We start from the raw sequence: 56,443 nt of genomic DNA on the forward strand, positions 1-56,443 counted from the left end.
ATGGCAGCCTACAACTTCGCCCGCAGGCTCAAGACCCTCAGCGGGCTGACGCCTTACGAATACATCTGCAAGATCTGGACTTCAGAGCCAGATCGTTTCATCCTAAATCCGATCCACCATATGCCGGGACTGAACACCTAGAAGCCGATTTCAGATTGCACAAATAGTGCACACAGTGCCCATTAACTTATTGAACTTAAGTGTCAAACCATCCAATCCATCATTGGGGCGACTGACAGTCTCGCGTTCTGGTCTAAGCGCTTCATTGGTATCATCAAACTCTTGGCTCCGGGCTCGCAACGCTGGAATTTGCCCCTCTACGCTTCAATGCGCGCAAGAGCCACACTGGAAATCGGCCTCCATCCCCCTGCGGCGCCGCCAACACGCCAGCGCGTCTCTCCCGCCGCAGAACCCTTGGCGCTCTCTACGACGGACCTATAGCCGAATTCTGCGAGGGAGGAAAACAGCCGTAACGCAAAGGCCGGTGCCGTGGCTCACGCGTTCCAGACAACCGTGCCAAGCGCTGTGACGTCATACCCGCCATAGGCGTCCGCGCGCTCGGCGAATTGACGGGTCCGGCAAAACGTCATGAGCGCCTGCAAAGGCGCTTCGAACCAATCCCGGCGATCGACGAGGAGCGCGAATTCTTCTTCGATGATCGGCAGAAACTCCAGCCCATAGCTGCGCGCGACCGCCGCCAATCCAAAGGCCGCGTCGGCGTCCCCGCGCCGCACGGCTTCGACCGCCTCGTCCTCGGTCCGGGCCACATCGGTAAAGGTCAATTGCGACAGGTCCAGACCCTGTTTCCCGACCAGTTCGCGAAACAATGTGTCGGTGCCGGATTCCGGCTGCCGGGGCACGATCCGTCGCCCTGCCAGATCGGACAGACCGGACAGGATGTGGTCCCCTGCGCGGAACACCAATCCGCGCTGCCGCTTGGCAAAAGAGATCAGGACGGCGTTCTGATCTGCGGCAGAGGTTGCCACCACCGGGGCATTCCATGTCCCCGACGCCGCGTCATGGATATGCATCCCCGCGGCGATGCCTTCGCCCCCGACGAAACGGTCCAACCCGTCAAGAGAGCCGTCGTAATAAGTCGCCAGACCGCAGCGCGATTGCCGGATGGCCCAGTCCAGCAAAGGGTCATGGCTGCCAAGAACGATCTGCGGGCGCACCACAGGCCGCACAGATGGGCCCGTTGCACTGCCGGTCTTGGCCTGTTCGATCCAGGCGCGGATCTCGGCAGCTGGGAACAGGAGTTTTCCCGTTGCGCGCGAACAGGGGACCGCGCCGGATGAGGCCAAATCATAGATCTTGCGCTCCTTCAGCCGCAAAAGCTCGGCCAGTTCCTTGACGGTCAGGTATTCGTGATCGGGAAAGGCGATATCTTCCATGGCGTCTCGGGGGCATCTCGGGCAGGTTTCGGGGCGGCAGCCCATCCGCCGCCCCGCATACCCTATCAGCTATCCGGCGCGTTAGGGAAGAAGAGCTGTTGATCGGCAACCTTGTAGGCCGCAATGGCACCCTGCCCTTCGTCCGACACAAGCCAATCCGCAAATGTTTGCGCCGCGTCCACGTTGACCGACGGGCATCTCGCGGGGTTCACCGGGATCACGCCATATTGGTTGAACATGTCCTCGTCGCCCTCGACGGCGATCTGATAGTCCTGCTTGTTGCCAAAGCTGATCCAGGTCGCGCGGTCGGTCATGACATAGGCACCCATGCCGATCCCTGCGTTGAGCGTCGCGCCCATGCCCGAGCCGGTCTCGCGATACCAGTCGCCGCTGGCCGCCGTCGGATCGACGCCACTATCGGCCCACAGCGCCATTTCCTTTTTATGCGTCCCCGAATCGTCGCCGCGCGATGCAAAGAGCGCGCCCTCACCGGCGATCTTGCTCATCGCGCCCTGCACGTCATTCATGCCCGCGACTCCCGCCGGATCCGCAGCGGGACCGACAATCACAAAATCATTGTACATCAGGTCGGTCCGCGCCGTGCCGAAGCCCGCGGCCACGAATTTCTCTTCGGATGGTTTCGCATGCACCAGCAGCACGTCACCGTCACAATTCTCGGCATTCTTGATCGCCTGCCCGGTGCCCACGGCCACAACATTGACCTGAATGCCGGTCTTGCCCTGAAAAATCGGCAACAGGTAATCGTAGAGGCCGGAATTGGCCGTGGAGGTGGTCGACTGGACAATGATCGACTGGTCCTGCGCCCAGAGGGCGCTTCCGATCACCAGCGCGACCGCCGTCGCCGTCAATTTCCTTGCAAGCATTGCGGCCTCTCCCTCTTCGCTTGTGTCAAACGACAAGTCTTCCGTTCAGGTAATCCTGCGCTGCCGCCGAGCGTGGCGCGTCGAAAAACTCTGCCGCTGTGCTGTGCTCGGCCACGCGTCCGCGATGCAGGAACACGACGTCATCGGCCATGCGACGCGCCTGCCCCATGTCATGGGTCACGAAGATGATCCGCACGCCGCGTACCCGCGCCTCGTTCACGATGCCTTCGATGGCGAGGCTTGAGGCCGGATCTAGGCTGGCGGTCGGCTCATCCAGGAACAGCACCTCCGGGTCCGTCGCCAGCGCCCTTGCAAGCGCGAGACGCTGCGCCTCGCCGCCCGACAGGAGCCGCGCGGGTTGCGCCGCTTTGTGGGAAAGCCCGACATGGTCGAGCAGCTCTTGTCGCCGCGCGGCGCTCTTGCCGCGCGCCTTGAGCACAAAGTCGATATTGGCTGCAACCGAGCGGCGCAGCAGGACAGGTTTCTGAAACACCAGAGCCTGCCGCGCGATGGCCTGCTCTGCCGTGTGGCCGCCCCAGTCGATGCGCCCGGCACTGGGCCGGATCAGTCCGTGCAAAAGCTTGAGCAGCAGGCTTTTGCCCGCGCCGTTCGGCCCCATGATCATGGTGCAGCCGGTCGGGCCAAGATCAAGCGACACCCCGTCTAGCACCGTCGCGTCGCCAAAGCGCAACGTCAGATCGCACAGGCTCAGCGGCAGGATCGCCGGGGCCCGGGATACGGTGTGACGTGCGATGGCGGCGTCGGTCAGGGTCGTTGCGTCATACATAGGCTTGCCTCGCAGCTGTCATGCGTACCGATTGCACCGCCGCGTTGACCCCAAGCGCGATAACGAGCAGCACAATCCCCAGCCCCAGCGCCAGTGCCAGATCGCCCTTGGAGGTTTCCAGCGCGATGGCCGTGGTCATGACGCGGGTCAGATGGTCGATATTGCCGCCCACGATGATCACCGCGCCCACCTCGGCCACGGCGCGGCCAAACCCCGCCAGCCCCACGGTCAGCAGCGAATAGCGCGCATCCCAGAGCAGCGCCTGAATGGTTTGCAGACGGGTCAGGCAGAGCGAGCGGAACTGTTCGGCATATTCGGCGTGAAGGTCTTCGATCACCTGCCGCGACAGCGCCGCGACGATGGGCGCGATCAGGATGGTCTGGGCGATGATCATCGCGGTGGGCGTGTAAAGCAGGCCGAGAAAGCCCAGCGGCCCGGAGCGCGACAGGTGCAGATAGACCAGCAGGCCAACCACGACGGGCGGCAGACCCATAAGCGCGTTCATCACGATCAGAACGACGTTTCGTCCGGGGAAGCGGCCAATCGCCACCAGCGCGCCGATGGGCAATCCGATCAGACAGGCCACCACCGTCGCCGTCAGGCTCACGCGCAGCGACAGGAGCACAATCTCGATCAAATCCGCATCGCCCGCCAGAACGAGCGCAAGAGCCAGACCAAAGGCTTCCCCGATACTATGCAAATTCTCCCCCAGCTGCATAATTTCCGCTACCGCAATGACTTTGCAGCCTGCACTATGGAAACTCAAGGCCGACTTTCGTGCTATTCAGGGAATTTTTGCGAGAAACGGACTGCATAATTTACGGAACCACGCGTAGCGCCAGCGCCGCGTCCCGTCGAATGGGCCGGTTTCTCGCGGCTCAGGCATGGCGTGCAGCGCGCTTTTGGCCGCTATGACCCAAGTCTTTCGATCCGGGAACACAGGTCTTGCGCCGCGCCGAGCGCCCGCGCCGTGGCAACGGACATCTGGGGCAGGATCATCCATTCCAGCATCCAGGCCGCACCGGACCGCTCCTGTTCATGGATCAGCGCGTGATGGAGACCGGCCAGCTGGGTGGCATTGAACCGCGCCAGCGTCACAAGCAGCTCGGCAAGCACCGGGTTCGATTTGTGCGGCATCGCCGAGGACCCGCCGCCCCCGGTGAGCGTGATTTCGTCAAGCCCCTGCTGGGCCATAAGGGCCACATCCTGACCGATTTTCCCGAGCGACCCGGTGATGAGCGACAGACGGCTGGCATATTCCGCCACCGCGCTGCGATCCGTGTGCCAGACCGGCCCTGCGGAGAGCCCAAGCGCATCCGCCATATGGGCCGCGATCCGCTCGCCGTCGCCACCAAACCCGTGGCGCGTGCCCACCGGGCCGCCCAGTTGCAGACGCTCGACGCGCGGACGCGAAGCGTCCAGCCCCGACATGTGATCCCTGAGCGGCTGCCGCCAGCTCCGGACCCGGTCCGCCACGGTGATCGGCAGGGCCGCCTGCATACGCGTCCGACCCATCAACGGGGCATCGCCCATTTCCGACGCCAGCCGGGCAAGGCGCGCATCGAGCGCCTGCAACCGGTCCATCAGCATGTCCGTGACCTGTCTCAGGGTCAGCGCCAACGCCGTATCAAGCACGTCTTGCGATGTGGCACCGGTATGGATAGCCGCGGCATCCGCACCTGCCTGGGACCGGAGTTGCCACACGAAATCGGGAATGGGCAGACCGTCGCGCAAACTGGCCTCTGCGAGCGATGCAATGTCGATTTCGGCGCGCTCGACAACCTCTGCCGCATCGCGCCCCTGATGCGCGGGCACATGCCCGCACGCCGCCAGCGCATTGGCCAGCGCCGCCTCAAAAGCGCGGTAATGGCAAAGCTGCGCGTCAGCGGACCAAAGATCGACTGTCGCAGGATCACCGAACAGAGGGCCAAGCCAGGGATGGTCAAAGATCATGCAATTGCCCCGGTCCGGTCGCGCAGAAGGTCCGCAGCTCAGACATCGAAAAACACGGTCTCATCCTCGCCCTGAAGCCGGATGTCGAAACGGTAGAGCGGCGCGCCGCCCTCCTCGGACCGCGTGGCGATCAGCGTTGCGCGGCGGTGTTCCCATTCGATCAGGTTCAGCACGGGATCGGCGGCATTGGCCTCGGGCTCATCGCTGAAATAGAGCCGCGTGTTCAGCCCGACATTGATGCCGCGCGCGACGATCCAGAGGTTCAGATGCGGCGCCTGCATGGCCGTGTTCCGGCCCTGCGTCTTGCCTGGTTTGACGGTCTCGAAGCTCCATTCACCGGTTTCGAAATCCGAGATCACACGCCCCCAGCCGCGAAAGGCATCCTCGACGGGACCGCCGCCTTCGGGGTGGGCATAATGGCCGTCGGTATTGGCCTGCCAGACCTCGATGAGCACATCTTTGATCGGCGCGCCCATGCCGTCGATAACGCGGCCCGCGATGCGGATGCGTTCGCCTTTGGCATTGGGGCCCGCGATGTCATGGCCGAGTTCCTGTTCATAGATGTCAAACCCCGCGGCCCCCGGCGCGAGGCCGATATGGACATAAGGACCTGCGGTCTGCGATGCCGTCTCTTTGAGATATGCAAGCTTCTGAGCCATCAGTTCCCCTCCGGCCGATTTTCGAACAGGGTCGAGCGGCGTCCGCGCAGCACGATGTCGAACTTGTAAGCGATGCTGTCGAGCGGAATGGTCGCGTTCAGGTCAAGCGTGGCGGTCAGCTGCTCAATGGCGTCCGGGTCGGGGATCGTCTGCACGATGGGGCAGATCGGGATCAGCGGATCGCCCTCGAAATAGCATTGCGTGATGAGCCGCTGCACGAAGCCCGATCCGAAAACCGACAGGTGAATATGCGCCGGACGCCAGTTATTCACCATGTTGCGCCACGGATAAGCGCCGGGTTTCACGGTACGGAAACAGTAATAGCCGTTTTCATCGGTCAGCGTCCGGCCACAACCGCCAAAGTTCGGATCAATGGGCGCAAGATAGGTATCCTTCTTGTGCCGGTAGCGCCCGCCCGCATTGGCCTGCCATATCTCGACCAGCGTCTCGGGAACGGGCCGCGCGTTTTCATCCAGAACACGCCCGTGCAGGATGATCCGTTCGCCAATCGGGCTTTCCCCCGCCTGCACGTAATTGGTCAACAGGTCATTGTCGCCCGGGTCGATGTCATTATGGCCAAAGCGCGGTCCGGTGATCTCGCTCACCGTGTTCTCAAGCGAGATCAGCGCATAGCGCGGGCTGCGCGCCACTGATGTCTTGTAATCCGGTGTGAAGGCCGGGGGATGGATGGCCCGGTTGCGCATATAGTAATCGGCAGGTCGGCTCATCTGTCCTCCTCCATCTCGGCATAGGTCGCCTTGGCGAGTTTGATCGCATGGTTCGCCTTGGGCACACCGGCATAGACCGCCACGTGCTGAAAGGCCTGGATAACGTCCGTCCTAGACGCGCCGGTATTGGCCGTGGCCCGGATATGCATCGGGATTTCGTCGAAATTCCCGGTTGCCGCCAGAAGCGCCAGCGTCAGCATCGAGCGTTCGCGGGTCGTGATACTGTCATCCGCCCAGACCGTGCCCCACGCCCCTTCGGTGATCAAGTCCTGAAACGGCGCGTCGAAGTCCGTCTTGGCCGCCTCTGCCCGATCCACATGGGCATCCCCAAGAACCGCGCGCCGGACGCGCATGCCTTGTTCGAATTTTGACACTGTATCTGTCATTGCTGTCCATTACTCCCCGTGGCCGTTCAATAAGGAAGGCCCACATAGTTTTCCGCCATGGCTTTCTGCGCCGCCACATTGGAGCGCAGGAACTCCAGATCGGCGATCTGCATCTTGAGATCGAAGGCGCTCTGGTCCGGATAGCGGTGCATCAGTGACGAGAACCACCAGCTGAACCGCTCGGCCTTCCAGACGCGGGCCAGCGCCCTGGCGGAATAGCTGTCGATCCCCGCGTGCGATCCGGTTTCGTAAAACTCCCCGAGTGCATGGTAAAGGTAGTGCACGTCCGAGGCCGCCGTGTTCAACCCCTTGGCCCCGGTGGGCGGCACGATATGGGCCGCATCCCCGCACAGGAACAACCGCCCCCAACGCATCGGTTCGGTCACGAAAGAGCGCAGGGGCGCGATGGATTTCTCGATTGACGGGCCGGTGACCAGTTTTTCGGCCTGTTCGGCAGGAATGCGCCGTTTGAGCTCCTGCCAGAACGCCGCATCGGTCCAGTCCTCGGGTTTGTCGCTGAGCGAACATTGGATGTAGTAGCGGCTCAGGTTCTCGTTGCGCATGGAGCACAGGGCAAAGCCGCGTTCGGAATTGGCATAGATCAACTCGTCGCAGACCGGCGGGGTCTCGCTCAGGATGCCAAGCCAGCCGAAGGGATAGACCTTTTCATATTCACGCCGGACCGAGAGCGGGATGGTCTGGCGGCTGACACCGTGAAACCCATCGCACCCGGCGACGAAATCACAATCGATCCGCCGCTCCTCCCCATGCACCGAATAGGTCACATAAGGCGCGGTCCCATCCGCATCATGGATCACCACGCCCTCGACCTCGTATTCGATCTGGCCCCCGGCCGCCTCACGTGCCGCATAGAGATCACGGGTCACCTCGGTCTGGCCATAGACGATGACCGGCGTGCCCGTATGTTCGGTGAAATCGACGCGAAACATCTCGTCGCCGTAGGAGATCAGGGTGCCGTGATGGACATAGCCTTCGGCATGCAACCGGTCCGCGCATCCCGCCTCGTCCAGCAGGTCCACCAGCCCCCGCTCCAGCACCCCGGCCCGGATCCGGGACAGAACATAGTCTTTGCTCTTCCGCTCAAGAACCACGGATGGGATGCCCCTGCGGTGCAGCAGCTGCGACAGCAACAACCCCGACGGGCCACCGCCAATGATGGCTACAGATGTTTTCATTCCACCGACCTTGCCGCTTTTGCCACGATCCAGTCCAGCGTAACCTGCCACACATCGCATGAATATTGATATTTGCGACCCATCTCATAATCTAAAGGTTATGGATTTTGACGCACATCTCAGGCTACGCCACGTCCGCACCTTTCTTGAAATCGCGCGGGCGGAAAGCGTGTCCACCGCAGCGGCGCGGTTGAACATCTCGCAACCGGCTGTATCCCGCAGCCTGAAAGAGCTCGAAGAGATGCTGGCGACGCCGTTGTTTGACCGTGTCGGTCGCGGTCTGCGCCTGAATGAGGCAGGACGCGTGTTTCAGGCACATGCCAGCGCATCCATGGTGGAATTGATGCAGGCCCGCGACCGGTTGACGAAAGACGGGGATCTTACATCGCGTCTGTCGGTCGGAGTTCTGCCCACAGCGGCATCCGAGCTTGTCCCAAGCGCCGCGCTTGCCTTTCGCAAGGAAATTCCCAGCGCGCGCCTGCATATCCTGACAGGTCCGAACTGGCTTTTGTTCGACGAGCTGCGCGCGGGGCGTGTTGATCTCGTGGTCGGGCGCATGCCGGAACGGGAAAAGGCCACCGGGATCATGTTTCAGCAACTCTATATCGAGGATGTGGTTCTGGTCTGTCGGCCCGGTCACGCAATCCTCAGTGCGCGTGTCCCCGAAGACCACATATCCGACAGCGATCTGATCCTGCCGCCCCCGGGCGCGGTCATCGCTCCGACCGTCGAACGATATCTGGCCAGCATCGGCTTGCCCGAGATGCGCGCGGCACTTGAAACCGTGGCTTTGCCGGTCGGGCGCAAGATCGTCGGAAGCTCGGACGCGCTTTGGTTCATTTCACGCGGCGTTGTCGCGGATGAACTGGCAGCGGGCAGTCTTGTCGTGGTGCCGCTGGCTTCACCGCTCCTGTCGGGGCCCGTCGGGATCAGCATTGCGCGCTCCGCACCGATCAGCGTCGAACGCAGCGTGTTCGCAAGCCGCCTGCGCCATGCCGCCGCCGAACTGCGCCCCGCCTACGCATCTGGCACCCGCCGCTGAGAGGCGCTGCGGCACGATGATTGGTTGATAAATCACCATGAGCGCGTATGGTAAACATAGGAATTGCCGAATATTTAAGTGATCATCGGGCGCATCCTCCCATGTGGTCACGGAGCGGTTCCGCTTGGGACTGAATGGGGAAAACCCGCATGGCAGCCGAAAATGCGACGAACCGACCCGGGCGCTCCGTTTCGATTGTGCTGCCATTTCTGAACGAGGCCGAAACCCTCGAACCGCTGGTCACAGAGATCCGCAACGTGATGGCAAAGACCGAAAGGCGTTTTGACATCTTTCTGGTAAATGACGGCAGCACGGATGCGGGAGCGAAGATCGCGGCAGACCTGGCCAGGCGCTGGCCCGAGCTGCGCATGATCAGCTTTACCCGCAATTTCGGCAAGGCCTCGGCCCTGTCCGCAGGGTTCACGCATTCGCGCGGGGATATCGTGATCACGATGGATGCGGATTTTCAGGACGACCCAAGCGAGATCCCCCGGTTCCTCGAACAGATCGACGCAGGCTTCGATGTGGTGAGCGGCTGGAAGCAGAAACGCAATGACCCGATTAGCAAGACGCTGCCGTCCAAAGTGTTCAACTTCATGACGTCATGGAACTTTGGCATCAAGCTTCACGACATCAATTGCGGTTTCAAGGCCTATACCCGCCGCGCGGTGAAATCCCTGAACCTTTATGGTGAGTTGCATCGTTTCACGCCCGCGATCCTCAATGAGCGGGGCTACAGGATCACCGAGATCGCGGTGAAGCATAACCCCCGGAAATTCGGCCAGTCGAAATACGGAGGCTCCCGCTTTATCAAAGGCATTCTGGACATCGTCACGGTCAAGCTGGTGGCGCATTACCATGTGCGCCCGCTGCATTTCTTTGCTCTCATCGGCATCCCGATCCTCCTGTTCGGATTGCTGGCGCTGAGCTATCTCTCGGTCCTGTGGCTGTTGCACTACCGACCGATCGGGGATCGCCCGCTGATGCTGATCGGATTGCTGTCGGTCATCGTCGGCGTACAGATCCTCGGAACCGGGCTGCTTGCCGAATTGATCCAGTCGCGGTCGATGAGTGAAGACAAGAAATACGTGATCGACGAAATCGCGGGGCTGGACGATGACGACATGCCGACCCCCTAGCCCGGCCCTCGCTTCGTGGCGGTCCCAGGCCATTGCGACCCTCGGTTGGCCGGCCTCATGAATGCGCTGGCCTTGCACAAAATCCTGTCCCACTCCGGAGGCTCAAAGTGGCAGACTTGCTGAATACGCTGTTGGTCAAACTCTCAGAAGAGTTTCTGGGCGTTCTGGGCGGCGCGGTGTTTTTCGGATCATGGCTGCTGCAGTCATGGGAATCGCGGCTCGCCGGCACTTCGGTCGTGACAGAGCGGTTTTTCCTCATGCGGGTGGTGGCATCGCTGCTACTGGCGCTCGAAGGCATCCGGGCCGGATCATTGTCCCTGACCTTGCTGATGTCGGCGACGCTCGTGCTGATGCTGTACAATGTCTACCTGCTCCGGCGCGACACGGAATAGGCCACAACCGGACGTGTTTTTGTGGCAGAGGGCTGATATTTATGGAAAAAATCCAGCACCCCCTTACAATGGCCCCAGACGCGCCCGGCGCAGACGAGTCGCGGTTTTGTCTATGTCGCGAATAGCAGGGCGGGGCTTAATGCATGACACCTGAGCGTGGATCAGACCAGATAACCAAGCGGTTTCCGGCGGTTTTGGGACTGGATCGCGCGCGGCGGCTGGACCTTGTCCTGCTCGGCCTTGTGCTTTTGCTGGCTGGGCTGCTCCGGCTCCAATATGCATTCCAGCCCATCGTCGACGCGTTCAGCTGGCGCGAGGCCAGCACCGCGATGATTGCCGAGAATATCCCGCTGCACGGCTGGAACATCTTTTACCCCGAAGTGAGCTGGACCGGCCCCGGCCCCAGTTATCAGGGCCGCGAATTCCAGCTCATGACGCTCCTGGCGGCGCTATATAATGCGCTGTTTGGCTGGCAGGATTGGAGCGGGCGTCTCGTCGCCGTCGCGTTCAGCCTGCTCACGGTCCTGTCGCTGCATCGGCTGACGGCTCTGATCTGGAACGAAACCCACGCGCATGTCGTGGCGCTGGTCTATGCGCTTTTGCCCGCCGCAATCATGATCGACAGTTCCTACCTGCCGGACCCGGTCATGCTTGCGCTGATAACGGCGGGCATTTGGCTGTTCGTCCGGTACTATCTTGGGGGATCGGCTCTTGTGCTCGCGGCATCGGCACTCTGTTTCACGCTGGGTGCCTTGTGCAAATTGCCGGGCATTGCGATTGGGCTTGTCCCGGCATGGCTGACCGTTCTTTTGCTCCTGCGCGGCGAGATACGGCGCGCGGCGGCGTCCCTGACGGTGATGCTGGTGTCGCTTCTGGTGATCATCGCCTATTACGCCTGGGCCGTGTATCTGGGCAATACCACCCCGCCCTATCACGTGGCAGGCAGCGGCTATATCTGGGACAACGGCCTGACGCATTTTCTTGATCATGGCTTCTGGTTCGAGGATTTTGCCAATATCGCCGTCTGGTGGTTTTACGGCATGCCGTTCCTCGCGCTGCTGCTTGTCGGGCTCTGGGCCTATCCGGGCAATATTCGCAAAGACGAAAACCCCGACCTGCCCCACCTTCCGCTGGTGTGGTCGGTCGGCTGTGTGATCGTGTATCTGCTCGCCGCCCGCGAGATTTCCAACAATCCGTGGAACTTGCACATCTTCAGCATCCCGGTCGCCCTGTTCGGTGGGCGCGGCCTCGTCTTTCTCATGGAATTGGGCGGCGCGCGGGTGCTTTCACCGATGGGGGCGCTGCGTGGGGTGCTGGCGATTGTCGTGCTGGGCGTGAACGCCACGATGCCGCTGCTGAGCTCGATGAAGGCCCCGCATTCCGAAAACGCGCGCTTGCTGGGGGCTGCATTGAACAGACTGACCGAACCCGATGATCTTGTAATCGCGATCAGCCCGGATCTGGGGGACCCTGTCGCCATCTATTACAGCCGCAATCGCGGATGGGTTTTTCCGCCCGGCGGGGGGCAAACGGTGTGGTCCGTGTTTGCCGAAGACGATCAGACGGCCATGGCCCAGCTTGAGGATCTGCGCGCACAAGGTGCCGGATGGTTTGGATACGCCACCAATGCAGAGGATGATCTGGGCCGGTATTTCGTCGACCACCACGCCGGGTTCATCGACTGGCTCAATGAGACCGAAACGCGGATAGAAGCCACCCGCGAATATGTCATCTACCGATTGGCACCCCAGAGTGACCACTGATCACAATGCCGGGAACCCCTTGATCAAAGTCAACGACTTACGGGACAGAATGTGCTAAAATCAGTGAATTAGCCCAAACTGTTCTTTCAGCGCCGCGGCGCAAGCCCGAGAGGAGAGTCGCCATGTATTTTGTTTTTCCAAATTTTCAGACCCGCACCCTTACCCCTCATCTGTCGCGGCTGCGCCTGAATGTTGCCATGCTCGCCCTGCTCGGTGCACTCGCCACAGGGGTCGCCGAGGCGCAGACGTCCTCCGCGCCCGATATCCGGCAGGCCGATGCAATGCTGTGGGACACGCCCACACCAGAGGTCATCGCCGATGCACGCGCCACGCTTGAAGACGCTGCAGCATCCGGCGATGTCCATGCGCAATATCTTCTCGGGCGACATTTGCTGAACGGCTGGGTTCTGGCGCAGGACAAGCCCCGGGGCCTGCAGCTTTTGAATGCATCCGCCGAAGCCGGGCATGCCCCCGCTTTGACCGAGCTTGGCAAGGCCTATCTTTTCGGCCTGACCGTCCCGAGCGATCCGGCGCGCGCCGCGGATTATCTTGAACAGGCAAGCGCAAAAGAGGACGCGGCCGCCATGCGGGTGCTGGGCGAACAGCTTGTCAGCGGAGACCTGTTGGCGCGCGACGTCGACCGGGGCACGGCATTATTGGAAAGCGCCATCGCCTCTGGCGACATCGACGCCCATGTCGCCTTGGGCAAGCTATACCTGTACGGAATCGGCGTGCGCGAAGATCAGGACAAGGCGCTGGCCTTGTTCGAAACGGCGGCAGAGGCCGGAAACGGCCACGGGCTTGCGGCCTATGGTGATGCGCTGATGTGGTCGGAACGCAACCCGAGGCTGGCCGAAGCCATCCTGAACCGCGCGGGCGAAATGCAGGCGCATGAAGCCTGGGTCAGCCTCGCCCATGGGGCGATGTATGGCTATCTCGGCGGCGGCCGCACGTCGCGCGCAAAATATCAGGGCTATGCGGACAGGGCGCGCGAAGCAGGCGCGGACAAGATCGCCGTGCTGGAAGCCGAACGCAGAATGTGGGGCATCAACATGCGCGCGAGCGGCCCCGAGACGCTGGACGGCCTCAGACGCGCCGCAGAGGCTGGAAATGCCCGGGCTGCCGGATATCTGATCGAGCTTATGCGCGATGGCAACGGGCTGAACGTGCGCCGCCGACCTGTTCAGGCGCGCGAGGCGCTGGCCGAATTCGGCGCGCTGTTCAGTGAAACCAGACGCGATCAATATGCCCTGTCGATCGACGCGGCATTGGCCCGGCAGGTTCAGGATTATGCACCGGTGGCAGACGCCTTCAATGCGCGACCCGAGTTGCACTCGACCTGGTTCGGAACGCAGATTGCCGAGGCCAACCTGAATATCGCCTTCTATATCCTTCAGGCGCAGCTCGCATCCGAGGGTCGCTATGGCGGGTCGATCAACGGGTATGCCACGCGCAAGACATTGCTGGCGGCCGCGCGCAAATGCCGGGACATGGAGTTGGACCCATATTGCAATGACAACGTGCTGCGTCCCGGAGTGGTCGGCGCATTGCTGACCCGCTAAACCCCTGGCGCTCGCGGACCGGCACCGCGAAGGTTCAGAGCGGATCAGTCAGCGCTCGCGACCTGTTCCGGCGCGCGGCCTGAAAGAACCTCGTCAAAGGCGACACCCAAAGGCGTGCGCTCCATATTGTGGTCGACAAGGTTGATCTTCGGTGGTGTGCCCTTCCACGGGTACGGGTTAGCGGCAAACCACGCGTGCCTTTCGACAAACGGCAGGGTTTCCATCATCCGGATGGCCTCATAGGCGAATTTCGCATTGGCGTCATAGGTTGCCCGCCCTGGCCTATTCCAGTCGATCATCGCGAATTCCGTGACCCAGATCGGGCGGTCATAGGCCTTGTAAACGTCGATCAGCCAGTCGCGAAACGCTATCACGTCGCCATCGGGCGAGTAATAATGCACAGCCATGAAATCAACGCGGAGATTGCGCCGCTCTGCTTCGGCCATGAAGCGCCCCAACCAAGAGTTGCGCCCCAATGTGCCGAATTGCGTCGTCGCCGGACTGCCCAACCGCAGACCGTGCGCCTCCAGTTTCGGCCAGAGTGCGATGGCTTCTGCAACGCTCATCCCGGCTTGATGGTCTCCGCCATGCCCGTCCGGTTCGTTGAAGCCAAGAAGCGCGCGCACCGGGCGATCCGACCGAATGGGGTCGTTCACGTTGCTGGCGTTGTGGATCATCGGCACGAATTCCACGCGCCGGCGCGGACCGCCACGGGCATGAATCTGGTCAGTGCGCCAGTTGTAATACCATTTGAGCCCCTGCTGGCTTTCAATCCACTTCAGGGTTGTATAGCTCTTGTTTTCCCAAGCGCCGACACCGGCCTGCTGGGCAGCGACAGTTTGCGTCATCAGCACAAAGCCAAGTAAGATAAGAAATCGTTGGATCACGGCCATCCTGCCTCCTTGGGGCGATTTTCGCAAAGAAATCGCGCATTCACGGGGCGTAAAAGCGGCGCCTTTGAGGCATGTGCCGTGGCAAAGCGTCATGGTCACGACAACCAGGGGCGCTGCAGCAAAGCGTTGAAAAATTTTACAAAATAAGCTGATCCATCCCCGGGCTGTTCCGGGGCTGTCACGCCGGGATCAGTTCCGGCGGCACCGCGACCGTTGGCCGAACCCGGCAAGCGAACACAGATAGCTGCCATTGCCCATCGACCGGGTGCGCACTGTCTTTGACCCGGAGCGTGGTTCGCTCAGAAGGTTCAGCGAAACACGCACAGTGCCAATATCAGAAACTGCCTGGGGCTGGGTGCCGATTGCCGCCGTCTCATGCGCAATTGCAGATGTGCTGCCCATAGCCACAACCGCCGCAAACATTGCAAATTTGGCCGCGCGAACACGCGCGGATGTCGCAATCCGTTTCATGCCTGTATCTCTCCTCTTCGCCGTGCCGCACCCATCTAGTGATGTGATGAGGACATCTTTTATGGGGCAGACGTTAAGCGGGAATTAACGCATCTCAAAGCTTCATCACACCCATTCGTGAGGAAGTGTGGGCAAAATGTAGACAACATTGGGGCAAAGCGGGTGTTCACGGTCCGGAACCGACGGCCACTCCAGACCGGCATGCAACAATAAATATCTGAAACAAAATCATTTCAGGCGGCCCCGGGGCCGCCTGTGTTCCTGCCGTGACCGGCTGGCAGATTTTTGCCGACTGGCGCGCATGCCGGTCGTCAATTCCAAAATCTTGTCGTCAATTCCAAAATCTTGTCGTCTATTCCAGAATATTGTGGTCAAACCGCCAATCCGGAAGCCCGTACCCGTCGGGCCAGGGGTACACTTCGGTCTGGTTGAAGTAGATCACCGCAACCAGTTCGGTCAGCCCCTCGATGTCCTGGCGCACATCGTTGAACCACTTGTCGAAATACGCCTGATCGCCGACAAACCCGAGCTCGGCCACCACGATCGGCAAGCCGAATGCCAGGGCGCGGTCATAGCGCGGCTGCAGGATTTCGCGGAACGACCGCTCCCCGCCCAGGATTTCCTGTTCCCAGGGCTGAAGGCCAAAGACCGACAGGCCGACAACATCCACATAGTCCTCGCCCGGGAAATACGGCTCGAACCCCTCCAATCCCAGCGGCGACCACATGAATTCCACATCCGGCGCGACCTCGCGGCAAACATCGACCATCCGGCGGAACGACGCGATATAGGTCTCCGGCTCCCATCCGGCCCAGATGAACTGGCCGGATTCGTCTTCCATCTCATGCGCCCAGCGAACCGTGACCGGGCTTCTGAAATCGTTGAAGATGGCACAGATCGTCGTCATGTTTTCGTCGTAGGTGCCATCGGCAATGCCCGCGATCAGGATCTCGGGCGTGTTGCGTTCATTGCGCGTCCATGTCCAAGGCTCGATCGTGGCAAGAACCGCGCGGTTGCGCTCGGCGGCGTATTCGTCGGCGTCGTAGAGCGACTGCAACAGCACGTCTTCCCACGGCAGGAACAGATGCTCGATGGACACGTCGGTGTCGTTCGCAAAGGCCCCGTTCGGGTCATAGACACCAAACGGCAATTCGCCGGGAGGCGCGGCAAATCCCGCAGACATTGTGAACATGCTCCCGATCAAGCCGATGGCGAGCGCTTTGGAGTTGTTTGAGCAGACCATGTCTTTTACTCCTTGCTGAAAGTGAACCAGGTGTTCAGAAAATCAGGGTTCCACCGGTAACGTACCGCTCCGGCCTCTCCCAGGCCGGCCCCTGAAACGACATATTCGTAGCGGACCATCCGATCATTCCCGATCCCCACTGACAGCGCCAGAAGGCTTTCGGGGCCGCGCGTGCCAAGGGCATAAACGATCAGCCCAAGCAACAGAGGAACCGTCGCAAGCTGGAGCGGGATCCGTGCCGCGGCGTCTTTCAGGCGGATATTGTTGTCACGCAGATGCCGGATCACGATCACTGCGGATATGATCGCGTAAATCGAGCCGTTCAGCAAGGTCAGGAAGTAAAATCCCCGTGCATCAAGCACCTGATCAAAGAGCAATACCGGAACGATACAGCCCAGAGCCAGCACCAAATAGGGCAACACCACCCGCAGCGGCAGCACCGCCTCGGCCGCTTCACCTTTGGGCGTGATGCGGAAATCGACAAAATTCCCGGTAAACCGGTCCTGCACCGCCATCAGGCACCCCCAAAGGACCCACGGCCACTGCAACGCGAGAAACAGCGCCTTTTCCCAGCCCAGAACCGGTGCATTGCGCGGCCGGAAATACCCGTCGGCGCGCAGCGCATAGGCGATGATTGTGAGCACGATCGGCGGCCATATCGCATGCAGCACAAAGTCCGGATAGGTGACATCCGCATAGCGCATGTCAAAGATCACGGCGAGTATCGGGATCAGGTACAGAACGAACATGAACCCGGCAAAAAGCGGATACCACAGCTGGCAGAACACGAAGAGGAATTTCAACCGGGTTGGCAGGATCCGGAGATAGCGCGGCGTATAGCGCAAAAGCAATGTCAGCAGGCTCCGGGACCATTGGAATTCCTGCGTGCAGAGATCCGAGATATTGGCCGGCCCATCACCCGTGGCAATCGCGTCCAGCGCATGAACCCCGCGCCAGCCGCCGGAATTCAGCAAAAGCGTGGTCGAATGATCCTCGGCAAGCTCGGGGCCCAGGCCGCCCACCTCCCGCAGCGCACAGGTGCGCACCGCGTAGTGTGACCCGATGCACATCGGCGCAAGACTGCTGGCATATCCGGTTTGGAACACCCCATGGAACCCGGCCTCGGTATGCAGGCGCGTCCGCGCGGCCCAGCTCTCATCGGCATTGTTGGCACATATCGAAGGCGCGCTGACATAGCCCACCTCTGGATCGGCAAAGCCCTTCATGATTTCTTCCAGATAGGTGGGGCTTGGCACGTGGTCGGCGTCCAGCTGCGAGACAACGTCATACATCTCGTAGCCAAACATGTCGTAGAAGAAGGCAAGATTGCCTTCCTTGCAGCGCGTACGGCGCGGCCATTCACTGCGGTGATAATCAGGCCGGTTCTTCCGGGTCGAGATCCGGATGCCCCGTTCCTCGCACCATGCAATCGTCTCCGGTTGCGGGTCTTCATCTGCCAGCCATGTGTCATGCGGATAGGACTGCGCAAGCATGGCCTCCAAGGTTCGTTTCAGAACCGAGAACGGCTCTGACGGGGTCTTGGTGACGATCATGGCAACGCGGGTGGTGTCGGGACTTGGCGCGGCGCAGGCGGGCACCCGAGCCGTGCGGAAGATAAAGACGAAATAGGCCTGCATGAAAAACAGCCAGCCAAAGGCCAGTGTCACGATCCAGTAGCGCGCTCCCGGCAGGATGTGCTCGGGCTGGAACCACCAGACCCAGAAATACAGGCTGGCCGCGATCCACAGGAGGATCAGTGCTTCATACTTGACCCGACGCCACCCGCTGAACAGGCGCCGTGTAAAGCGGCTGTCCGCACGGTGCCTCCGCCCCTGCCCGTGTCTCAACGTGACGTCAGGCATCGACACCATGGCAGTTCTCTTTTGCAAAATGGGGTGCCGCATCCTTGATGATGCTGTCGATATCCGACCGGCGCGCACGGAAGTTCAAAACCCGCTCTGCCAGTTCCGGCGCGGCAACAAGTTCGGCCGGATCTCCGGGGCGACGCGGCGCAAGTTCATAGGGCACATCGCAACCGGTTTGCCGCGCGATGGCCTGCAACAGTTCATGGATCGAAGTGCCGCGCCCCGTGCCAAGGTTCAGCACAAGATCATCCCTGCCCGCCTCAAGATGCCGGAGCGCGAGGAGATGCGCCTCGGCAAGGTCGGAGACGTGGATATAGTCCCGGATGCAGGTCCCGTCCGGTGTCGGATAATCACCGCCGAACACCCTGAGCGGCGGCCCCATACCCGACGCGGCCATCAGCGCAAGCGGAATGAGATGTGTCTCGGGATCATGCCGTTCGCTCAGTGCGCCGTCCGGGGCGGCACCCGCCGCATTGAAATAACGCAGCATGGCATACCGCAACCCATGGGCCGCCGCATGATCGCGTATCATCATTTCGCAGATCAGCTTGGTGCGTCCATACGGGTTGATCGGCGCTTGCTGCGAGGTTTCCGATATCGGCACCGTGTTCGGGATACCATAGGTGGCACAGCTGGAGGAAAAGACGATCTGCCCCACGCCCTCCCGTTTCATCGCCGACAAGAGCGAGATCATTCCGCCCACATTGTTGTCGTAATAAAGACCGGGTTGTTCGACGGATTCGCCCACATAGGCGCAGGCCGCAAAATGGATAACGGTCCGGGCCGAATGACGCCTGAACACATGGGCCACGGCGTCTGTGTCGCGCACATCCAGTTTTTCCAACGGCCCCCACCGCACCGCATCGGCATGACCGGTACGCAAATTGTCGATAGTCACGGGCAGATAACCGGCCTCGGCCAGGCATTTGCAGGCATGGCTGCCGATGAATCCGGCACCTCCCGTGACTATGACCGGTGTTGTTGTCATCTCTCGACCACCTTTTGGGACCGCCCTTCGATTGCGATTTCACTTGCGAAATACGGGATACTCAGGCGCAGCCCCTCCCTCAGCGCGACCGTCGGCTCCCAACCCAGCTCTTCCCTGGCGCGCTGGATCTCGGGGCAGCGCAGTTTCGGATCATCCACCGGCAGCGGCCGCATCTCAAGCGGCGAGTCCGAACCGGTTTCCTCAAGAACGATGCGCGCTAGCTCGATCACCGTGAATTCGCCCGGATTGCCAAGGTTCACCGGGCCCGACATGTCGCCTTCGGCATGCATGAGCGACACCAGCCCAGCGATCATGTCATCGACATAACAAAATGACCGGGTCTGCTTCCCATCGCCATAGATGGTCAGCGGTGCCCCTTTGAGCGCCTGAACAAGAAAATTCGACACCACCCGGCCATCTTCAGGGTCCATACCCGGGCCATAGGTGTTGAATATCCGAGCGACGCGGGCATCGACTCCGTTCTGCGCGCAGTACTCGTGAAACAAGGTCTCAGCCGCCCTCTTTCCTTCATCGTAGCACGATCTTGGACCCATAGTGTTAACACTGCCACGGTAGCTTTCGATCTGCGGACTGACCTCCGGGTCACCGTAGATTTCCGAGGTCGACGCCTCGAGAATACGCGCGCCCTTGCGCTGTGCCAACCGCAGCATATTCTCGGAGCCGGCGACAATGGTGCGGAACGTCTTGATCGGGTCGGCCTGATATTTCACCGGCGATGCCGGGCACGCCATGTTGAAAATGAAGTCGATCCCGTCTTCGGGATCAAACGGGTCTGCAACGTCCTGTTTTACGAAGGTAAAGTTCGGCGATTCCAGAAAGTGGTCAATATTTCGCATACGACCGGTAGATAAATCATCCAGACAGATGACCCGCGTTTCCTGTTCCATGTAAAACGAGCAAAGGGCAGATCCGAGAAAACCGGCCCCCCCGGTGATCAATACCGTTTGCCCCTTGCGAGGCAAGGAGATCAATCGGCTCCGGAGTGACGCCGCAGGCTTGGTTTTTCCAGTATTCGCTTTCATTATCACGTTTCCCCTAATTCCCTACATGGTAGAGTTACCATTGAAAGAAGCGCGCCCTGATTGAAAAAACACAACCAAGTACTGCGCCTTGACACTCTCTCGTTTTGCCACAGCCACAGGGACGGTTAAAAATAGCTCAACGCAGAGTGCGCACATTGCGCCAGATCAATTAAACACCCGGAACTTAGGGAGTTTTTCCTGAAGTTTACGTCTAGTCAAGTCCTAGAAAAACCCGCCAGACACGGCTTCAGAACATGTGAGCACCCCAGTTCTCGAATTTATCCGACCTCCATTTATTCGACCCTCGCCGCTCCGAAATTACGTTTGGAACGACACAGCCAATAGTGTTTCCTCCTCGCGCCTTTTAGAACCGCCCGCCGAAACTCTGCGCCGGGATCTTCAATCGTTGTCTGGTGAGGGGCCCAATCTCAAAAATCAGAGTTCTGAAATGGCGGATGGCCCGCCCAAAAAACGCATGTCTATCTCAATCCACACCGAATATATCACGAGTAAAGACAAGTCCCGAGAACTTTTTGATTTTTTTGTCTTGCCGGTTGCAGATCAAAAGGTCGATCCGGTCCAGAAACGCGTCAAGATCGTCGACAATTTCAGCCCCGGCAAGGTCCCCGTTTTTCAGCATCGGCTCGTATACCAACACCCGCGCGCCCTGCGCTACCAGAAGCTCGACAATGTCATGCATGGCCGAGCTGCGCATGTTGTCCGACCCCTGCTTCATCGTCAGCCGGTACACGCCCAAGGTCTGCGCACCAAGCTTTAGGATTTCATCGGCGATGAAGGCTTTGCGGCCCGCATTCGTTTCCACAACCGCCTGGATCAGCTGATGTGGGATGTCTTCGTAATTGGCAAGCAGCTGCTTTGTATCCTTGGGAAGACAATAGCCCCCGTACCCGAAAGACGGGTTGTTGTAGCCCGGCCCGATCCTGGGATCGAGGCTCACCCCCCGAATGATCTCGCTGACATTCAGCCCCTTCGCGTAGCCGAAACTGTCCAGCTCGTTGAAGAACGACACCCGTGTCGCGAGATAGGAATTGGCGAACAGCTTGACGGCCTCAGCCTCGTTCGAGCCGGTCAGCATGACCTCGACATCGGGTGTCAGGCTTGCCGTGCGCAGGATCTCGGCAAATTGCGCGGCCTGATCGCATTTGCTGCCGACAATGATGCGGGACGGGTAGAAATTGTCATGCAGCGCCTTTCCTTCGCGCAGGAATTCAGGCGAAAACGCGATCCTGTCATCATTCAGAGCGGCCCTTTGAGACGCGGTAAAACCGACAGGGATCGTTGACTTGATCACGATCAACGCGGTTTCATTGACCTGCCGGGCCGCGCGGATAACCTGTTCGACCGCCGAAGTGTTAAAGTAATGCGTGTCCTCGTCGTAGTTTGTCGGCGCCGCAACGATGATGAATTCGGCCCCGGCAAAAGCCTCTTTTGCGTCCAGCGTTGCCGTCAGGTCGACCTCTTCCCCGGCCAATACCGCATCGATATCGGGGTCCGCCACGGTGGATTGCCTGGCATTGATCTTGTCGACCCGTCCGGGGTCGATGTCATAGGCGACGACCCGGTGGTGCCGGGCCAGCAGAACAGCCAGCGACATGCCCACATAGCCCAGACCCGCGACGGTAATTCTGTTTTTGACGGACAAGGAAATTTCCTTTCTTCAACGGATCAGGCGTCGAAAACGGAGGATGGAAGTCGCGCAAAGCCCCTGGTGTCCTTCACGCCCCTCTTGATCAACCGACCCGGCCAACACGCGTTTTTCGGGGCAGCGCAGCCCCCCGGGGGCATTTCAATACGTGATTAACCCGAGCACTTGCGACCCTTGCGGTGCGATACAAGGGAAGCCCCCAGATCACCCCGATACACATGCGCGGCGGGATCTTGGCTGGCCCATTTTCGGAACAGATCACTGCAGCCTTATGAAAAGGTTAGCGTTTTACCCGCAACAGGCAAGCATTCACTTTATGAGATATGAAATTTATGGCATATAACACGGCCAACGTGTGCGCTGCACCGCCCCCTACCCCTTTGGGGAGATTTCGATGGGGGCACGAGGTCACGCGCCCGCGTGACAGGCCGCGTTCGTCCTCAAACACCGCCGTCTCAGGCTCACAGACGCTTGCCCTCGGCGTTGAACGGCATCTCGTTCTCCCTGTCCCAGTCCATGCCCACCTCCGAGCCTTCCTCGGGGATCGGGTGGCCCGCGTCCTGGCGGACGGTGATCTGGGTGCCCGTGGCCGATTTCACATGCACCAGCGTTTCGGCCCCCAGCGCCTCGCAATAGGCCGCACGGCCATCCAGACGCCCTGCCCCCGCGCCCACCAGTTGCATATGTTCCGGTCGCACGCCGACGCGGTGGCCGCCCGACTGGCCGACCGCCGCGCCGTCGATGAAGTTCGTCGGCGGCGAACCGATGAAACCCGCCACGAACTCGGTCGCCGGATTGGCATAGACGTCGAGCGGCGCGCCGATCTGGTCCGCCACCCCGCCATTCATCACGATCATCCGGTCGGCCATGGTCATCGCCTCGACCTGGTCATGGGTGACATAAAGCGCCGTGACCCCAAGCGCGCGTTGCAGCGCCTTGATCTCCAGCCGCATCTGCACCCGCAGCTTGGCATCAAGGTTCGACAGCGGCTCATCAAACAGGAACACCGCCGGTTTGCGCACAATGGCGCGCCCCATGGCGACACGCTGACGTTGCCCGCCAGACAGCTCGCGCGGTTTGCGTGTAAGGTACGGCTCAAGCTGCAACAGCTTCGCCGCCTGCCGCACGCGCTCTTCGATCTCGGGTTTTGGCACTTTGGCGATCTTGAGCCCATAGGCCATGTTGTCGAACACCGACATATGCGGGTAGAGCGCGTAATTCTGGAATACCATGGCGATATCGCGGTCCATCGGCTCCACGTCGTTGACGCGCCGCCCGCCGATCTGGATGTCGCCGGAACTCACGGCCTCCAGCCCCGCCACCATGCGCAAGAGCGTGGACTTGCCACAGCCGGAGGGGCCGACGATCACGATGAACTCACCATCCTGCACATCCACGGAAACGCCGTGGATCACATCGGTCTTGCCAAAGGATTTCTTGACGTTTTCAAGCGTGAGCGTTGCCATTATTTCTCGCTTTCCACCAAGCCACGGATAAAGAGTTTCTGCATCCCCACCACCACGATCACCGGCGGCACCATGGCCAGGATCGAGGTTGCCATAATCGTTGGCCAATGGGCAAAATCATCGCCCGAGGGGAACATCTGTTTGATGCCCATCACGATGGTGTTCATCTCGGGGTCGGTGGTGATGAGCAGCGGCCAGAGATATTGGTTCCAGCCATAGATGAAGAGGATCACGAAAAGCGCTGCAATATTCGTGCGGCTCATCGGCAGGAGAATGTCGAAGAAAAACTGCATGGGCCGCGCGCCATCGACGCGGGCCGCCTCGGCCAGCTCATCCGGCACCGTCAGGAAAAACTGCCGGAACAGGAAGGTGGCCGTGGCCGAGGCCACAAGCGGCAGGATCAGGCCCGAATAGCTGTTGAGCATGCCGAAATTGGCGACCACCTCATAGGTGGGCACAATCCGCACCTCGACCGGCAGCATGAGCGTCAGGAAGATCAGCCAGAAAAACGTCTGCCGGAAGGGAAAGCGGAAATAGACAATCGCAAAGGCCGAGAGCAGAGAAATCGCGATCTTGCCCAGGGCAATCCCCAGCGCCATCACCAGCGAGTTGAACAGCATGAGCGCCACCGGCGCGTTGATTCCCGCAACAAGCGCATTGGTATAGTTCTCGATCATCTGGTCGCCCGGCCAGACCGGCATGGGCGGGCGAATGATATCCTGATTTTCAACCGTCGAGGCGACAAAGGCCAACCAGATGGGGAAGAAGATGAACAACACCCCGATGATCAGCCCCAGATGGGTCAGCCAGAGGCCAAGCCCGCGTTTTTCGACCATGCCCGAACGCTCTGCCATCAGTAATGCACCCTGCGTTCGATATATTTGAACTGGATGATGGTGAGGATCGACACCACCACCAGAAGGATCACAGACTGCGCCGCCGACGAGCCCAGATCCTGCCCCACGAACCCGTCCGAATAGACCTTGTAGACAAGGATGGTTGTCGCCTGTTGCGGGCCGCCGCTGGTGATCGTGTGGATCACGCCAAAGGTTTCAAAGAAGGCGTAGATGATATTCACCACCAACAGGAAAAACGTGGTGGGCGACAGAAGCGGCCAGACAATCGTGCGGAACCGTGTCCAGAAGCGCGCGCCATCAATCGCCGCCGCCTCGATCACCGAGCGGGGGATCGCCTGCAACCCCGCCAGGAAGAACAGGAAGTTGTAACTGATCCGGCCCCAGGCCGAGGCCACGACGACAAGCCCCATCGCCTCGCCTTCGTTGAGCACATGGTTCCAGTCATATCCAAGCTGACCCAGATACCACGACACCACGCCCACGCGTGTGTTGAACATGAACAGCCACAGCACCCCCGCCACCGCCGGGGCCACCGCATAGGGCCAGATCAGCAGTGTGCGATAGGCCCCCGACCCCTTGATCAACCGGTCCGCCAGCACCGCAAGATAAAGCGCCACCCCCATGGAGACGAGCGTCACGAGGATCGAAAAGATCGCCGTGGTCACAAATGAGGCGCGGTAATAGCGGTCTGACAGCAGGTATTCGAAATTGCCCAACCCCACCCATTGCATGGACAGCCCGAAAGGATCGGGGATGAACAGCGATTGCCAGATCGCCTGCCCCGCCGGGTAGAAGAAAAAGACCGCAGTGATGAGGATCTGCGGCAAGACCAGCAACAGCGGCAGCCAGATCCCCTTGAAGGTGACGCGTTTTTCCATGGTCGATATGCGTGGCCGCCCCGTCACACTACGGGGCGGCCAACCTTTTCTTTAACGTGCCGCCTGCTCGAACCGGCGCAGGAGCGCGTTGCCGCGCTCCACCGCCGAATCCAGCGCGGTTTGCGCGTCCTTGTCCCCGGCCCAGACGGCCTCAAGCTCTTCGTCGATGATGCCCCGGATCTGGTCGAAGGAGCCAAGGCGCAGGCCCTTGGAATTGGCCGTGGGTTCCTTGGCCGTCATCTGGATCACCGCGATATCGGTGCCGGGATTGGCATCATAGAAGCCCTGTTCGCGGGTCAGCTCCCCGGCTTCCGTGGTGATCGGCAGATACCCGGTGTCCTGGTGCCATTTCGCCTGAATTTCCGGCGAGGACAGGAAATCCATGAAGGCCGCGACGCCCGCGTATTCTTCGTCGCTCTGCCCTTCCATCACCCAAAGCGATGCCCCGCCGATGATGGTGTTCTGCGGCTCATCCGCCACGGCTTTCCAATAGGGCAGCGGGCGCACTTCGAAATCGAACTCGGCCTCGGCCTTGATGCCTGCGTAACCGGCGGAGCTTTCGGTAAAGAGCGCGCATTCGCCAGCGCGGAAATTCGCCCCGCCCTCATTGCGGCGACCGGCATAGATGAATTTGCCGTCCTGCGCCCATTGCCCCATCGCGCTGATATGGGCCACCTGCGCCGCGCCGTTCAGGGCCAGTTCGGTATCGGTGCCGTCGAACCCGTTCGATTGCGTCGCAAAAGGCACATCGTGATAGGCCGAGAAATTCTCAAGATGGATCCAGCTTTGCCAGGCCGTGGTCATCGGGCAGGACACACCCGCCTCTTTCAGCGCGTCCAGAACGCCCCCCACCTGCTCCCAGGTCGACATGTCAGTGTCCGGGTCGATCCCGGCCTCGGCCAGCTTGTCCCGGTTCACCCAGAGCACCGGCGTGGACGAGTTGAAGGGCAGCGACAGCATGTTGCCATCGGGCGAGGTGTAATAGCCCTTGACCGAACCGATATATTTCGACTGGTCAAACCCGTCGCCCATCACCTCGTAGACCGGCTTGATCGCGCCCTTGGCCGCCATCATCGTCGCGGTGCCCACTTCGAACACCATCAGGATGTCGGGCTGTTCCCCGGCGCGGAAGGCGGCGATCCCGGCGTTGAGCGTCTCGGAGTAATTGCCCTTGTGCGTAGCCACGACCGTGTAATCGGATTGCGACGCGTTGAAGGTTTCGACCTGTTCGGCCACCAGTTCCCCAAGGCGCCCGGTGAAGGCATGCCAGAATTCAATCTCGGTCGCGGCCGTGGCGGCCTGTGCCGACCCCAGTACAGCGGCGGCGGCAAGAATGCTGATCGTGTGTTTCATGACTCACTCCCAATTGCTTTGATATCGGATGAAGACCCCATCCGCTGCCACGCGTTATCGTCGCGCTTTGTGTAAGGCAGATGACGGGATGCTACGCTGAGTGTGTTTTGCAATCAATTCGGGATTCTCGCCGTGGCGCTCAATCTGCGGAGCATCATTCAAACATGAGATTTCACCTCTAGCGCACTGATATTTCTCATTTTTCAATTTCGACGCAGCATAGCGGCGGAGATACCGCCCAGCCGAACCATAAAAAAACCGGGCACCGATGATCGGCACCCGGGGATTTTTTAAGCCAGCTGGCAGGCCGCGCAACGGCGTTACAGAACGTTGATTTCCACCGAATCCGCCAGAGTGTTGGCGATGAAACAGTAGCGGTGCGCGCGGTGCTGCATCTCGGCCAGTTGCTCATCGCTGACGTCAAATCCGGTGTCGAACCGCACCACCGGGTGCAGGTCGATACGGGTCACGGACATCTGCCCCTTGGGGTTCTTGCCCAGATGCGCCTCGGCATAGTCGTGGTAGCTGGCCACCGGCCAGCCCGCCTTGGCGCAGAGCGCGAGAAAGGTCATCATGTGACAGCTCGACAGGGCCGAGGCCAACGCCTGTTCGGGGTTGGTATTGGCCGGGTTTCCGCCCCAATCTGGGGCGGAGTCCACTTCGACCTCGTAATTGTCGTTGAACCAGACCCGGTGCGCGTTGGAATATTTTCCGGTTTGCAGCACGGGTTCGGCACGGTGCCAATGCAGCTGGATCGCAAGATCGGACATGGGTCAGGTCTCCTGCACTGGCGCTTACGCGGCGGCGATTTGCTTTTTCGGGTCGTAGAACGGGAACTCGACCATGGTGGCGCGGGTCGGGCCCGATTTCGTCACAACTTCCACATCCGCCCCCAGAACCGCGTGATCCACCGACACCATCGCCAGCGCGATATTCTGCTTGAGGCGCGGCGAATAGACAGCCGAGGTCACCTTGCCGATGGTCTCGTCGCCTTTGTTGATCGGCCAGAAGGTCGTGTTCGGCCCCTGCAGCGGATCGCAATCGATGATCAGACCGATCTGCTTGCGGGTCACGCCCTCTTCCTTGATGCGTTTCAGCGCGGCCTTGCCGATGAACTCCGCCTCCATGTCGAGATTGACCAGACGATCAAAGCCCAGCTCGAACGGGTTGGTGTTGATGTCGGCATCAGCGTGGTAGGACAGCATCCCGCCTTCGATCCGGCGGATCGAGGAGGTGTGGCCGGGTTTCAGCCCGTATTCCATGCCGGCCGCCATGATCCGCTCCCACAGCGCATCGCCATAGGAACTGTCACGCAGGTAGAGCTCATAGCCCAGCTCGCTCGACCAACCGGTGCGCGACACGATCAGCGGGATGCCGTCAAGCTCCAGCTCGCGGTGCCAGTAGTATTTCAGGTCCATGATCTCTTCGCCAAACAGCGCCTGCATGATCAGGCCGGAATTCGGGCCTTGCAGCTGCAGCGGCGACACGTCGGGTTCGCAGATCGAGACATCCATGCCGGAATGCACGGCCAGACCCTGCGCCCAGAGCAGGATGTCGCTGTCGGCCAGCGAGATCCAGAAGTGGTTTTCGGCCAGACGCAGCAGGATCGGGTCATTGAGAATGCCGCCATCGGCATTGGTGATCAGGATGTATTTGCACTGACCCACGGCCATCTTGGACAGGTCGCGCGGCGTCATCATCTGGACGAATTTCGCGGCGTCGGCTCCGGTGATTTCGACCTGGCGCTCAACGGCCACGTCACACAGGATCGCCTCGTTCACGAGGTTCCAGAAGTTCTGTTCCGGGTTCCCAAAGTCACGCGGGATATACATATGATTGTAAACGGAAAATCCCTGTGCGCCCCAACGCACGGTGGCGTCGAAATAGGGGGATTTACGGATCTGTGTGCCGAAGCCGAAATCATCAGTCTGGGTCATGTCAGTAGTCCTTGGGAATGGGACCGAAGCGGTCAGTGGACGTTGAGAACTGCCGAGGATTTAGGACCTTATGTCGCGCGTGTCTGGTCCAAAAATACGGCCCCACTTGGCCCAAACGGTCCGAAAATCAGACCACTGGCGGCCCGTTCAGACAGGCATGGTCAATTCGCGTCACGGCCTACGAAATTTGCGACATTTGGCTGAATCGATTTGATTCTGCGTGTCGCAATGTAGGTCATGTAGCGGTCGATCCCGATATCCGCTGCCAGGAGCTCTTCCATCAACGTCTGAAACGCCGCCAGCCCGGGGGTGAAGACATGCATGACGTAATCCATGCCCCCGCCCGTGGCGACGCAAAAGGTGATTTCGTCATGGGACAGGATTTCGGCCTCGAACCGGTCGAAATCCGCCTTGCGATGATGGGTGAGCGAGACGGTGACAATCACCTGTGTCACCTCGGCAATGCGTTCCAGAGCGAGATCCGCATGGTAGCCACGGATGAACCCGGCCGCACGCAACCGGTCCAGACGCGCCCAGCACGGGGTTGGCGACAGGTTCACCATCTCGGCCAGCTTGGATTTGCTCAGCGCGCCGTGTTTCTGAAGCGCTGCCAGAATGCGGATATCTGCCGCGTCCAGTCTGGTGGTTTTCATGATCTTCCCCGACGTTCCACAACCGCCCGCTTGCGCGGCGGCATGCCTACCCTGAACCGCGCGCGCATCAGACGGAAATATCGTCTGTCACGCGGTCACGGCCCCTGCCATCAGCAAAGATGGGGGTCGTTATCGGGAAAATGCCAGCAAAAAAGCAACTGAACCGGCAAAAAGCACTCACGCCCTTTGCCGGTTTGCTGGAGATGCGGATGGGAAAGGGCGGCATCATCTGCCGCCCGTCCCGGTGTCAGGCCGCGATATCGCGGGGCACCGCAACCGCGCGGTCAAAGAAGGCGCGATGCAGCGCGGCAATCGCCTTGTCCCTGTCGCTGCGGTTCAGGATGAACAGGGTATCGACATTGCGAGGCCCCTGCGTGGCCCCCAGCGGCGTCAGCGTTTCCGCCTCCAGCGCCTGCAACCCGTTCAAGAGCACATGCAGCCCGCTCAGGTCACGCCCCAGCACCGAAACCAGCGCCAGCTTGCGCGTGGTTATCTCGGCCTGGGGGAATTTCGCCGCCAGATCGGATTCGACCCGCCGCATGGACTTCAGCGAGGCATCGACATAGTGGGTGATCGTGTTGGCATTGGACACTTTCGACACGATGCGCACGTTATGCCGTGTCAGCACGTCCAGAATGGCCGCGTCATAGCCCTTGACGCCCACCATGTCCTGTTCGAACAGCTCCAGCGCGATGATATCCAGCCCGGTGACCATTTCGACCGCCGCCTTATCCGCCGGTTGGTCGTCGATCACCGTGCCCGGATGCTCCGGCTCGAACGCGTTGGTCACGCGCAGCGGCACATTGGCCTGGCGCAGTGCCTTGGCGGCTGAGGGGTGGATTGCCTCCATCCCGAGGTTGGCCATCTGGTCGGCCACGTCGTAATTGGTGTGCCCCAGCGTGCGCACGGCGTCTTCGCCCACCAGCTTGGGATCGGCAGAGGACAGGTGGAATTCCTTGTGAATGATCGCCTCTGCTGCACCGGTCAGCGCGGCAAGCTGCGAAAATGTCACCTCGGAATAGCCCCGGTCATATTCGCGCATCAACCCCTCGCGGCATTGCGCGTAGCCTGTGACAATGGGCATCTCACTGTCGGGGTCGATCCCCTCCATCGCGCCCTGGATGCGCGCATCCAGCGAGAGATCGCCCTCTTCACGCCAGCCCGACAGGTCCACGAAACGGGCATTCACGCCCGCGCGCTGCAACATCAGCGTGGCGACATAGGCGGAATGCGCCTCGCCCAGACCGGACAGCAATTCGCGGATCTGCATCAGATGGGTGTTGAGCCGGAAATGCCCGTAGGAACACAGCCGCTGAAGGTCGATCAGGCAGTTGCGCGCGCCCTCGATGCGGTCCTGCACAAAGGTCGTCGCCTGCGCGATATCGCCCGCATTCTCGAGCACGCGCTCATGCGCCTCGACCATCGCGGCGCTGGCGCGGCTCAGCGCATCGTGCCAGCCATGCCCGTCATCGGCATTGGCAAAGGCCGCATAGACCCCTGCCTCACCCGATTTCTTGTGCTCCAGCAGCAGGTTGGTGATCCCGCCAAAGGCCGAGACCACAAAGATGCGGCCATAGCGCGGCGTACCGCCCTCAAGGAACAGCGTATCGCGCAGTTCATGCAGGCGGGACATGGATGTCCCGCCGATCTTTTCAACAGTATGGGGCATATCAGGCCTCGATTTCTTCCGGCGCGGCATAGGAGCCATCTTCGCGGTGCACTTCGGTACCCGTCACCGGCGGGTTGAAGCAGCAGGCCATGATCAGCTCGTCCTCGGCCCGCAGCACATGGCGGTCATGCTGGTCCAGCGCATACATCACGCCGGGTTTGATGGCATGGGTCTCGCCGGTCGCCAGATCGGTGATCGACCCGGTGCCCTGCATACAATAGACGCTCTCAAAGTGGTTCTTGTACTCGAACGTGTGTTCCGACCCCGCCTCCAGAAAGGTGATGTGGAAGGAAAAGCCCATCCCGTCATCGGCCAGCAGCATGCGCACGGAGGACCATTGGGCGTCGGACACCACGCGGTCCCGGTCGGATTTGACGATCTCGTTGAAGTCTCTGACGATCATGATGTCACTCCGCCGCAATCTTGAGATTGCCGGTCACGCTTTGCGCGGCCTCGACCAGGATTTTCAGACCCGCTTTCAGCGTCTCATCCGGAATGGTCAGCGGTGCAAGGATCTTGACCACCTCGTCATTCGGTCCCGAGGTTTCGACGATCAGACCGTTCTGAAAGGCCATGGCACAGATATCACCGGCCAGCTCGCCCGAGCCCACATCGACGCCGCGCATCATGCCGCGCCCTTTGAGATAGGCACCATCGACCATGGATGCGATCTCGGTCAGCGCGTCTTCCATCATGTCGGCGCGGCGCTTGATGTCACGTTGCAGCGCATCATCGGCCCAGAATTTTTCAATCGCGACCCGCGCCGTCACAAAGGCATGGGTGTTGCCGCGGAAGGTGCCGTTATGCTCCGCCGGGCCCATTACGTCATGTTCCGGCTTCACCAGAACCAGCCCCATCGGCAGGCCAAAGCCCGAAACCGATTTCGCCAGCGTCACGATGTCGGGCTGCACATCCATCTCGTCGAAGGAAAAGAATGTCCCGGTCCGACCGCAGCCCGCCTGAATATCATCGAGGATCAGCAGCGCGCCATGTTCCTTGGCCAGTTGTCCCACCCGCACGATCCAGTCCGGGCTTGCGGCGTTCAGGCCGCCCTCGCCCTGCACGGTTTCCAGCAGAATGGCCGCCGGTGCGTCCACGCCGGAAGACGCGTCGTTCAGCATCTTTTCCAGCAGGTCGCAGGTGTCATAGCCTTCGCCCATATAGCCATCATAGGGCATGCGGGTGACATTGTTCAGCGGTACGCCCGCGCCGCCCCGGTGATAGCTGTTGCCAGTGGCGGCCAGCGCGCCCTGGGTCACGCCGTGAAAACCGTTGGTAAAGGCAATCACATTGGTCCGGCCCGTGGCCTTGCGCGCGAGCTTCATCGCCGCCTCGACCGCATTGGCACCGGTCGGCCCCACGAACATCAGCTTGTGGTCCATATCGCGCGGTTTCAGGATATGCTCCTCGAAGGTCTCGATGAACGCGCCCTTGGCATCGGTATGCATATCAAGCCCGTGGGTCACGCCGTCCCCGGCGATATGATCCACCAGCGCAGCTTTCATATCCGGGTCATTGTGCCCGTAGTTCAGCGACGAGCAGCCCGCCAGAAAATCAATATAGGTGCGACCGGCGGTGTCGGTCATTTCGGCACCGGTCGCTTTGGTGAACACGGTGTCAAAGCCACGGCAGTAGCTGCGCGCCTCGGATTCACGGCGTTTAAAGACAGGCATGCGGGAGGAATTCGTAGACATACGACCTCTTTCAGGTTTCGAATGGATTGAAATTGCGTGACGGGACGAGGCGGGGCGCTCAGGCCGCGCGCGCCAGCGATTGCGCCAGCGGGATCGTCACAAGGTTTTCGGTCTCGTGGCGGTTCTGGAAATGCAGCGCCTGGGTATAGTAAGGTTGCACATCCAGCCCAGTGCCCTGCGTCTTGCCAAATTTGCGGAACAGCGCCCAAGACGCCTCGTTATCGGAGGTGATCGTGGTCTGGATACGCTCGACATCGTCGCACTCGGCACGATCCAGAATGGATTTGAGCATCAGCGTGCCCAGCCCCATGCCGCGTGCCTTCTCGGACACGGCGACCTGCCAGACAAACAGCGTTTCGGGGTCGTTGGGCATCACATAGGCCGAAATCCAGCCCACAACCTCGCCCTTGAGCTCGGCCACGACACAGGTGTCGGCAAAATGATCGCATTGGATCAGATTGCAGTACATGGAGTTCTCATCCAGCGGCTTGCAGGCACGCACCAGTTCCCAGATCGCCGCACCATCCTCGGAGCGAGGCTTGCGAAGGCTGGGAATATTGGCTCTGGCGAGGTCACGTGGATGCTGCATTGCTTGGCTCCTGATTGCTTCGGATGTCGAAATAGCAAGGCTCGCATGATATTTCAACAGTCAAAGCATATTTTGTTCTGCGCGCGACAAAATGCGCCCAAATGCGCAATATGTCGCGTATAACGCCGCAAGGGAACGAAGTGAACTCGGAAGTATCTGGTTAGAGACCCTAATAACTTGCCGCTTCACAATAACTCGAATGCCATCTATACTTAGCCGACTAAAGTATTGGAGGCCGATCCATGGATCGCATCGACACCAGCCTGATCGCCCTGCGCCGAATCCTGCGCGCGACCGAGATGTTCGGGCGTGAAATCACGCAATCCGCCGGTGTGACCCCGGTGCAGTTCCGCGTGCTGCAGATCATCGGCGAGACGGGTCAGACCACGGCCAAGACCATCGCCCAGCGCATGCGCGTGAGCCAGGCGACCGTGACGTCGCTGGTGGACAAGCTGGTGCGCGAAGGCATGGTGCTGCGCGAGAAATCCACGCTGGACCGGCGGCAGACCAATATTCACATCACGCCCAAGGGCAAGAAAACCCTGGCCGACGCGCCTGACCCGTTGCAGCAGCGCTTCGTACGCAAGTTTTCGGCCATGGAGGATTGGGAACAGGCCATGCTGGTGGCCAGCCTTGAACGCATTGCCGCCATGCTCGACGCCGAGGATATCGACGCCTCGCCCGTGCTGGATACCGGCGATATCAAACGCGCCAGCGAAACCTGAGCTGCGCGTCCCACCCAAATACCTTTGCCCCAGAAAACGGGCACGCCGAAAAAAACAGGCGTGCACGTAAATCATATCTGTTAAACCTCCATCACATCACGCGATAATCTCGGCAGAAGACCGGATGGAACAGGGAGAAACACCATGCGTAACCTTACTTTTGCAGCAGCGGCGACACTTGCGCTGGCAACGGCCAGCGGGGCGGCAGCAGATTGCGGCGAGGTCTCGATCACGGAGATGGACTGGGCCTCGTCGGCGGTTGTCACCTCCGTCGCCAAATTCCTGATGGAACAGGGCTATGGCTGTACGGTCACCGTCGTCCCCACAACCACCGTCCCCGCCATGACCTCGGTTGCGGAAACCGGCGAGCCGGACATTCTGACCGAGCTTTGGACCAGCTATACCGAGGTCTATGAAGAGCTGCGCGCCGAGGGCAAGCTGACCGAACTGGCCAAGGTGCTGTCGGATGGCGGGGTCGAGGCGTGGTGGATTCCGCAATACCTTGCCGATGCGCATCCCGAACTGACCACGCTGGACGGAATCAAGGCCAACCCGGATCTGGTCGGCGGGCGCTTCCACGATTGTCCGTCGGGCTGGGGCTGCGACATCACGAATTTCAATAACTTCAAGGCCGCGGGTCTGGCAGACGCCGGGATGGAACGGTTCCAGCATGGATCGGGCGAAACGCTGGCGACATCGATCGCAGCGGCTTATACCGCCGAGGAGCCGTGGTTCGGCTATTACTGGGCGCCCACAAGCGTGCTGGGCAAATACCCAATGGTACAGGTGGAAATGCCCGCCTATGACGCAGAGACCCACACCTGCAACGGGCTTGAGGACTGTGCCACACCGGGCCTGTCCGCCTATCCGGTATCCAATGTGGTGACCGCTGCAACGTCTGATTTCGTCAACCGCGAACCCGACGCCGCCGAGCTGATGCGCAACATCACCTTCACCAACGCCCAGATGGGCGAAGTGCTGGCCTGGCAGGAAGCCAATGAAGCGTCTTACGAAGAGGCCGCTGTTTATTTCCTCACCACCTACAAGGATGTCTGGGGCAACTGGTTGAATGACGAGGCGCGCGAAAAGCTGGCACCGCTGCTGAAATAATCCGTCACCCTGCCCCCGTGCGGTTGCACCCGCGCGGGGGCATTTGTTAGATCGGGCTTCATTGCTTGGGAGCGGTGCCATGGCGGCCTACGACAACCTGTTCGACACGCTTGGCCTGCGCGACTGGTGCGACGCGGACAAATCCGAGGCGCCGATGTCCATGGCGCAGCTTCTGTCGCAGACGCAAGGCGCGGACGCCGCCGCCGAGGAGACCGGCCTGCCCTTTCCGTCGCTGGACGTGTTGCACGAGTCCTGCCACGCCATTGGCCAGACCCGCGATCTGACGGCGGGGCTGGAAGAAGGGTTCCTGTCGATCCGGGGGCAGCTCAAAACCGTGCTCGACCCGATCACACAGCCGCTGAGTTGGATGCTGGACGGCACGCTCTATGTTTTCGAGACCACGCCGTGGTGGGTCATGATCCCGCTGCTATTGCTCCTGTCCTGGGTGGTCAGCCGCTCGCGCGCGGTCACCGCTTTCGTCGCCGTCGTGCTGTTGTTCTTTGCCCTGATCGACCATTACGAGGTGGCCATGCAGACGCTGGCCATCGTGTTTGTCTGTACCGGGCTGTCGGTGTTGTTGGGCGTGCCCATCGGCATCGGCATGTCGCGCTCGAACACCGCGCAGCGGCTGATCGTGCCGATCCTCGACCTTCTGCAGACCCTGCCGACCTTCGTCTACCTGATCCCGCTGATTTTCCTGTTCTCGGTCACCGAATCCAAGCTCTACGGGATCGCCATCATCCTCTATGCCATTGTGCCGGTCATTCGTCTGACAGACCTTGGCATCCGGCTGGTGGATCAGGATGTGGTCGAGGCCGCCAATGCCTTTGGCATGACCCCGAACCAGAAACTGTTCCGGGTCGAACTGCCGCTGGCGCTGCCCAATATCATGGCCGGTGTGAACCAGACCATCATGATGAGCCTGGCCATGGTGGTCATCGCTTCGCTGGTCTCTGCCCCCGGTCTTGGCGTGCTGGTGCTGCGCGGCATCCGCAATCTTGAACTGGGCGTGGGCATCGTGGCGGGGCTGGGCATTGTACTTTTGGCTGTCATCCTGGATCGCGTGTCCAAGGCCGCCCTGTCCCGCGTGGACAAGCAACGCAACGCACAGTGAGTGGCCATATGACAGCCAAAATCTCCATCCGCCATCTCTACAAGATCTTTGGCCCGCGCGAGAAAGAGATGGTCGCCAAGGTCAAGGCCGGGATCGACAAGCCGACGCTGCTGGAACAGCATTCCCATGTGCTGGGACTGGATGACATCAACGTGGATATTCAGGCCGGTCAGACCACCGTCATCATGGGGCTGTCCGGGTCGGGCAAATCCACCCTGATCCGCCATCTCAACCGGTTGATCGACCCCACTGCGGGCGAGATCCGTGTCGATGGCGACGACATCATGAAACTGGGCAAATCCGAGCTGCGCAGGCTGCGCCAGAAGAAAATGTCGATGGTGTTCCAGAAATTCGCCCTGCTGCCGCATCGCACGGTGTTGCAGAACGCGATGATGCCGCTGTCCGTGCAGGGTGTGGCCGCGTCCGAGCAGGATCGTGAAGCGCGCAAATGGCTGGCGCGTGTGGGGCTGGACGGGTTCGAGGATCGCTACCCCGCACAGCTTTCGGGCGGCATGCAGCAACGTGTCGGCATCGCGCGGGCGCTCACCGCCAATACCGATATCATGCTGATGGACGAGGCGTTCTCCGCGCTTGATCCGCTGATCCGCACCGACATGCAGAACCTGTTGCTGGAGTTGCAGGCGGAACTGCACAAGACCATCGTGTTTATCACCCATGATCTCGACGAGGCGCTTAAACTGGCCGATCACCTCGTGATCCTCAAGGACGGCGCAGTGGTGCAACAGGGAGAGCCGCAACAGATCCTGCTGGAGCCTGCGACGCCCTATATCGAGGACTTCGTGAGCGACATCAACCGCGCCCGCGTGCTGCGCGTGGGCTCGGTCACATCACCGCTCTCTGCCTCACGCTTTGACGGCGACATCGACGCGGGCAGCACGCTGGAGAAGCTCATCGCGCTGTCCGATGGCGACACCAACCACGTATACCGCGTGATGCGTGGGGATGAGGTCATTGGCCAGCTCGACATGAAGGATCTGGTCAAGGCGCTGGTGCCGCGCGTGCGGTCGAGCGGCGAGAGTGGCGCGCCAAAGGGGTGAATGTGCTGCGCGACCCGGGTTGGCGGCATGGCGATCAGCAAAGGGCGGAACGTCGGGAATGAGCCCGTAGTGACAACCGCTGTTGGTATGCCCGGGGGAACCACGGGCCGCGCCCGACCCTCCCCCCGGGAGGGCGCATGGTGAGCGGTTTCGCTCCAAACCTTTGTTATACGAGCAGCGATGCTGCGGCCTAAAGATAGCTTCGCTTGCGCCCACCCAGGGTCGAGCCCGGCCCTTAGGACTTCAAAGCCAACGGCAGCAAAGTGCGCACTCCGGACATCACCCCGGCAATTGCGCCTTTCGATCCCGCCCGATTTCTTGTAACGCGGGACCGCTGCGCCACGGGCGCCGTCAGACCACCCTGGACAAGAGCACCCCATGCTGCGGATCAATGACATTTCCTATTCGGTCGAAGGCCGCCCACTGTTCGAGGGTGCCAGCGCCACCATTCCCGCCGGTCACAAGGTCGGTCTTGTGGGACGCAATGGCACCGGCAAGACCACGCTGTTTCGCATGATCCGGGGTGAACTGGCGCTGGAAGGCGGCGAGATCACCCTGCCCGAACGCGCCCGCATCGGCGGCGTGGCGCAGGAGGTGCCCTCTTCCGATGTCTCGCTGCTCGACACGGTGCTGGCGGCCGATACCGAGCGCGCGGCGCTCATGGCCGAGGCCGAGGCCGCAAGCGATCCCACCCGCATTGCCGATATCCAGACACGGCTGGCCGATATCGACGCCTGGTCGGCCGAGGCGCGGGCGTCGTCGATCCTCAAGGGGCTGGGTTTTGATTATGCCGAGCAACAGATGCCCTGCTCCGCCTTTTCCGGCGGCTGGCGGATGCGGGTGGCGCTGGCCGGCGTGCTCTTTGCGCAGCCCGATATTCTGCTGCTGGACGAACCGACCAACTATCTCGACCTCGAAGGCGCGCTCTGGCTGGAAAGCTATCTGGCGAAATACCCCCATACGGTGATCATCATTTCCCACGACCGGGGGCTTTTGAACCGGGCGGTAGGTGCGATCCTGCATCTCGATGAACGGCGGCTGACCTTCTATCAGGGCCCCTATGACCAGTTCGCCCGCCAACGCGCCGAACAACGCGCCGTCCAGGCCTCGATGGCCAAGAAACAACAGGCCCGCGTCGCCCATCTGCAAAGCTTTGTCGACCGGTTCCGCGCCAAGGCATCCAAGGCCAAACAGGCGCAGGCGCGGCTGAAGATGATCGAAAAGATCGACCTTGTCGCCGCCCCCGAAGAGATCGCGCGCAAGGTCTTTACCTTTCCCCAGCCCGAGGAACTCTCGCCGCCGATCATTTCCATCGAAGGCGGCGAGACCGGCTATGACGGGGTGCCGGTGCTCAGGCGGTTGAACCTGCGCATCGACCATGACGACCGGATCGCGCTTTTGGGCAAGAACGGTCAGGGCAAATCCACCCTGTCGAAACTGCTGTCGGACCGCTTGCCGCTTTTGGCGGGAAAACTGACCCGCTCCAACAAGCTGCGCATCGGCTATTTCGCCCAGCATCAGGTGGATGAGTTGCATATTGATGAGACCCCGCTGCAACATCTGAGCCGCGCGCGCCCCGATGTGCTGCCCACCCGGCTCAGGGCGCAACTGGCGGGGTTCGGGCTTGGCGCGGATCAGGCCGACACCGAAGTGGGCCGCCTGTCGGGCGGACAGAAAGCGCGCCTGTCGCTCTTGTTGGCGACACTGCACGCGCCGCATCTCCTGATCCTCGACGAGCCGACCAACCACCTCGATATCGAAAGCCGCGAAGCGCTGGTCGAGGCGCTGACGGCCTATTCCGGCGCGGTGATCCTTGTCAGCCACGACATGCATTTGCTGTCCATGGTGGCGGACCGGCTCTGGCTGGTGGGCGACGGCACGGTGAAACCGTTTGATGATGATCTGGAAGCCTATCGCAAGCTGCTTTTGAGCGCCGACAAGCCGGTGAAGACCGACAAGGCCAAAGCGGCCAAACCCAAGCGCCCGTCGCGCGATGCCATCCTTGCCCTGCGCGCCGAGGTCCGCAAATGCGAGGAGCGCGTCGAGAAAATCTCGGATATGCGCGACAAGCTGGCCAGCAAACTGGCCAATCCCGCGCTTTATGACGAGGAACGCGTGGGCGAACTGGAGGTCTGGAACCGAAAATATGCCGAGGTGATGGAGGGGCTGGACCGCGCCGAGATGCTCTGGGAACGGGCATTGGAAAAACTGGAAGCGGCGGAAAGCGCCTGAGCCCAAAGTCGCGAAATCTTCAAAAGATTTCGGCCCGATTTCTTTAAAAGAAATCGGTTTTGGTTGGCCGCGCACAATTGACAAAGCCCTGCTGTCGTGATCGCAAAGACCCATGGACACCGCCTTTCTCATCTCTGCCTTTGTCACGCTCTTCGTGGTGATCGACCCGATCGGGCTGACCCCGCTCTTCGTGGCGCTGACCCAGGGCATGACATCGGCGGCACGCCGCGCCATCGGGTTGCGCGCCTGTGGCGTCGCGGTTCTCTTGCTGGCTCTGTTTGGCCTGTTCGGCGAGGCGGTGCTGGGCTTTGTCGGCATCTCCATGCCTGCCTTCCGTATCGCGGGTGGCCTGCTACTCTTTCTCACCGCACTGGACATGCTGTTTGAGCGTCGCACCAAGCGGCGCGAGGATCAGGCCGAAGAAGAGGATGACCGCCCCGACCCGTCGGTCTTTCCGCTGGCCATCCCGCTGATTTCGGGCCCCGGGGCGATTGCCTCGATGATCCTGCTCACCGGTGAACGCCCGGGGCTTGAGGGCTATGCCATGGTCACCGGCGTCATGGTCGCCGTGGTGGCCATCGTTCTGACGCTCTTTCTCATGGCCGGGCTTCTGGAGCGCGCGCTGGGCCGCGTGGGCATCAACGTCGTCACGCGTCTGCTGGGCATGTTGCTGGCCGCCTTGTCGGTGCAATTCGTGCTCGACGGGTTGCGCGATTTCGGGTTTGCTGCGGGCGTAGCCTCGTAATCGCGTCCACCCTGCCCTATCTCAGGGGAGAAGGAGAACGCCCATGTCGTCCATGGACACCGGACAACTGATCTATCTCGCAATGCTGCTGGGGGCTGTGCTGTTCTGGTTTGTGACCGCCAACCGCGGCAGCCGTGGCACGGTCGCGCAACATGCGCTGATGTGGGTGCTGATCTTTTTCGGGGTGGTCGCGGTCTATGGCCTCTGGGCCGATATCCGCCACACCATCGTGCCGCGGCAATCGGTATTTGCCGAGGCGGGCCGGATCGAGGTCCCGCGCAGCGCGGACGGGCATTACTACCTGACCCTCGACGTGAATGGCGTGCCGACCCGGTTCGTGGTGGATACCGGTGCCACCTCGATCGTGCTTCTGGAGGAAGACGCCAGGGCGGCGGGCTTTGATCCTTCCGATCTCATCTATGCCAGCACGGCCATGACCGCCAATGGCCCCGTGCGCACCGCGCGCGTGGTTCTGGACGAGATCGGCGTGGGCGCGGTGACTGACCGACGCGTCGGCGCCTATGTCAACGAAGGCGCCATGCCCGAAAGCCTGTTAGGCATGAGCTACCTGCAACGGTTTGACCGGTTGGAGATTTCCGGCGGCACTCTCATTCTCGAACGCTAAGACCTTCGCCCTTGTGCCAAAAGCCTCCTCGCGCGTAGCCTTTGTCCCGGAGAGACAAGCAGGAGCAAGCGCATGCGCTGGATGGCAACCGCGCTGTTGATGGGCTGGGCCTCACTTGGGGGCGCGGCCAGCATCGGGACAACCGGATCGGGTGACAGCGCGATGGTCGTGATCACAGGTGAGCTTGTTCAGGGGGATGCGGCGCGCTTTACCGAAGCCGCGCTCAGCCACCGCGACGCCACCGTCGTGCTGGCCAGCCCCGGCGGCAGCCTGCAGGCGGGCATTGATATTGGTGAGGCTGCGCGGCTTCTGGATATGCGCACCATGGTGCCCGATGACGCGGTCTGTGCCTCGGCGTGTGCGCTGGCCTGGCTGGGCGGGACACGGCGGGTGATGGGCAATGGCGCGCAGATCGGGTTTCACGCCGCCTATCGCGTGACCGAACAGGGCGGCGCGTCGGTATCGTCCATGGGCAATGCGCTGGTCGGCGGTTACCTGAACAAGCTGGGCCTGTCGGATCAGGCGATTTTCTACATCACCCGCTCCGACCCCGCCGCGATGCAATGGCTGAGCGAGGAGGACGCGCTGCGATTGGGCATCTCGGTCCAGAAAAGCGGCGCGGCCGTTGCGGGCGCGCAATCGCTGGGCACGCCTGCGCCCCGGCCCGCGGAGCCGCGCGTGACATGGGCCGTGAAACCCAATGTCTCCAAGGGCTACCAGAATATCCGCTCCGGTCCCGGCACGATGCATCCGGTGGTGTTCCGTATCCCGGCGCGCGAGGGCGGCATCACCGTCAGCCAATGCCGCAGGCCCGACCCGGGCGGCGGGCGCTATGACTGGTGCTACGTGACATGGCGGGGGCAAAGCGGCTGGTCCTCGATCAACGGGCTGGAGCAGGAAATTGGGAATTAAGCAGTATGTTCTTGCCCTCGGCCTGATCGCGGGCAACGCGATGGCCGATCCCCTGCCTGACGGGTTCGTCTACCTGCGCGATGCGGCACCGGAGATTGCGCAGGATATCCGTTATGCCGGGCCGTATAATTTCACCGACCGCCCCGTGCCGGGCTATCAGGCCGCGGAATGCGTGCTGACCCGGCAGGCAGCCGAGGCGCTGGCCACGGTCCAGACCCGGCTTGTCGCGCAGGGCTATGGGCTGGTGGTCTGGGATTGCTACCGCCCCGACCGCGCCGTCAAACATTTCGCCGCCTGGGCGCGCAACAAACGCGCCGGGCAGCTCAAGCCGGTGTTTTATCCCGACATTGCCAAGGCTGACCTGCACCGGCTGGGCTATATCGCGCGTCGCTCGGCCCATTCGCGCGGCTCGACCGTCGATCTGGGGCTGGTCCGGACGGGAGAGCCGCCCATTACACCTGCGATGGACGACCTGCGTGCCTGTGATGCGCCATATGAGTCGCGCCCACGCGAAACATCGGTCGATATGGGCACGAATTTCGACTGTTTTTCGGATCAATCGGGGCTGGGTGCGCGGCTGTCGCTGGAGGTCTGGGACAAGCGGGACCGGCTTGAAAGCGCCATGAATGAGGCCGGGTTTCGTGGCTATTCCAAGGAATGGTGGCATTTCCGCCTGCGCAATGAGCCCTTCCCGACGCGGCAGTTCGATTTCGTGATCGGCCCGCGCGATACGGGCAAAGACTGAACCGCACCAAATGGGAAACGATTTCTTCAAAAGAGTGAGGCAAGAAAACTGTCTGGGGGACAGTTTTCTTGCTGAACGGACCGAAAGCTTTTGAAGATTTCGGTTAACCGCTCTCCGCCTTCTTCTCCCAGCGCCCGCCCTCTTCGGACCAGTATTGCGCCGCGCAGCCCGCGCCAGTCAGTGCCTTCCACTGGCCTCGTGCATGGCCCACCGCCTGCTCGTCATGGCCATCAAACAGGATACAGACCCGCTCCAGCCGCTGTACTTCTTCGGCGGCCACTTCTGCGCCATCGACCGACATGAGGCATTGCGGATCATTTCCCGCCGCGCCCGAGGTCAGCAGCACGGGTTGCAGCCCGTCATGTGGCCCGCCCGCCCGGCCATGGGGCAAAAACCCCTCCTCCGGGCCAAGCCACAGTTTTTCGTCCAGCCAGTCAAGACGGCCCTCCTCTACGCCCCTGACCGCCACACGCCAGCCCGCTGCAAGGGATTTCTCCAAGAGCAGCGGCAGCGTCGCCTCCAGCGGGCGGCGGGTCAGGTGGTAGAAAAAAGCCGCGCCCATCTCAGCCCTCGAACTTGTCGCGCACCAGCCGGTCCAGCGCCATGACGCCCCACCCCGTCGCACCCTTCGGCGCAAGGTCGGTGTCCTTGGTGACCTGCGCCACACCCGCGATATCAAGGTGAATCCACGGACAGTCCTCTTTCACGAAGCGGCCCAGAAATTGCGCGGCGGTGATGGACCCGGCGGGACGCCCGCCGACATTCTTCATATCGGCCTTCTGCGACTTGAGCTGATCGTCATAGCTTTGTCCCATCGGCATGCGCCATGCGCCTTCACCCTCGGCAGCCGCGGATTTCAGGAACGCATTGCAGAGCGCGTCATCGTTGGAGAACACCCCGGCATTGTCATGGCCCAGCCCGATGATGATCGCGCCGGTCAGCGTGGCCAGATCAATCATGCCCGCCGGTTTGAACGTCTCCTGCGCGTACCACATCACGTCACAGAGCACCAAGCGCCCCTCGGCATCGGTGTTGATCACCTCGATCGTGTCGCCCTTCATGGACTTGACGATATCGCCCGGGCGGGTGGCATTGCCCGAGGGCATGTTTTCCACCAGCCCAACAAGCCCCACCACATTGGCGGGCGCTTTGCGCAGCGCCAGCGCTTTCATCACGCCCGACACCACGCCAGCACCGCCCATATCCATGGTCATGTCTTCCATGCCCGCGGCGGGTTTGAGGCTGATACCGCCGGTGTCGAACACAACACCTTTGCCCACCAACGCCAGCGGGGCTGCGTCTTTCTCGCCGCCCATCCATTTCATCACGACAACCTTGGACGGGCTGTCAGAGCCCTGCCCCACGCAAAGCAGCGCGCCCATACCCAGCTCTTCGAGCTTGTCCTCTTCCAGCACCTCGACCTCGACACCGAGACCCGAGAGCGCCTCAAGCCGGGCGGCAAATTCACGGGTGGTCAGCACATTGGCAGGCTCGGACACCAGATCGCGGGTAAAGAACACGCCCTCGGCGACGGCGGCCTTGGGCGCGTAGGCCGCGCTCAGATCGTCGGGTTTGGAGCACATCACCGTCAGCGTCGCGTCGCGCGGGGTGTCCTTGCCGGTCTTGTGATCGGAAAATTCATAGCCGCGCAGCGCCAGCCCTAGCGCGAGTTCGTCCATCTTGGCACGCCCACCGGCCAGCACCAGAAGATCCGCGTCGCCGCGCGCCCTGGCCAGCGCGGCCCCGGCCTTGCGCGCCGTGGCTTCATCCGGGCGGCGCGGCAGTTTGAGCACATCCACCGCATCCGCTTCCATCCCCACAGGCGCTGTGAGCGAGGCCAGATCACCCGCCTTCATCTTTTCAAACCGCGCGCTTTCGGCAAAGCGCTTGAGCGCCTGTTTGGTCTGCCGGTTTACCCGCCGCGCGCCGGGGTCCAGCTTGCCCTCTTCATCAAGAATCACGGCCACCCGGCCCGGGGCGGTTGCAATCGCGTCCAGGTCAGTCTCGGCAAAGGTGATTTTGGCAGGTGTGGTCATGGTTGGTCGCTCCCGGTTTTCTCTGCGTTGCACAAGTCCTAGTGGGAGAAATGCCCCCAAACCACCCCCCAATGTGGCAACGATGCGCAATTCCCAACGTGCTTGCGCCCAAAAGGTCGTTTTCCCTGTCGGCGAATTCCTTTACTGTCGCTCTCATAATCAAGGTTTGGGGGAACCGGTTGTCCAGATTCGACAGATATATGCTGTCGCAGTTATTCGTGCTTTTCAGCTTTTTCGCGCTGGTTCTCGTGGCTGTGTACTGGGTGAATCGCGCAGTGATCCTGTTCGATGAACTGATCGCGGATGGGCACTCGGCCACGGTGTTCCTGGAATTCACGGCGCTGTCCCTGCCCAAGGTGATCGGCATGGTTCTGCCGATGGCCGCTTTTGCGGCGGCGGTCTATGTCACCAACCGGCTGAGCGGTGACAGCGAGTTGACGGTGATGCAGGCGACGGGCTACTCGCCGTGGCGGCTGGCGCGGCCGGTGTTCATCTTCGGCCTGTTCGTGGCGGTGATGATGAATATCCTGACCCATGTGCTGATCCCCGCCTCGCTGGAGCAGCTCAAGGAACGCGAGCGCGAGATTGCGGGCTCGGTCAGTGCCAAGCTCCTGCGCGAAGGCGTGTTCCTGCATCCGGCAGATGACGTGACATTTTATATCCGCGACATCTCGCCCGAGGGGGAGCTGCGCGATGTCTTCATGTCGGACGAACGCGACCCGTTGCGCCATATCACCTATACTGCGGAACGCGCCTATCTCCTGCGGGACGAGGCCGGGCCAAAGCTGATCATGGTGGATGGCATGGCGCAAATCCTGACGCCCAAGACTGGCCAGCTTTCGACCACGAATTTCACCCAACTGTCCCGCGATATCAGCGGGTTGATCGCACAGGGTGGCGGGTCACCCCGCAAGCTGCGCTATATCCCGACATGGGAGCTTTTGTGGAGCACCGACGCCATCGAAGACGAGGTGCGCGAGGACAAGGGCGAGATCCTGATCGAGGCGCATAAACGGCTGACCGCACCGCTGCTGGGGCTGGTGGCCGCCCTGATCGGGCAGGCCGCGCTTCTGGTGGGCGGATTCAGCCGGTTTGGCGTGACCAAGCAGGTCGTCCTCGCGGTGTTCCTGATCGTGGTGGTGCAGTTGATCGAAGGGGCCACGACCGACCCGGTGCGCTCATCGCCCGAGCTTTGGCCGCTGAGTTACAGCCATATTATGATCGGGTTGCTGATCTGGGCTGCCTTGCTCTGGCGTGCGGGCCATCCCATGGCCTTTGTGCGCCGCAAACAGCGGGGCGCAACGCCCGAAACAGAGGTGACCGCATGACGCTGCATCTCTATTTCGCGCGGCGGTTCCTGACCGTGTTCCTTGCGCTTCTGGCGCTGTTTTTCCTGTTCGTGGCGCTGCTCGACCTGATCGAGCAGGTGCGCGCATTTGAAGATGCGCCCTTCTCGACCGTGCTCAAGATCACCCTGCTCAACACGCCCGAGGGCCTTTATGAGATGCTTCCGCTGGTGATGATCCTGTCTTCGATCACGCTCTGCCTTGCGCTGGCGCGCTCCAGCGAATTGGTGGTCGCGCGGGCAGCGGGGCGTGCGGGGCTCGTCTCTTTGTTCGGCCCCTTGATGGTGGCGCTGCTGGCGGGCGCCGTGACCGTGGCCGTTTTCAACCCGATCGTGGCGGCCACCTCGCAACGCTATCACGACCTGCGCGAATTGCAGGATTCGGGCGGCATGTCGACGCTCTCCATCGGGAGCGAGGGGCTTTGGCTGCGCCAGGGCGACCGGCGCGGCCAGACGGTGATCCATGCGGAACGCTCGAACCCCAATGCGACGCTTCTGCATGATGTGACCTTCCTCGCCTATGCCGCCAACAGCGGGCCGGTGCGGCGGATCAAGGCCGAAACCGCGCGGCTTGCGGAGGGCGAATGGGTCCTGACCAATGCCAAGGTCTGGCCGCTGATCCCCGGGATCAACCCCGAGGTCAACGCAGCACTGCATGATGAACTGCGCCTGCCCTCGACCCTGACGCAGGAGCGTATCCGCGACAGTTTCGGGAAACCCTCTGTCGTGTCGATCTGGGATCTTCCGGCCTTTATCAATCAGTTGGAGACCGCCGGTTTCTCGGCCCGGCGCCATGCGGTCTGGATGCAGATGGAACTGGCGCGGCCGCTGTTCCTTGTGGCGATGGTGCTTCTGGGCGCGGCCTTTACCATGCGGCATGCGCGCTCGGGCCGCACCGGTCTGGCGGTGCTGGGGGCCTTGATGCTCGGCTTCGGGCTTTACTATGTGCGCAACTTCGCCCAAATCCTTGGTGAGAACGGACAGATTCCGGCAACGCTCGCGGCGTGGGCACCCCCCATCGCCTCGATCTTTCTCGGACTGGGGCTGATCCTGCAGATGGAGGACGGATGATGCGGCAGGTGACATGGGCATATTGGGCCGCGCCTGTTCTGTTGGCCGCCTCCCTGGTCCTGGCCCCCGGCGCGCCGCTTCGCGCGCAAACGGCTGACGAGGCCGCGGTATCCGAGGAACAAAGCAAAATTGCCTTTCTGGTGGCCGACAATGTGGTGGTCACCGATGACGGACGGCTGATTGCCGATGGCAACGTGGAAGCGCTTTATGACGGCACCCGGCTCTGGGCGGAACGTATCGTCTATGATCAGGAAAACGACACGCTCGAAATCGAGGGCCCGATCCGCATCGATGATGGCAACGGCATCGTTGTTCTGGCCGATGGCGCATCGCTCGACAGCGGTCTGGAAAACGGGCTTCTGACGGGTGCGCGGCTGGTGCTGGACCAGCAATTGCAGCTTGCCGCGGTACAGATCGCGCGGGCCGAAGGACGCTATTCGCAGCTCAGCAAGACAACCGTGACCTCCTGTCAGGTCTGCGGCAAGAACGCCGTGCCGCTCTGGTCGATCCGCGCCCGGCGCGCCATCCACGATCAGGAAGAACGCCAGCTTTATTTAGACGGGGCGCAGTTCCGGGTGCTCGACATCCCGGTAATGTACATCCCGCGCCTGCGCCTTCCCGATCCGACGCTGGAGCGCGCGCGCGGCTTCCTGTTCCCGTCGATGCGCTCGACCACGGAACTGGGAACCGGGGTCAAGGTGCCTTATTTCCTGCCGCTGGGCGATCACGCGGACCTCACGATCACGCCGTATATATCCGAGGAAACCCGGACGGTCGAACTGCGGTTCCGCAGGGCGTTCCACAACGGCGATATCGAATTCAACGGTGCCGTGACCAGCGACACGCTGCGCTCCGACGGGCTGCGCGGCTATCTTTTGGGCGAAGGTGAATTCGACCTGCCCCGCGATTACGTGCTCAAATTCGACATCGAGCTGACCTCGGACGAGGCCTATCTTTCGGAATATGACTATTCCAGCAAGGACCGGCTCGACAGCGCGATCAGCGTGACACGCGCGAAACGGCACGAATATTTCGATGCCAGCCTGATCAATTACAATTCGCTGCGCGATAACGAACAGAATGCCCGCCAGCCCACGATCATCCCCGATATCAGCTACGAGCGGCGCTACCAGCTTGACGGGTCAGTGGGCGGCGAATTGCGCATGGCACTCAATGCCCATAGCCACCTGCGCTATTCTGACGAGGATATCCTTGGCCGCGATGTGACGCGGGCGACCGCCGAAGTCACATGGCTGGATCGCTGGACGACGACCGGCGGGCTGCAGCTTGGCGCGCGCGCCGGGCTGGCGGTGGATCAGTTCTGGATCGAGGATGACAGCAGCTCGGATCCCAGCGCCACGTCCATCACCCCCAGCGCCGCGCTGGAACTGCGTTATCCGCTGCTGCGCAGCACGTCCTGGGGCGCGCGGCAATTGCTTGAACCGATTGCGCAAATTGGCTGGAGCGGCGGGTCGAACCCCTCTGTGGCCAATGATGAAAGCCTGCGTCAGGAACTGGACGAGGGCAACCTGCTTGATCTGTCGCGCTTTCCGGCACCGGACCGGCGCGAACGCGGGGCGTCGGTCGTCACCGGGCTGCGCTTTCTGCACGATGATCCGCGCGGCTGGGAGGCCGGGCTGGCCGTGGGTCGCGTGTTCCGCGAGATTGCCCATCCCGATTTCACCAAGAGCTCCGGCCTGAACGAGGCGATGTCGGATTGGCTGTTATCGGCCCATTTCCGCCACGAGGACGGGCTGTACCTGATGGGGCGGACCATCGTCGACGACCGCGGCGAGGTCTCGAAATCCGAAGCGCGCGGAAGCTGGAACAACGATCTGCTCGATCTCGGCGCGTCATTCCTCATCCTGCCCTCCGACGAGGATGAAGGCCGCAGTGAGCGCGCGGCGGAATGGTCCTTTGACGGGGCATACCGTTTGTCGCGCCACTGGACGGCAAGTGGCGATCTGCGTTACGACATGGCCGATGGCCGTGCGGTCAAGGCCGGGCTAGGCATGGCGTATAGAAACGAATGTATCGAGGCGAATTTTTCGGCCACGCGCCGCTTTGCGAATTCCAGCAATCTGGACCCATCGACCTCTTTTGGTCTAACGGTTACGCTCAAGGGGTTCAGCACAGGCGGCGACGCAGGAGGCTACAGCAGGACATGCACACAATGACCAAGACCATTTTCCGCCCCATGTTGCGCCGTGCCGCAATGGCCCTTTGCGCCGCGACCCTGTCGCTTGGTGCCGTGCCGGCACTGGCACAGGGGCTGTTCTCGCCCGCGATCAAGGTCAATGACCAGGTGATTACCAATTACGAATGGAACCAGCGTACACTATTCCTGCAGCTCCTGCGCGCCCCCGGCGACCCGCGCGAAAACGCCCGCAAGCAATTGGTGGAAGACCGGCTCAAGCTGGATGCGGCCCGTGCGGCGGGCATCTCGGTGACCAATTCCGACATTGCCAACGGCATGACCGAATTTGCCGCCCGCGCCAATCTGAGCGCCGATGAATTCGTGCGCGAGATCGGCAAGGCCGGGATCGAGTTGCAGACCTTCCGCGATTTCGTGCAGGCCGGTCTGGCCTGGCGCGAGGTGCTGCGCGCACGCTTCGCCGGTCGGGTGCAGATTTCCGAGGCCGAAGTGGACCGCGCGCTGTCCTCGCAAGGCGGAGGGTCCTCCGTGCGGGTGCTGCTGTCTGAAATCATCATGCCTGCCGATCCAAGCAACGCGCAGCAGGTCCAGGCGCGTGCCGCCGAGATTTCGCAATACACAACAGAGGCACAATTTGCCGCCGCCGCGCGCAACTACTCGGCGACGCCCTCGCGCGGTCGCGGCGGCAAGCTGCCCTGGCAAAAGCTTGAGGACCTGCCCCCGCCCCTGCGCCCGCTGGTGCTGGCGCTGGCCCCGGGCGAAGTGACCGAGCCGCTGCCGCTGCCCAATGCGGTTGCGCTGTTCCAGATGCGCGCCATCGAGGAAACCGAATATTCCCCGCCCAGCTATTCCGCCATTGAATACGCAGCCTATTACATGGCGGGCGGGCGCAGCGAACAGACCCTGGCCCAGGCCGAACGGCTCAAGGCCCGTGTCGATCGCTGTGACGATCTCTATGGCGTCGCCAAGGGCCAGCCCGAAGAGGTACTCGACCGCGACGCGCTGCCGCCCGAGGATATCCCGACCGATATCGCGCTGGAACTGGCCAAGCTGGACCCCGGTGAGGTCTCCACCACGCTGACCCGCGCGAACGGGCAGACGCTGGTTTTCCTGATGCTCTGTGGTCGCAGCCCGGCGGTCGAAGAGGCCCCCGACCGCGAAGCTGTCATCACCGGATTGCGCAACCGTCGTCTTGAATCGCTGTCGAATTCCTTCCTCGAAGAGCTGCGGGCCGACGCGCGTATCGTTTTCTACGAATGATCCCCCCTGCCCCGGTCGTGCTGAGCTGTGGCGAGCCTGCCGGGGTTGGCCCGGAACTTGCGCTGCGTGCGTGGGAGGTTTTGCGGGATGAGGTGCCGTTCTGTCTCATCGGGGACATGCGCCACCTGCCCGATAACGACACGCCGCGCGTCGAGATCGCCGATCCCTCCGAGGCGACCCGAGCGATGCCCCATGGCCTTCCGGTGCTGCATCGCGATTTCGGCCCGCCGGTCACGCCCGGCGTGCCGCATCCGGCCCATGCGCAACCCGTCATTGACGCCATTGCCGAGGGCGTGGCCATGGCCATGGACGGGCGCGCCCGCGCGCTCTGCACCGCGCCGATCCACAAACAGGCGTTGCAGGATGGGGCTGGCTTTGCCTATCCTGGCCATACCGAATATCTCGCTGCGCTGGCGGGCGTGGAACGCGTGGTGATGATGCTGGCCTCGCCCCTGCTGCGGGTCGTGCCGGTGACCATTCACATCCCTCTGTCCGAGGTGAAAACGGCGCTGACACCTGCACTTGTGGAAGAGACGATCCGCATCACCCATGCCGGGCTGATCCAGCGTTTTGGTATCCAAGCGCCGCGCATCGCCGTCGCCGGGCTGAACCCGCATGCGGGCGAAGGCGGCAAGATGGGGCGCGAGGAGATCGAGATCATCTCCCCGGTGCTGGATCGGCTGCGCGGCGACGGCATGGAGATTGCCGGGCCGCTATCCGCCGACACGATGTTTCATGCACCCGCCCGCGCCCGCTATGACGTGGCGGTTTGCATGTACCACGATCAGGCGCTGATCCCGATCAAGACGCTCGATTTCGATCGCGGCGTGAATGTCACCCTTGGCCTGCCTTTCCTGCGCACCTCACCCGATCATGGCACAGCCTTCGACATCGCGGGCAAGGGGCTGGCAAATCCTGCATCGCTGATCGCGGCGCTGCGCATGGCGGCAGATGCCTGAGATGCGGATGAGCAAAGAGAAGAAGACACATGGGCACCATTGATGACCTACCGCCGCTCCGCGATGTGATTGCCACCCATGGTCTGAGCGCCAAGAAAGCGCTGGGTCAGAATTTCCTGCTCGACCTGAACCTGACTGCCAAGATCGCCCGGCAGGCCGGGGAACTGCGAGATTGCGATGTGCTGGAGATCGGTCCCGGTCCCGGGGGACTGACCCGGGGGCTGCTGGCCGAGGGCGCGCGCAAGGTGCTGGCGATTGAAAAGGATGCGCGCTGTCTTCCGGCGCTGGCCGAGATCGCGGCGCGCTATCCGGGGCAGTTGGAGGTGATCAACGGCGACGCGCTTGAGATCGACCCGCTGTCGCATCTGATGCCGCCGATCCGCGTTGCGGCGAACCTGCCCTATAACGTCGGAACAGAGCTTCTGGTGCGCTGGCTCACGCCCAGGGACTGGCCGCCATTCTGGCAATCCCTGACGCTGATGTTTCAAAAGGAAGTGGCCGAACGGATTACCGCCGAACCGGGGTCCAAGGCTTACGGGCGTCTGGCGATCCTTGCCCAATGGCGGACACGCGCGCGCATCGTGCTGTCCTTGCCGCCGGGTGCCTTTTCGCCGCCGCCCAAAGTGTCCTCGGCCGTGGTGCATCTCGACGCGCTGCCCGAGCCGCGCTACCCGGCGGATGCCAAAATTCTGCAGGACGTGGTCGCCCGCGCCTTCAACCAGCGGCGCAAGATGCTGCGCGCCTCGCTCAAGGGGCTGGGTGCGGATGTGGAGGACATGCTGACCGCGGCCGGCATCAAACCCACCGAGCGCGCCGAACAGGTGCCGCTTGAGGCGTTCTGCGCGCTGGCGCGTGAAGTGGCGGCGCGGCGGGCCTGAAACGCAAACGGGCCGCCACATGGCGACCCGTTCCAAACCGGTATGAAAGCAATCACTCCGCCGCTTGTGACGGCTCATCGCTGGAGGGCGTATCCGCTTCGGACTTGTCGTCCTTCTTGGCGGCTTTGGGCTTGCTGCTTTTGCGCGGGGCCGCGCTTTTGCGGCGCGGCTTCGGCTTGGGCTCTTCGGCGCGCTCCTCGGGCGTGTCCACGAGCCCGGAATCGGTGTTTTCACCGTTTTCATCCAGGTCGATCACATCCGGCTGCGGAGCCTCGGAGAGGTCAGCATTGCTGTCGCGGCGCGGCGCGGCCTGTTCCTGCGCGGAGCTGTCATTGCCGCCACCGCCATTGCTTTCCCGTTCCTGACGGTCGGCGCGTTCACGGTCGCGCTGGGCCTGGCGTTCGCGGTTCTGCCGCTCCTGCTCTTCGCGCTTGGCGTCCTGTTCTTTCTGCGCCTCGCTCAGCATCCGTGTGTAATGCTCGGCATGCTGTTGAAAGTTCTCGGTGGCCACGCGGTCGCCCGAAAGCTGCGCATCGCGGGCCAGCTGGTTATATTTGTCGATGATCTGTTGCGGGGTTCCGCGCACCTTGCCCTCGGGGCCCGAGCTGTCGAAGACCCGGTTGATGATGTTACCAGAGGAGGGTTTGTTGCGGTTCGATCTCGACCGCGACCTTGACTTGGAAGATCTCATTTTAGCAGCAATCCAGCCTTTGTAAGTCATGTCCAGTTGATTTGCCGGGTGATACGCGCATGTCGCGAGATATATGGCAATTCAACGCTTTTTGGGCTTGGCATCGTGCGGGACCCGTCAAGACGATCCACCGCGTCGATGTCTCAGGAGTAAACATGTCATGGGGACCCTTACAAGAGGGTAAACGCCATTTTTCGTGCAATCGGCGGGAAAACGCGGCAGAAATGCACCTTTTTCCCCTCTAATCGGGGTGACGGGCCGTCAAAACCCGGTCCCGGCCGTCAAGATCGCGCACGATCGACACGCCCTTGAGCCCCGCCGCCGTCATCATCGCGGCCACGGCGCCGGCCTGTGTCGGGCCGATTTCCACCACCAGTCGCCCGCCGGGCACCAGATGCGCCATGACACCGGCAGTGATCGCGCGATAGGCCGACAGCCCGTCGCCTTCATCGGTGAGCGCCAGGCGCGGTTCATAGGCCTGCACATCCCGCGACAGGCCCGGCATCTCATCCGCGGCGATGTAGGGCGGGTTGGACACAATCAGGTCGAACTGCCCTTCAACCCCGGCGAACCAGTCGCTTTCGAGCCAGGTCACGCGCCCTGACAGACCCAGAGACGCGCCATTGTCGCGCGCCACCGCCAGGGCATCAGCGGACAGGTCAACGCCCGTACCCATCGTGCCTTCGGTCTCGGCCAGCAGGGTGAGCAGGATGCAGCCTGTTCCGGTGCCAAGGTCCAGAACCCGGTCGAACGGTTCGGCCAGCGCGGACTCGATCAGCGTCTCGGTCTCGGGGCGCGGGTCGAGCACATCGGGCGTGACACGGAAGGACCGGCCAAAGAAGTCGCGCGTGCCAACCAGATGGGACACCGGTTCGCTGGCGGCGCGGCGCTGGATCAAGGTGTCGAATGTCGCGGCAACCTCGTCGCCCACCGGGTCAGGCAGCACCAGCGTCAGCCGCCCCGGCTCAGCCCCCAGCGCAAAGGCCATCAGACGCCGTGCGTCGCGCCCTGCCCCGTCGATCCCCGCCTGTTTGAGCGCGCGCGTCCCACGCGCCAGCAGTTCCGACCCGGTCATGCCATCTCGGCCAGTTGCGTGGCCTGCGCATCAGCGGTGAGCGCGTCGATGATCTCGTCGAGATCGCCGGACATGACCTGATCGAGCTTGTAGAGCGTGAGGTTGATACGGTGATCGGTCATGCGCCCCTGCGGGAAGTTATAGGTGCGGATGCGTTCCGACCGGTCCCCTGATCCAACCTGGGATTTGCGGCTTTCGCTGCGTTCGCTATCGACCCGCTGGCGTTCGAGATCGTAAAGCCGGGTTTTCAGCACCTGCATGGCGATCTCGCGGTTGCGGTGCTGGGATTTCTCGGAACTCGTGACCACGATGCCGGTGGGCAGGTGCGTGATGCGCACCGCCGAATCCGTGGTGTTCACGTGCTGACCACCTGCACCCGAGGACCGCATCGTGTCGATGCGCAGGTCGTTTGCGTCGATGCGAATGTCCACATCCTCGGCCTCGGGCAGCACAGCAACGGTCGCAGCGGAGGTATGGATACGCCCGCCCGACTCGGTGGTGGGCACGCGCTGAACCCGGTGCACACCGGATTCGAATTTCAACCGCGCAAAGACATTGTCGCCCTTCACATGGGCCACCACTTCCTTGACGCCACCCAGTTCGGTGGATTGCTCTTCGATGATCTCAAAGCCCCAGCCGCGTCCTTCCGCATAGCGCTGATACATGCGCAGCAGATCGCCCGCGAAAAGCGCCGCCTCTTCGCCACCAGTCCCGGGGCGTATCTCGATCATCGCGGGGCGCGTATCCGCCTCGTCCCGGGGCAAAAGCGCCAGTTGCAGCGCTTTCTCCGCCTCCGGAAGGCGCTTGCGCAGGATCGGCAATTCTTCTTCCGCCAGTTCGGCCATGTCCGGATCATCCAGCATGGCTTCGGCCTCGGCCATGTCCGACTGCAATTTCTGCCACTCGGCGATTTGTTCGACCACGGGTTTCAGCCCGGCATATTCCTTGGCAAGCTTGGCGATATCCCCGCCACCTTCGGCCATCTGGGCTTCGAGATATTCGAAACGGTCCTGGATCTGGCGGAGGCGGTCTTCGGGGATCATGTCAGCTTTGCTTTTTGCAGGTCAGGACCTTCGTGATAAACTGGACCCATGCTGAGAGGAAGTGTCCTTTTGATCGTTATGGCGCTGCCCGCATCGGCCGATGTAACAGGCCCGGGCGGCAAAACGGCGGATTGCTATTGCACCGATTCATCCGGCGCGCGGGTCGAGCTGGGTCAGACTATCTGTCTGCAGGTCGACGGGCGCATGTTCATGGCGCAATGCCAGATGTCGCTCAACGTGCCGATGTGGCGCGAGGTGGCGCAGGGCTGTCTCAGCTCATCCCTGCCCCAGAGTCTCAAGCCAGCCGTCGAGACGGGCGGCATTGACCCCAAGATCTGACTGCCCGAACCGCGCCCGGCCAAAGAGCCGGATGGTGCCATCGGTCAGCTGAACGGTCGTGTAATCGGGAAAGCCCATGACCAGCGACCGGGTGACATAGGTGATATGCCCCTCCTCCAGCGACCCGGCAAGCACCCGCGTGCGCGGCGTGTCGCGGATCACGCGGTCCAGCGCGGCCAGCCTTTCCTTATCGCCGTCGAACATCCGGCGCGCCGCGGCCTGAAGCGTTTCGTTATGCGTAAACGTTAGCGTCACGTGCCAGCGCCCCGGATCGGATGGCGCAACCCGGATGTAGAACATGAGAAACGCGAACGCGACCAGCAGGAGAATGGCGATCTGACGGAACATTCGGGACCTTTCGGACATTGCCCGGCCCCGCAATAATCGGGCGCTCAGGTCAATGGATGACACTATGCGCCAAGTCCTAGCCTGTTCCACCCGATAAGGCATATGAGTTCCATTGCCACATGCGCGCCCGCGATGGCCGTGGCACCGGTGGTGTCAAATGGTGGCGAGACCTCGACCACATCCCCGCCCAGCAGGTTGACGCCTGCGATCTGGCGCAGGATCACCGCCGCCTGCGCGGTGCTCAGCCCGCCCCAGACCGGCGTGCCGGTGCCGGGCGCAAAGGCCGGGTCCAGCCCGTCGATGTCAAATGTCAGATAGGCGGGTGTATCCCCCACGATCTCACGAATCCGCGCCGCGACCGCTTCGGGGCCGGTGGCATGCACCTCGCGCGCGTCGATGATGTTCACGCCACAGGTGTCGGGATTGTCGGTGCGGATACCGATCTGAACCGAGCGTGCCGGATCAATCAGCCCCAGTTTGATCGCCTTGTAGACGAATGTGCCGTGGTCGATCCGCTCCATGTCATCATCCACCCAGCTGTCGCTATGCGCATCGAACTGGATCAACGCCAGCGGGCCATGTTTCGCCGCATGGGCCCGCAGGATCGGCAAGGTGATGTAGTGATCACCACCCAGCGTGACCTGCGCCGCGCCGGACGCGATGATCCCTGCGCTATGGGCCTCAAGCGTGGCGGGAAACTCGGACACTTTGGCATAGTCGAACGCCATGTCGCCATAATCCACCACGTCGAGCTGTTCCAGCGGCGAAAACCCCCAGCCATAGGGCGCATCGGGGCTTTGCAGGGCGCTGGCCTCGCGGATGGCACG

Annotated in this window: 54 protein-coding genes and 1 pseudogene (1 of these 55 cut by a window edge); 22 read left to right on the plus strand and 33 right to left on the minus strand. The window is 61.7% G+C overall.

Annotated features, from left to right (window positions below):
- Positions 1-141: pseudogene (locus PGB28_RS18905) on the plus strand (IS481 family transposase); the annotation flags it as partial.
- Positions 142-494: 353 nt separating this feature from the next.
- On the opposite strand, the gene PGB28_RS18910 reads toward PGB28_RS18905, so the two are convergent.
- The 9 genes from PGB28_RS18910 to pobA form a co-directional block, all read right to left on the minus strand.
- Entirely contained in the window at positions 495-1,394 is a 900-nt protein-coding gene (locus tag PGB28_RS18910; RefSeq protein ID WP_271423095.1) for a helix-turn-helix transcriptional regulator, read from the minus strand.
- 65 nt (positions 1,395-1,459) lie between these two features.
- On the minus strand, positions 1,460-2,278 hold the full coding sequence (locus tag PGB28_RS18915) for a substrate-binding domain-containing protein (RefSeq protein WP_271423096.1): 819 nt from the start codon (positions 2,276-2,278) through the stop codon (positions 1,460-1,462).
- 25 nt (positions 2,279-2,303) lie between these two features.
- Positions 2,304-3,065 (minus strand): ATP-binding cassette domain-containing protein, encoded by a 762-nt coding sequence (locus PGB28_RS18920; RefSeq protein ID WP_271423097.1) that lies wholly within the window; start codon positions 3,063-3,065, stop codon positions 2,304-2,306.
- A complete protein-coding gene (locus PGB28_RS18925) occupies positions 3,058-3,765 on the minus strand; it encodes an ABC transporter permease (protein WP_408636283.1) in 708 nt (235 codons plus the stop codon). Before PGB28_RS18925 ends, PGB28_RS18920 begins: the two co-directional genes overlap by 8 nt.
- Before the next feature lie 209 nt (positions 3,766-3,974).
- Positions 3,975-5,018 carry a 3-carboxy-cis,cis-muconate cycloisomerase gene (locus PGB28_RS18930; protein WP_271423098.1) on the minus strand — a complete coding sequence of 348 codons (1,044 nt, stop codon included), beginning with the start codon at positions 5,016-5,018 and terminating at the stop codon, positions 3,975-3,977.
- Between the two features lie 38 nt (positions 5,019-5,056).
- Entirely contained in the window at positions 5,057-5,677 is a 621-nt protein-coding gene (gene pcaG / locus PGB28_RS18935; protein WP_271423099.1) for a protocatechuate 3,4-dioxygenase subunit alpha, read from the minus strand.
- On the minus strand, positions 5,677-6,405 hold the full coding sequence (pcaH, locus tag PGB28_RS18940; RefSeq protein WP_271423100.1) for a protocatechuate 3,4-dioxygenase subunit beta: 729 nt from the start codon (positions 6,403-6,405) through the stop codon (positions 5,677-5,679). Before pcaH ends, pcaG begins: the two co-directional genes overlap by 1 nt.
- Complete coding sequence (pcaC, locus tag PGB28_RS18945) at positions 6,402-6,791, minus strand: 4-carboxymuconolactone decarboxylase (RefSeq protein WP_271423101.1); 390 nt, start codon at positions 6,789-6,791, stop codon at positions 6,402-6,404. Before pcaC ends, pcaH begins: the two co-directional genes overlap by 4 nt.
- 26 nt (positions 6,792-6,817) lie before the next feature.
- Positions 6,818-7,987, minus strand: a complete 1,170-nt coding sequence (pobA, locus tag PGB28_RS18950) for a 4-hydroxybenzoate 3-monooxygenase (RefSeq protein ID WP_271423102.1) — start codon at positions 7,985-7,987, stop codon at positions 6,818-6,820.
- A 100-nt stretch (positions 7,988-8,087) separates the two neighbouring features.
- On the opposite strand from pobA, the gene PGB28_RS18955 reads away from it, so the two are divergent.
- The 5 genes from PGB28_RS18955 to PGB28_RS18975 all read left to right on the plus strand — a co-directional run bounded on the left by PGB28_RS18955 (position 8,088) and on the right by PGB28_RS18975 (position 13,885).
- The gene (locus PGB28_RS18955) at positions 8,088-9,029 is read left to right on the plus strand and encodes a LysR substrate-binding domain-containing protein (protein WP_271423103.1); all 942 of its coding nucleotides are present in this window, start codon (positions 8,088-8,090) and stop codon (positions 9,027-9,029) included.
- A gap of 149 nt (positions 9,030-9,178) precedes the next feature.
- Positions 9,179-10,168, plus strand: a complete 990-nt coding sequence (locus PGB28_RS18960) for a glycosyltransferase family 2 protein (RefSeq protein ID WP_271423104.1) — start codon at positions 9,179-9,181, stop codon at positions 10,166-10,168.
- A gap of 107 nt (positions 10,169-10,275) precedes the next feature.
- Positions 10,276-10,560, plus strand: a complete 285-nt coding sequence (locus PGB28_RS18965) for a lipid-A-disaccharide synthase N-terminal domain-containing protein (protein WP_271423105.1) — start codon at positions 10,276-10,278, stop codon at positions 10,558-10,560.
- Positions 10,561-10,703: 143 nt separating this feature from the next.
- A complete protein-coding gene (locus tag PGB28_RS18970) occupies positions 10,704-12,323 on the plus strand; it encodes an ArnT family glycosyltransferase (RefSeq protein WP_271423106.1) in 1,620 nt (539 codons plus the stop codon).
- A gap of 122 nt (positions 12,324-12,445) precedes the next feature.
- On the plus strand, positions 12,446-13,885 hold the full coding sequence (locus PGB28_RS18975) for a tetratricopeptide repeat protein (protein WP_271423107.1): 1,440 nt from the start codon (positions 12,446-12,448) through the stop codon (positions 13,883-13,885).
- A 44-nt stretch (positions 13,886-13,929) separates the two neighbouring features.
- On the opposite strand, the gene PGB28_RS18980 is transcribed toward PGB28_RS18975, so the two are convergent.
- From PGB28_RS18980 to ectA, 17 genes are all read right to left on the minus strand, one after another.
- Positions 13,930-14,778, minus strand: a complete 849-nt coding sequence (locus PGB28_RS18980; protein ID WP_271423108.1) for a glycosyl hydrolase — start codon at positions 14,776-14,778, stop codon at positions 13,930-13,932.
- Positions 14,779-15,601: 823 nt separating this feature from the next.
- Positions 15,602-16,441: a glycoside hydrolase family 26 protein gene (locus PGB28_RS18985; RefSeq protein ID WP_271423109.1), complete on the minus strand. Its 840-nt coding sequence runs from the start codon at positions 16,439-16,441 to the stop codon at positions 15,602-15,604.
- 56 nt (positions 16,442-16,497) lie between these two features.
- Positions 16,498-18,354: a glycosyltransferase family 2 protein gene (locus tag PGB28_RS18990; protein ID WP_271423110.1), complete on the minus strand. Its 1,857-nt coding sequence runs from the start codon at positions 18,352-18,354 to the stop codon at positions 16,498-16,500.
- Positions 18,347-19,345, minus strand: coding sequence for a UDP-glucose 4-epimerase GalE (gene galE, locus PGB28_RS18995; protein ID WP_271423111.1), 999 nt, complete (start codon positions 19,343-19,345; stop codon positions 18,347-18,349). Before galE ends, PGB28_RS18990 begins: the two co-directional genes overlap by 8 nt.
- Complete coding sequence (locus PGB28_RS19000) at positions 19,342-20,388, minus strand: UDP-glucuronic acid decarboxylase family protein (RefSeq protein ID WP_271423112.1); 1,047 nt, start codon at positions 20,386-20,388, stop codon at positions 19,342-19,344. The genes galE and PGB28_RS19000 overlap by 4 nt, the downstream gene beginning before the upstream one ends.
- Positions 20,389-20,872: 484 nt before the next feature.
- Positions 20,873-22,051 carry a nucleotide sugar dehydrogenase gene (locus tag PGB28_RS19005; protein ID WP_271423113.1) on the minus strand — a complete coding sequence of 393 codons (1,179 nt, stop codon included), beginning with the start codon at positions 22,049-22,051 and terminating at the stop codon, positions 20,873-20,875.
- A 464-nt stretch (positions 22,052-22,515) separates the two neighbouring features.
- Positions 22,516-23,520: an ABC transporter ATP-binding protein gene (locus tag PGB28_RS19010; protein ID WP_271423114.1), complete on the minus strand. Its 1,005-nt coding sequence runs from the start codon at positions 23,518-23,520 to the stop codon at positions 22,516-22,518.
- Positions 23,520-24,356, minus strand: coding sequence for a sn-glycerol-3-phosphate ABC transporter permease UgpE (gene ugpE, locus PGB28_RS19015; RefSeq protein WP_271423161.1), 837 nt, complete (start codon positions 24,354-24,356; stop codon positions 23,520-23,522). The genes PGB28_RS19010 and ugpE overlap by 1 nt, the downstream gene beginning before the upstream one ends.
- 17 nt (positions 24,357-24,373) lie before the next feature.
- Positions 24,374-25,255 carry a sn-glycerol-3-phosphate ABC transporter permease UgpA gene (ugpA, locus tag PGB28_RS19020; RefSeq protein WP_271423115.1) on the minus strand — a complete coding sequence of 294 codons (882 nt, stop codon included), beginning with the start codon at positions 25,253-25,255 and terminating at the stop codon, positions 24,374-24,376.
- Positions 25,256-25,306: 51 nt separating this feature from the next.
- Positions 25,307-26,608 carry a sn-glycerol-3-phosphate ABC transporter substrate-binding protein UgpB gene (gene ugpB / locus PGB28_RS19025; protein ID WP_271423116.1) on the minus strand — a complete coding sequence of 434 codons (1,302 nt, stop codon included), beginning with the start codon at positions 26,606-26,608 and terminating at the stop codon, positions 25,307-25,309.
- A 320-nt stretch (positions 26,609-26,928) separates the two neighbouring features.
- Positions 26,929-27,378, minus strand: coding sequence for an OsmC family protein (locus tag PGB28_RS19030; protein ID WP_271423117.1), 450 nt, complete (start codon positions 27,376-27,378; stop codon positions 26,929-26,931).
- Between the two features lie 24 nt (positions 27,379-27,402).
- Positions 27,403-28,545 (minus strand): glycine cleavage T C-terminal barrel domain-containing protein, encoded by a 1,143-nt coding sequence (locus PGB28_RS19035; RefSeq protein WP_271423118.1) that lies wholly within the window; start codon positions 28,543-28,545, stop codon positions 27,403-27,405.
- A gap of 161 nt (positions 28,546-28,706) precedes the next feature.
- On the minus strand, positions 28,707-29,198 hold the full coding sequence (locus PGB28_RS19040; protein ID WP_271423119.1) for an Lrp/AsnC family transcriptional regulator: 492 nt from the start codon (positions 29,196-29,198) through the stop codon (positions 28,707-28,709).
- A 247-nt stretch (positions 29,199-29,445) separates the two neighbouring features.
- Complete coding sequence (locus tag PGB28_RS19045) at positions 29,446-30,867, minus strand: aspartate kinase (protein ID WP_271423120.1); 1,422 nt, start codon at positions 30,865-30,867, stop codon at positions 29,446-29,448.
- 1 nt (position 30,868) lies between these two features.
- Complete coding sequence (locus PGB28_RS19050; RefSeq protein ID WP_271423121.1) at positions 30,869-31,270, minus strand: ectoine synthase; 402 nt, start codon at positions 31,268-31,270, stop codon at positions 30,869-30,871.
- Between the two features lie 4 nt (positions 31,271-31,274).
- Positions 31,275-32,540 carry a diaminobutyrate--2-oxoglutarate transaminase gene (gene ectB, locus PGB28_RS19055; protein ID WP_408636284.1) on the minus strand — a complete coding sequence of 422 codons (1,266 nt, stop codon included), beginning with the start codon at positions 32,538-32,540 and terminating at the stop codon, positions 31,275-31,277.
- 79 nt (positions 32,541-32,619) lie between these two features.
- Positions 32,620-33,150, minus strand: coding sequence for a diaminobutyrate acetyltransferase (ectA, locus tag PGB28_RS19060; RefSeq protein WP_271423123.1), 531 nt, complete (start codon positions 33,148-33,150; stop codon positions 32,620-32,622).
- 242 nt (positions 33,151-33,392) lie between these two features.
- On the opposite strand from ectA, the gene PGB28_RS19065 reads away from it, so the two are divergent.
- The 9 genes from PGB28_RS19065 to PGB28_RS19105 all read left to right on the plus strand — a co-directional run bounded on the left by PGB28_RS19065 (position 33,393) and on the right by PGB28_RS19105 (position 42,416).
- A complete protein-coding gene (locus tag PGB28_RS19065) occupies positions 33,393-33,875 on the plus strand; it encodes a MarR family winged helix-turn-helix transcriptional regulator (RefSeq protein ID WP_271423124.1) in 483 nt (160 codons plus the stop codon).
- A 144-nt stretch (positions 33,876-34,019) separates the two neighbouring features.
- Entirely contained in the window at positions 34,020-34,985 is a 966-nt protein-coding gene (locus tag PGB28_RS19070; protein WP_271423125.1) for an ABC transporter substrate-binding protein, read from the plus strand.
- A gap of 79 nt (positions 34,986-35,064) precedes the next feature.
- Positions 35,065-36,099, plus strand: coding sequence for an ABC transporter permease (locus PGB28_RS19075; protein WP_271423126.1), 1,035 nt, complete (start codon positions 35,065-35,067; stop codon positions 36,097-36,099).
- Positions 36,100-36,107: 8 nt separating this feature from the next.
- Positions 36,108-37,157, plus strand: a complete 1,050-nt coding sequence (locus PGB28_RS19080; RefSeq protein WP_271423127.1) for a quaternary amine ABC transporter ATP-binding protein — start codon at positions 36,108-36,110, stop codon at positions 37,155-37,157.
- Between the two features lie 378 nt (positions 37,158-37,535).
- A complete protein-coding gene (locus PGB28_RS19085; protein ID WP_271423128.1) occupies positions 37,536-39,389 on the plus strand; it encodes an ATP-binding cassette domain-containing protein in 1,854 nt (617 codons plus the stop codon).
- 112 nt (positions 39,390-39,501) lie between these two features.
- A complete protein-coding gene (locus PGB28_RS19090; RefSeq protein ID WP_271423129.1) occupies positions 39,502-40,134 on the plus strand; it encodes a MarC family protein in 633 nt (210 codons plus the stop codon).
- Between the two features lie 43 nt (positions 40,135-40,177).
- Positions 40,178-40,759, plus strand: a complete 582-nt coding sequence (locus tag PGB28_RS19095) for a retropepsin-like aspartic protease family protein (protein WP_271423130.1) — start codon at positions 40,178-40,180, stop codon at positions 40,757-40,759.
- 72 nt (positions 40,760-40,831) lie between these two features.
- Positions 40,832-41,671, plus strand: a complete 840-nt coding sequence (locus tag PGB28_RS19100; protein ID WP_271423131.1) for a hypothetical protein — start codon at positions 40,832-40,834, stop codon at positions 41,669-41,671.
- Positions 41,661-42,416 (plus strand): M15 family metallopeptidase, encoded by a 756-nt coding sequence (locus tag PGB28_RS19105; protein WP_271423132.1) that lies wholly within the window; start codon positions 41,661-41,663, stop codon positions 42,414-42,416. Before PGB28_RS19100 ends, PGB28_RS19105 begins: the two co-directional genes overlap by 11 nt.
- A 103-nt stretch (positions 42,417-42,519) precedes the next feature.
- On the opposite strand, the gene PGB28_RS19110 is transcribed toward PGB28_RS19105, so the two are convergent.
- Positions 42,520-42,978 carry a DNA polymerase III subunit chi gene (locus tag PGB28_RS19110; RefSeq protein WP_271423133.1) on the minus strand — a complete coding sequence of 153 codons (459 nt, stop codon included), beginning with the start codon at positions 42,976-42,978 and terminating at the stop codon, positions 42,520-42,522.
- Position 42,979: 1 nt separating this feature from the next.
- A complete protein-coding gene (locus tag PGB28_RS19115; RefSeq protein ID WP_271423134.1) occupies positions 42,980-44,452 on the minus strand; it encodes a leucyl aminopeptidase in 1,473 nt (490 codons plus the stop codon).
- A gap of 200 nt (positions 44,453-44,652) precedes the next feature.
- On the opposite strand from PGB28_RS19115, the gene lptF reads away from it, so the two are divergent.
- From lptF to rsmA, 6 genes are read left to right on the plus strand one after another with little or no spacing between them, the layout of a single operon-like run.
- Positions 44,653-45,780 carry an LPS export ABC transporter permease LptF gene (gene lptF / locus PGB28_RS19120; RefSeq protein ID WP_271423135.1) on the plus strand — a complete coding sequence of 376 codons (1,128 nt, stop codon included), beginning with the start codon at positions 44,653-44,655 and terminating at the stop codon, positions 45,778-45,780.
- Entirely contained in the window at positions 45,777-46,868 is a 1,092-nt protein-coding gene (lptG, locus tag PGB28_RS19125) for an LPS export ABC transporter permease LptG (protein WP_271423136.1), read from the plus strand. The genes lptF and lptG overlap by 4 nt, the downstream gene beginning before the upstream one ends.
- The gene (locus PGB28_RS19130; protein WP_271423137.1) at positions 46,868-49,045 is read left to right on the plus strand and encodes an LPS-assembly protein LptD; all 2,178 of its coding nucleotides are present in this window, start codon (positions 46,868-46,870) and stop codon (positions 49,043-49,045) included. Before lptG ends, PGB28_RS19130 begins: the two co-directional genes overlap by 1 nt.
- Entirely contained in the window at positions 49,042-50,283 is a 1,242-nt protein-coding gene (locus tag PGB28_RS19135) for a peptidylprolyl isomerase (RefSeq protein WP_271423138.1), read from the plus strand. Before PGB28_RS19130 ends, PGB28_RS19135 begins: the two co-directional genes overlap by 4 nt.
- Positions 50,280-51,242 (plus strand): 4-hydroxythreonine-4-phosphate dehydrogenase PdxA, encoded by a 963-nt coding sequence (gene pdxA / locus PGB28_RS19140; protein WP_271423139.1) that lies wholly within the window; start codon positions 50,280-50,282, stop codon positions 51,240-51,242. Before PGB28_RS19135 ends, pdxA begins: the two co-directional genes overlap by 4 nt.
- A 29-nt stretch (positions 51,243-51,271) precedes the next feature.
- Positions 51,272-52,120, plus strand: coding sequence for a 16S rRNA (adenine(1518)-N(6)/adenine(1519)-N(6))-dimethyltransferase RsmA (gene rsmA, locus PGB28_RS19145; protein ID WP_271423140.1), 849 nt, complete (start codon positions 51,272-51,274; stop codon positions 52,118-52,120).
- Between the two features lie 52 nt (positions 52,121-52,172).
- Here the strand turns inward: rsmA and PGB28_RS19150 are convergent, their stop codons facing one another.
- From PGB28_RS19150 to prfA, 3 genes are all read right to left on the minus strand, one after another.
- Positions 52,173-52,811, minus strand: a complete 639-nt coding sequence (locus tag PGB28_RS19150; RefSeq protein WP_271423141.1) for a DUF4167 domain-containing protein — start codon at positions 52,809-52,811, stop codon at positions 52,173-52,175.
- A 241-nt stretch (positions 52,812-53,052) separates the two neighbouring features.
- Positions 53,053-53,886, minus strand: a complete 834-nt coding sequence (prmC, locus tag PGB28_RS19155; RefSeq protein WP_271423142.1) for a peptide chain release factor N(5)-glutamine methyltransferase — start codon at positions 53,884-53,886, stop codon at positions 53,053-53,055.
- The gene (prfA, locus tag PGB28_RS19160; RefSeq protein WP_271423143.1) at positions 53,883-54,929 is read right to left on the minus strand and encodes a peptide chain release factor 1; all 1,047 of its coding nucleotides are present in this window, start codon (positions 54,927-54,929) and stop codon (positions 53,883-53,885) included. Before prfA ends, prmC begins: the two co-directional genes overlap by 4 nt.
- A gap of 48 nt (positions 54,930-54,977) precedes the next feature.
- Between prfA and PGB28_RS19165 the strand changes: the two genes are divergently transcribed.
- A complete protein-coding gene (locus PGB28_RS19165; RefSeq protein ID WP_271423144.1) occupies positions 54,978-55,268 on the plus strand; it encodes a hypothetical protein in 291 nt (96 codons plus the stop codon).
- Here the strand turns inward: PGB28_RS19165 and PGB28_RS19170 are convergent.
- Together PGB28_RS19170 and speB are read right to left on the minus strand one after the other, a co-directional pair.
- A complete protein-coding gene (locus PGB28_RS19170; protein WP_271423145.1) occupies positions 55,206-55,634 on the minus strand; it encodes a DUF1499 domain-containing protein in 429 nt (142 codons plus the stop codon). The two genes, PGB28_RS19165 and PGB28_RS19170, sit on opposite strands and share 63 nt — an antisense overlap.
- 44 nt (positions 55,635-55,678) lie before the next feature.
- On the minus strand, positions 55,679-56,443 hold the 3' portion of the coding sequence (speB, locus tag PGB28_RS19175) for an agmatinase (RefSeq protein WP_271423146.1). Its footprint extends 207 nt past the window's final position; 765 of the gene's 972 nt are visible here — the last part of the coding sequence; the start codon falls outside the window, past its right edge — the gene reads right to left on this strand; it ends in the stop codon at positions 55,679-55,681.

The organism is Primorskyibacter aestuariivivens, assembly GCF_028023675.1.
Classification (GTDB): Bacteria; Pseudomonadota; Alphaproteobacteria; order Rhodobacterales; family Rhodobacteraceae; genus Marinovum; species Marinovum aestuariivivens.

What these genes read in the sequence shown, in the direction of transcription:
- PGB28_RS18910 (WP_271423095.1), bottom strand. Translation starts at nt 1,394, where the DNA reads ATGGAAGATATCGCCTTTCCCGATCACGAATACCTGACCGTCAAGGAA.
- PGB28_RS18915 (WP_271423096.1), bottom strand. Translation starts at nt 2,278, where the DNA reads ATGCTTGCAAGGAAATTGACGGCGACGGCGGTCGCGCTGGTGATCGGA.
- PGB28_RS18920 (WP_271423097.1), bottom strand. Translation starts at nt 3,065, where the DNA reads ATGTATGACGCAACGACCCTGACCGACGCCGCCATCGCACGTCACACC.
- PGB28_RS18930 (WP_271423098.1), bottom strand. Translation starts at nt 5,018, where the DNA reads ATGATCTTTGACCATCCCTGGCTTGGCCCTCTGTTCGGTGATCCTGCG.
- pcaG (WP_271423099.1), bottom strand. Translation starts at nt 5,677, where the DNA reads ATGGCTCAGAAGCTTGCATATCTCAAAGAGACGGCATCGCAGACCGCA.
- pcaH (WP_271423100.1), bottom strand. Translation starts at nt 6,405, where the DNA reads ATGAGCCGACCTGCCGATTACTATATGCGCAACCGGGCCATCCATCCC.
- pcaC (WP_271423101.1), bottom strand. Translation starts at nt 6,791, where the DNA reads ATGACAGATACAGTGTCAAAATTCGAACAAGGCATGCGCGTCCGGCGC.
- pobA (WP_271423102.1), bottom strand. Translation starts at nt 7,987, where the DNA reads ATGAAAACATCTGTAGCCATCATTGGCGGTGGCCCGTCGGGGTTGTTG.
- PGB28_RS18955 (WP_271423103.1), top strand. Translation starts at nt 8,088, where the DNA reads ATGGATTTTGACGCACATCTCAGGCTACGCCACGTCCGCACCTTTCTT.
- PGB28_RS18960 (WP_271423104.1), top strand. Translation starts at nt 9,179, where the DNA reads ATGGCAGCCGAAAATGCGACGAACCGACCCGGGCGCTCCGTTTCGATT.
- PGB28_RS18970 (WP_271423106.1), top strand. Translation starts at nt 10,704, where the DNA reads ATGACACCTGAGCGTGGATCAGACCAGATAACCAAGCGGTTTCCGGCG.
- PGB28_RS18975 (WP_271423107.1), top strand. Translation starts at nt 12,446, where the DNA reads ATGTATTTTGTTTTTCCAAATTTTCAGACCCGCACCCTTACCCCTCAT.
- PGB28_RS18980 (WP_271423108.1), bottom strand. Translation starts at nt 14,778, where the DNA reads ATGGCCGTGATCCAACGATTTCTTATCTTACTTGGCTTTGTGCTGATG.
- PGB28_RS18985 (WP_271423109.1), bottom strand. Translation starts at nt 16,441, where the DNA reads ATGTTCACAATGTCTGCGGGATTTGCCGCGCCTCCCGGCGAATTGCCG.
- PGB28_RS18990 (WP_271423110.1), bottom strand. Translation starts at nt 18,354, where the DNA reads ATGCCTGACGTCACGTTGAGACACGGGCAGGGGCGGAGGCACCGTGCG.
- galE (WP_271423111.1), bottom strand. Translation starts at nt 19,345, where the DNA reads ATGACAACAACACCGGTCATAGTCACGGGAGGTGCCGGATTCATCGGC.
- PGB28_RS19000 (WP_271423112.1), bottom strand. Translation starts at nt 20,388, where the DNA reads ATGAAAGCGAATACTGGAAAAACCAAGCCTGCGGCGTCACTCCGGAGC.
- PGB28_RS19010 (WP_271423114.1), bottom strand. Translation starts at nt 23,520, where the DNA reads ATGGCAACGCTCACGCTTGAAAACGTCAAGAAATCCTTTGGCAAGACC.
- ugpE (WP_271423161.1), bottom strand. Translation starts at nt 24,356, where the DNA reads ATGGTCGAAAAACGCGGGCTTGGCCTCTGGCTGACCCATCTGGGGCTG.
- ugpA (WP_271423115.1), bottom strand. Translation starts at nt 25,255, where the DNA reads ATGGAAAAACGCGTCACCTTCAAGGGGATCTGGCTGCCGCTGTTGCTG.
- ugpB (WP_271423116.1), bottom strand. Translation starts at nt 26,608, where the DNA reads ATGAAACACACGATCAGCATTCTTGCCGCCGCCGCTGTACTGGGGTCG.
- PGB28_RS19030 (WP_271423117.1), bottom strand. Translation starts at nt 27,378, where the DNA reads ATGTCCGATCTTGCGATCCAGCTGCATTGGCACCGTGCCGAACCCGTG.
- PGB28_RS19035 (WP_271423118.1), bottom strand. Translation starts at nt 28,545, where the DNA reads ATGACCCAGACTGATGATTTCGGCTTCGGCACACAGATCCGTAAATCC.
- PGB28_RS19040 (WP_271423119.1), bottom strand. Translation starts at nt 29,198, where the DNA reads ATGAAAACCACCAGACTGGACGCGGCAGATATCCGCATTCTGGCAGCG.
- PGB28_RS19045 (WP_271423120.1), bottom strand. Translation starts at nt 30,867, where the DNA reads ATGCCCCATACTGTTGAAAAGATCGGCGGGACATCCATGTCCCGCCTG.
- PGB28_RS19050 (WP_271423121.1), bottom strand. Translation starts at nt 31,270, where the DNA reads ATGATCGTCAGAGACTTCAACGAGATCGTCAAATCCGACCGGGACCGC.
- ectB (WP_408636284.1), bottom strand. Translation starts at nt 32,540, where the DNA reads ATGCCTGTCTTTAAACGCCGTGAATCCGAGGCGCGCAGCTACTGCCGT.
- ectA (WP_271423123.1), bottom strand. Translation starts at nt 33,150, where the DNA reads ATGCAGCATCCACGTGACCTCGCCAGAGCCAATATTCCCAGCCTTCGC.
- PGB28_RS19065 (WP_271423124.1), top strand. Translation starts at nt 33,393, where the DNA reads ATGGATCGCATCGACACCAGCCTGATCGCCCTGCGCCGAATCCTGCGC.
- PGB28_RS19070 (WP_271423125.1), top strand. Translation starts at nt 34,020, where the DNA reads ATGCGTAACCTTACTTTTGCAGCAGCGGCGACACTTGCGCTGGCAACG.
- PGB28_RS19075 (WP_271423126.1), top strand. Translation starts at nt 35,065, where the DNA reads ATGGCGGCCTACGACAACCTGTTCGACACGCTTGGCCTGCGCGACTGG.
- PGB28_RS19080 (WP_271423127.1), top strand. Translation starts at nt 36,108, where the DNA reads ATGACAGCCAAAATCTCCATCCGCCATCTCTACAAGATCTTTGGCCCG.
- PGB28_RS19085 (WP_271423128.1), top strand. Translation starts at nt 37,536, where the DNA reads ATGCTGCGGATCAATGACATTTCCTATTCGGTCGAAGGCCGCCCACTG.
- PGB28_RS19090 (WP_271423129.1), top strand. Translation starts at nt 39,502, where the DNA reads ATGGACACCGCCTTTCTCATCTCTGCCTTTGTCACGCTCTTCGTGGTG.
- PGB28_RS19095 (WP_271423130.1), top strand. Translation starts at nt 40,178, where the DNA reads ATGTCGTCCATGGACACCGGACAACTGATCTATCTCGCAATGCTGCTG.
- PGB28_RS19100 (WP_271423131.1), top strand. Translation starts at nt 40,832, where the DNA reads ATGCGCTGGATGGCAACCGCGCTGTTGATGGGCTGGGCCTCACTTGGG.
- PGB28_RS19110 (WP_271423133.1), bottom strand. Translation starts at nt 42,978, where the DNA reads ATGGGCGCGGCTTTTTTCTACCACCTGACCCGCCGCCCGCTGGAGGCG.
- PGB28_RS19115 (WP_271423134.1), bottom strand. Translation starts at nt 44,452, where the DNA reads ATGACCACACCTGCCAAAATCACCTTTGCCGAGACTGACCTGGACGCG.
- lptF (WP_271423135.1), top strand. Translation starts at nt 44,653, where the DNA reads ATGCTGTCGCAGTTATTCGTGCTTTTCAGCTTTTTCGCGCTGGTTCTC.
- lptG (WP_271423136.1), top strand. Translation starts at nt 45,777, where the DNA reads ATGACGCTGCATCTCTATTTCGCGCGGCGGTTCCTGACCGTGTTCCTT.
- PGB28_RS19130 (WP_271423137.1), top strand. Translation starts at nt 46,868, where the DNA reads ATGCGGCAGGTGACATGGGCATATTGGGCCGCGCCTGTTCTGTTGGCC.
- PGB28_RS19135 (WP_271423138.1), top strand. Translation starts at nt 49,042, where the DNA reads ATGACCAAGACCATTTTCCGCCCCATGTTGCGCCGTGCCGCAATGGCC.
- pdxA (WP_271423139.1), top strand. Translation starts at nt 50,280, where the DNA reads ATGATCCCCCCTGCCCCGGTCGTGCTGAGCTGTGGCGAGCCTGCCGGG.
- rsmA (WP_271423140.1), top strand. Translation starts at nt 51,272, where the DNA reads ATGGGCACCATTGATGACCTACCGCCGCTCCGCGATGTGATTGCCACC.
- PGB28_RS19150 (WP_271423141.1), bottom strand. Translation starts at nt 52,811, where the DNA reads ATGAGATCTTCCAAGTCAAGGTCGCGGTCGAGATCGAACCGCAACAAA.
- prmC (WP_271423142.1), bottom strand. Translation starts at nt 53,886, where the DNA reads ATGACCGGGTCGGAACTGCTGGCGCGTGGGACGCGCGCGCTCAAACAG.
- prfA (WP_271423143.1), bottom strand. Translation starts at nt 54,929, where the DNA reads ATGATCCCCGAAGACCGCCTCCGCCAGATCCAGGACCGTTTCGAATAT.
- PGB28_RS19165 (WP_271423144.1), top strand. Translation starts at nt 54,978, where the DNA reads ATGCTGAGAGGAAGTGTCCTTTTGATCGTTATGGCGCTGCCCGCATCG.
- PGB28_RS19170 (WP_271423145.1), bottom strand. Translation starts at nt 55,634, where the DNA reads ATGTCCGAAAGGTCCCGAATGTTCCGTCAGATCGCCATTCTCCTGCTG.